This is a genomic window from Allobosea eneae, from assembly GCF_042657265.1.
In the GTDB taxonomy this organism is placed as follows: Bacteria; Pseudomonadota; Alphaproteobacteria; order Rhizobiales; family Beijerinckiaceae; genus Allobosea; species Allobosea eneae.
The window spans coordinates 1-55,327 of record NZ_JBHSLW010000011.1; the positions used below are offsets into that span (position 1 = coordinate 1).

Sequence of the window (55,327 nt, forward strand, 5' to 3'; positions counted from 1 at the left end):
AATGACGGCCCTCAGGCAGCCTGAGGCCCAGCATCATCCCGAAATCGCGCCGACCCTACCGTACCGCCAGAAATCAACCGGTTCTTGCGGGTGTCCAGCTGATCGACGAGCAAGGCGAACGCTTGTTAAAATAGTTTTTTTGGCAAGTCCCTCGGTCTTGAGAGCGATAAATTCGGTATTATTGGATAGATCTTGATTCAAGATTTTAAATTCGTGTACCGCCGGTGGTAATTCGATGGATTTGTACAAATTTTAGGTGAACAATACATCAATTTTTGCCATTTCCCCTTTGGTTTGGTGGGCTATTTTATTACGTTTTTGGATTCGCTCCCGCCATTTAAAACTTTATTCGGTTTTTCCGGCTTTGATGTCGTCACGTTGTTCGCCGCTGTCGAGATCATCCGTATGCCTCCCAATCCCCCCGGCGGCCCGAAGCCGGAAGATCCCCCGGGTGCGGAGGCTGCGGCCCCCGATGACCACTGGTTTCGCGAGGTCGTGGCGCGGCTGCCGGTCGCGCTTTACGCGACCGATGCCGAGGGGCGTGTAACCTATTTCAATCAGGCCGCCGCCGAGCTCGTCGGGCGCGAGCCGCAGCTCGGCAGCGACCGCTGGTGCATCGGCCACAAATTGTTCCGGACCGACGGCTCGCCTTTGCCGCTCGAAGATTGCGCCATGGCGGTGGCGTTGCGCGAGGAACGCGAGGTTCGTGGCCTCGAGGTTCTGGCCGAGCGGCCCGACGGAACCCGGGTCCGTTTCGTGCCGCTGCCGACGCCGCTCTATGACACGCAGGGCAAGCTCACCGGCGCGATCAACCTGATGGTCGACGTAACCCCGGGGATGCCGGCCGGGCCGCGTGGCGCCAGTGGGCTGCACGATCTCGCCGAGGACCTCGAGGCGGCGATCGCCAACAAGCAGCTGCATTTGCACTATCAACCGGTGTTCTCGGCGGCCGGCGTCCTGACCGGCTTCGAGGCGCTGGCGCGCTGGATCCATCCCGAACGCGGCGTAGTTCCGCCGTCCGAGTTCATTCCCGCAGCCGAAGAGAGTGGATTGATCCTGCCGCTGGCGCGCGAACTGCTGTGCCAGGCGTGCACCGAGGCGGCGAGCTGGGAGAAGCCGCTGCGCATCGCCGTCAACGTCTCGCCGCTGCAGTTCCGCCATGGCGACCTGCCGGGGCTGATCGACGAGGTGCTGGTCGAGTCCGGCCTGGAGCCGGAGCGGCTCGAGCTCGAGATCACCGAAGGCGTGATGATCACCGATTTCGACCGGACCATGCTGGTGCTGCACCGGATCAAGGCGCTCGGCGTGCGCATCGCGCTCGACGATTTCGGGACGGGCTATTCCTCGCTGTCCTATCTGCACATGTTCCCGCTCTCGACCCTGAAGATCGACCGCAGCTTCGTGGCCAATCTCGGCGTCGCCTCGGAGGCGGCCGCGATCACCCGCGCGGTGATCGCGCTCGGCCATGCGCTCGACATCGAGGTGGTGGCCGAGGGCGTCGAGACGCGCGAGCAGCTCGATTTCCTGATCGACGAAGGCTGCAACTACATGCAGGGCTACATGCTCGGCCGCCCGCTCCCGCCGGAGCAATATGCCGAGCTGACCGGGCGCAAGAGCTGAGCTGGAGCAATCCTCCAGATCGCGGAATGTGTCTGTGCCGTTGTCGCCCCCGCCGCGTCGTTCCGACGCGGAAACGGATCGCCCTCCCGAAGGTTGCCTTGATTGAAACAGCAACCAGGGAGAAGGCCATGGCCTCGCTGAACGGAAAATCGATCCTCATCCTCGCCACGCACGGCTTTGAGCAGTCCGAGCTCGAGGTACCGCTCGCCAAGCTCAAGGAAGCCGGCGCCACCGTGCATGTCGCATCGCCCGAGAGCGGCGAGATCAAGGGCTGGGACAAGAAGGATTGGGGAAAGGCGGTCAAGGTCGACAAGGGCCTCGATGAGACACGGGCCGACGCCTACGACGCGATCGTGCTGCCCGGCGGCCAGATGAATCCCGACACGCTGCGCGGCAACGACAAGGCGATCGCGCTGATCAAGGACTTCTTCGCGCAGGGCAAGGTGGTCGCGGCCGTCTGCCACGCGCCCTGGCTGCTGATCGACAGCGGCATCGCCAAGGGGCGCCGCCTGACTTCCTACAAGACGATCAAGCAGGACCTGGTCAATGCCGGGGCGCAATGGGAAGACAGCGAAGTCGTCACCGACAAGGGCGTGGTGACCTCGCGCAATCCCGGCGATCTGCCGGCGTTCGTCGCCAAGATCATCGAGGAGGTCAACGAGGGCCGGCACGAGCGTCGGGCTGCCTGACCTCTCAAGGTTGCGGCGCGCCCTCGCGCAGCTCCGCCAGCAAGGCCTCGCCGCTCCAGCGCGGTGGGGCCTTCTGCTTTTCAGCCATATGGACGATTGCCGTCAGCCGGGCATTCACTGGCGCCTGCTGCCCAAGCCGCTGCGCCAGGCTCACCACCTCGCCATTGATCCAGTCGATCTCGGTCCTGCGCCCGGCGGCGAGATCGTCGGCCATGGAGGAGCGCGCCAGCGGGTCGATCGCCAGCATTTTCCGGGCGAGCCTGGCGAAGAGCGCATCGGGCAGGCGCAGCAACGCCGGTATCCAGTGCGCCGGCAGCGGCGTCAGCCGGGCGGGCCGGATGCCGGCCTGGGCCAGAAGCATCAGCGCTTCGGTCTGGGCGAGAGCGAGGCAGCGGCGATAGTCGCGTTGCGCCAGCTCCTGCTGCAAGGGCAGGCCGGAGAGGGCGTTGACGGCATTGTTGAGATTGAAGATCAGCTTGGCCCATTGTACCGGCAGGATGTCGCGATGCCGGCGCAGGGCGAAGCCGGCGCGCGCGAAGTCGGCCAGATGGGGTACGAGCGTGGACGAGTCCTCGACCTCGGGCTCGCCTTCCGAGGCCTGATGGAAGGCGCCGGGAGCTCGCTTCACGACATTGAACGGGACCATGCCGGCGAGCACGCTGCGGCCGGGGAGGGCGGTGCGCAGGGCATCGGCATTGCCGATGCCGTTCTGGAAGCTGACCACGACGGCGCTCGGCTGAACCACTCCGGCGAGCTCGGCCGCGGCTTGCGCCGTGCCGCCGGATTTCACCGTGACGAGAATCAGCTCGGCTGCGGCGGCAGCGGCCGGCTCGGTCGAGAAGGCGATCGCTTCCGGCGGGAGGGACCAGTTGCGGCCGTCATAATGAGTCAGCGTCAGGCCATGCTGCCGGAGTTGCTCGCCAACGCCCCGGCGGCCGATGAAAGCGACGTTCGCGCCGCCGGCGGCGAGACGGCCACCGAGATGGCAGCCGATCGCGCCGGCGCCATAGATGCAGATCCTCGCCATCGCGCCTCCACCAGGATGCCGAGCATGCCCGTCCCGGAGGGCGATGCAAGTCGCCCGCAACAGGCGGGCCGACCCCACATCCGCGCCGCACCGGCCCGCCGCCCATGCGCTTGTAGCGAACCGGCCCGCTGCCTAATGCTCAGGCAGAGAGAAAATCGTTCTCCGCTTCAGCGCGGCGAGGAAACATGAACGCCCAGGAGGCGCGCTACGCGCCGGATTCGCCTTACGCCTGGATGAGGCTGGCGCTCGCCCTGCTGGTCGGGACGATCGCCTGTGTCGGCTCCTGGTCCGCGGTTGTGGTCGTGACGGCGGTTCAGCAGGAATTCGGCGTGCTGCGGGCCGACGCCTCGCTGCCCTATACCTGCGCCATGATCGGCTTCGGCATCGGCAACATCGCCATGGGCCGGCTGGCCGACCGTGTCGGCATCGCCGCGCCGATCGTGCTGGGGGCTTTTCTGCTCGGCGGCGGCTATGCGCTCGCCTCGGTCGCCGGCTCGCTCTGGCAGTTCGCGCTGGCGCATGGCTTCCTGATCGGGCTCGGCGCGGCGACCGGCTTCTCGCCGCTGATCGCCGATCTCTCGCACTGGTTCCGGCGCTATCGCGGCCTCGCGGTCGTCTTCGGTGCGTCCGGCAGCTATCTCGCCGGCATGTTCTGGCCACAGCTGATCAACTGGGGCGTCGAGACGCATGGCCTGCGCACGACGCATCTGTGGCTCGGGATCGCCTGCCTCGTGGTGATGCTGCCGCTGGCGCCCTTGTTCCGGCGCCGGCCGAACGCGGCGAGCATGGCTGCGGCCGAGGCGACCAGCGCCGGGGCGCGCGGCAGCCTCGGGCTGTCGCCGAACCAGCTGCAGCTTCTCTTGGTCGTGGCGGGCTTCTGCTGCTGCGTCGCGATGTCGATGCCACAGGTCCATATCGTCGCCTATTGCAGCGACCTCGGCTATGGCGTCGCGCGCGGCGCCGAGATGCTGAGCGTGATGATGGCGCTCGGCATCGTCAGTCGGATCGGCTCCGGCTTCGTCGCCGACAGGATCGGCGGCACGGCGACGCTGGCCCTGTCCTCGCTGATGCAGGGCATGGCGCTCTTCCTCTATCTCTGGTTCGACGGGCTGAGCTCGCTCTTCGTCGTCACCGGCATCTTCGGCCTGTTCCAGGGCGGGATCGTGCCGATGTACGCAGTCGTCATTCGCGACTACATGCCGCCGCGCGAGGCCGGCATGCGCATCGGCGTCGTGATGTCGGCGACGGTGTTCGGCATGGCCTTCGGCGGCTGGGTCTCCGGCCTGATCTTCGACGCGACCGCCTCCTATCGGCTCGCCTTCCTGAACGGCCTCGCCTGGAACCTGATCAACCTCTCGATCGTCTGCTGGCTGATGCTGAAGGCGCGGCCGAAGCTGGCGGCGGCGTGATCAAGCCGAGACAGCACCCGGACGGTAGGTTCCGAAGCACCAAACATGGCCCTCCGGGTCCTTGCAGATGAAGTCGCGGCTGCCATAGGGCTGGTCGGTCGGCTCCATGCAGATCTCGGCGCCGGCCTTGCGGGCCCGCTCGCAGAGCGCGTCGATATCCGTCGTCGCGACATAGGGCGAGGCGGTGGTGCCGCCGAGCTCGGCCGGACGCGAGACCAGCTTGCCGAATTCGTTGTTCTCGGCTGAGCCGAGCATGACGAAGCTGTCGCCGAGGCGCAGCTCGCCATGCAGCAGGGTCTTGCCGTCCTCTGAATAGTACGCGGCGTGCTTCTCGAAGCCAAAGGCCTCGATCAGCCAGTCATAGATGCGCGGCGCATCGGCGTAACGGAGCGAGATGCAGATCATCAGCGGCGGCGTGCTCATCGCGGTTCTCCTTGCCCGCAATGGCTTGACCCAGCATGCGGCTGCGCCGAGCTTAGCTCAGGGGTCAGCCGGGACGAAGCCATGCTGAGATTCGAACGCCGCCATGAACGGCTGCTCCCGGTCAGGCTGTTCGTCAGGCGCGTCAGCCGCGCGATGATGCTCTGGCTGGCGCTCACCATGGCGGGCCTCGGCATCGGCATGATCGGCTATGCCGGCAGCGAAGGCATGAGCGGGATCGACGCCTTCGTCAACGCGGCGATGATCCTCTCCGGCATGGGGCCGATGGCCGAGCTCAAGACCACGGGCGGCAAGCTCTTCGCCGGCTTCTATGCGATCTTCTCAGGCCTGTTCGTGGTGGTCGCCACCGGCTTCGTGCTGGCGCCGATCCTGCATCGTGTGCTCCACTCCTTCCATATCGAGGAAGGGAAAGGCGACAATGACTGAGTCCGGCGTCACTCCTGCTGAAGAACCCTGCGGCACCTTGACCGTGCGCACCATCGCGATGCCGGCCGACACCAACGCCAATGGCGACATCTTCGGCGGCTGGGTGATGTCGCGCATGGACCAGGCCGGCGGCATCGCCGGGGTCGATCGGGCGCAGGGGCGCGTGGTGACGGTCGCAGTCGAGGCGATGACCTTCATCCGTCCGGTCAAGGTCGGCGACGTGCTCAGCGTCTATACCTCGGTCAAGTCGGTCGGGCGGACCTCGATGAAGATCCAGGTGGAGGCTTGGGCCAGGCGCTTCCGCACCACGCTGCACGAGAAGGTCACCGACGCGACCTTCACCTTCGTCGCCATCGACGACGACGGCAAGCCGCGACCGGTACCGCCATTGCCGGCGGGGTAACGGGAGCGTTCGGGACACAAGGCTGATCGCCCGAGTTCCTCAGGGGCCGGGGGGCGCTTTGCGATCGCTAACAAAAGCGGTTCTGGCAACAGCGCCAGAGCCATCAAGTTCGGTTGATCGCCTTGGCTTTGCGACCCCAGCTCCTGCCCCTCCCCACAAGGGAGAGGGGTTCGCGCGCTCGGCAAACCCTAACGAGATATGAACCCGCCCCATGCCCGAGTGATTCAGAAGAATCCGGCAACTTAAACGTTCTTTAAGCGGACCTCCGCAATTCTGCCGCAGATCGGTCCACGGGGACTGGTCTGCCTGGGGGCTGGGAGGTCCTGCATGATCGGCCGCCGTCATCCGCCGGCGCATGAAGCTTGGCTCGCGCCGTCGCCGCAGCATGGCGCCGCGCCGACGAGCCGCCGTCGCCCGTCAACAAGATCATTTCCGTTCCGCGGCTGACCGTCGTCGGCTGCCTGCCCCCATGTCCGCGTCCGCTCCCGGCCAGCGCCGCGCTGCCGGGAATGCCTTCAGGAGTACCGCGTCAATGTCGAAGACTGGAAAGCCTGCGCGCCAGAAGGGCTCGCGCATCGGGATCGCGGCGCGGATCTATGCCGCGCTCGGCGTCCTGACGGTGTTGACGATCGCGGCCTCGCTGGTCGCCTGGTTCTCTTATGGCAAGGTCGGCAGCACGGTCGCCGAGATGGTCGAGCGCAAGATGCCGGTGGTCGAGCTGGCGCTCGAGCTCTCGCAGGCCGCCACGGCCTCGACGGCGCTGGCGCCGCGCTTCATGGAAGTCCAGACCGTGCGCGAGCGCGCCGCGCTGACCGGCGAGTTCGACAAGGTCGAGGCCCGGCAGTTCGATCTCGTCCGCAAGATCGGCGAGCAGGGCAATGTCGACAACAAGAAAGCGCAGGCCGCGCTCGACGGCCTGTCGCGCCAGATCAACGACATCAACGACCTGACCGGCGAGCGCCTGCGCAACGCCGCGGAAGCGGGCGCCGCGCTCGAAAAGCTCGGCACCGCCTATGAGGCCTTCGTCAAGGCTGCCAGCGGCGAGGCCGAGCAGGCCAAGTTTGCGGTGACCTTCGGGCTCGACGATCTCGCCGTGCTCTCGGGCGACGCGCTGACCGGCGCGGTCAAGACGCTGATGGATCGCGACTTCGCCATTTTCGACCTCGCCCGCACGCTTCAGGCCAATGTCAACGAGATGGTCGGCGTGCTGCGCGAGATCGCCCAGATCAGCGACAAGGAGAAGCTCGGCCTCGCTCGCGAGCGCTTCAACGGTATCGCCTACCGGCTGCGCACCTTGCTGGCCGACGCCGAGAAGATCACCTCGAACAAGGCCCGGGCCACCACGGTGGAGAACCTGATCGCGATCGGCGAAGGCAGCGACGGCCTCGTCGATATCCGCAATCGCGACATCAACACCCGCGAAGGCATCACGCGCGGCCTCAAGGAAGTCGATCAGGCCGCCGCCCAGCTGCGCCGCGAGGTCGATGCGCTGGTGCAAAGCGCGCGTGGCGAGGCGCAGGCCGCCGCCGGCTCGACGCAGGAACTGATCGAGACCAGCAAGCTCTGGCTCGGCATGATCGGCCTCGGTTCGCTCCTCGTCGCGCTGGCGCTGTCGCTGTTCTATGTCCGCCGTCAGATCGTCGGCCGCCTCAACCGGCTCTGGGCCGCGACGAAGGCGATCGCCGATGGCCAGCTCGAGACGGCCGTCGACACCAAGGGCAATGACGAGATCGCCGACATCTCGAAGAGCGTGCTGCTCTTCCGCGACAATGCAGTGGCGCTGCGTGCCGCCGAGCTCGCCAAGGTCGAGGACGAGGAGCGCGCGCAGGAGCAGCGCCGCCAGATGATGGCGGAGCTCGGCGAGGCCTTCGGCGTCGTCGTCGCCGCGGCGGCGCAGGGCGATTTCAGCCGGCGCGTCGATGCCAACTTCGCCGATGCCGAGCTCAACGCCCTGGCAGGCTCCGTCAATGAGCTGCTCGAGACGGTGCAGACCGGCCTGTCCGAGACCTGCGAGGTGCTCGGCCATCTCTCGGACGGCCGCCTGGTCGCCCGCGTCGAGGGCCGCTATCAGGGCGCCTTCGCCGAGCTCAAGAACGGCACCAACAGTCTCGCCGGCGAGTTCGAGAGCACGCTGGCGCGCCTGTCGGAAACCGTCTCGGCCGTGCGCAGCGCGACCAGCGAGATCCTCGACGGCGTCACCGACCTCGCCGAACGCACCAGCGAGGAGAGCAACGCCGTCTCGGTGGCGACCAACCAACTCGGCGCCTTCGCGACCAATGTCCAGAAGACCGCCAAGGACGCGGCCGAGGCCGTCGGCATGGCCCAGAGCGCCGAGAGCCGCGCCCAGCAGGGCGAGCAGGTCGTCGCCTCGGCGCTGGAAGCGATGCGGCGCATCCGCGTCTCCTCCAGCAAGATCTCGGAGGTGATCTCGATGATCGACGAGATCGCCTTCCAGACCAACCTCCTGGCGCTGAACGCGGCGGTGGAAGCGGCCCGCGCCGGCGATGCCGGCAAGGGCTTCGCCGTCGTCGCCAGCGAGGTGCGCAGCCTCGCCAAGCGTTCGGCCGATGCCTCCAACGACGTCAAGAAGCTGGTCGAGGCCGCCCATGGCGACGTCAAGGTCGGCGTCGGTCTGGTCGAGCAGACCTCCTCGGTGTTCGCTAGCATCCTGACTTCGGTCAACGATCTCTCGGCGCTGATGAACGGCATCTCGCAGACGGCGCGCGGCCAGGCCAGCGACGTCTCGACGATCAACAAGGAGATCGACGGCATCGGCACCATGGCGCACCAGAACGCCGCGCTGGTCGAGGAGACCAATGCCGCGCTGGCGCTGACCGACGAGCAGACCCGCTCGCTCAAGGAGCACATCTCGCGCTTCAGCTTCCGCGAGAGCGGGGCGGCCGAGCACGACCACGAGCAGGCGCGGGCCGCCTGAGCCAGGCTCGCCAGAACGCTTTCACCGACATGCCGCCGCTCGATCGGAGCGGCGGCTTTTTCATGCGCTGTCCAACCATGAGGGGTGCCCGCTCACGCCCGCATGACGCGAAGGTGATGCTCCCGCCAATGGACTTCGCGCTTCGCCGATCGTTAGATGATCCTGACGAGATGATGCGTCGGGCGAGGGTCTGCGAGACGCCCCGACCCAGGACGCCGACTGTCTTCCTGATCTCTGATGGACATGACGAGGATCAGATCATGACCGGTACGATCATTCAGACCAACCGCAGGCTCATTCTACTCGGCGCGGCTGCCGCAGGCGCTGCCGGGCTGCTGCCGCGCTATCTTTCGCCCGCGAGCGCGCAGAGCGGCGCTCTTGCCGCGACGGAGACGATGCGCGGCGGCGCCAACAACTACATCCCGGGCGCGCCCATGGTCGACAATCTCGGGACCGGCTTCACGGCCTCCGGCATCGTGCGCGAGGCCGGCAGCGGCAAGCCTCTGCGTAATCTGCGCATCCAGATCTGGGCCGCGACCGAGCGCGGCGGCGAGCGCGAGCCGAGCAATCGCGGCAGCGTCGTCACCGACGCCAATGGCCGCTATAGGCTCGAGATCTCGCCGATCGTGCCGCAATTCGGCCAGCCGCACATCCATATCGCCTATGACGATCCGGGCTTCGCGACGTTGTTCCTGCGCCCGGTGCTGAACAGCCGCCATGACAAGAGCATGGTCACCGATTTCGTCCTCGCTCCTGCCGCCGCGAATGGCGCCCGGCAGGGCTGAGGGGCGCGGCCGGCTCGGCGTCTGGCTGATCGTCGCCGCCATCGCCGCGGTGCCAGTCATCGCCGCGGCGCTCAGCCCATTGCAGCGCGGCCGAGAAACCTTGTGGATCATCGGCGGCATGGCCGGCGTCGTTGCGCTCAGCCTGCTCTTCGTTCAGCCGCTCTTCACCGCGACGGCACCGGTGCTGACGGCGGCGCGCGAGGGCATACGCTGGCATCGCTGGGGTGGCGTGGCGATCATCGCCATGATCGCCCTGCATGTCGGGGCGCTCTACGCCTACAGTCCCGAAGATGTGATGGACGCGCTGCTGCTGGTCGCGCCGACGCCGTTCTCGCTCTACGGCGTGATCGGCCTGTGGTGCGCGGTCCTGACCGGCGTGCTGGCCGCGGCCCGGCGCAGGCTCCGCCTCGGTCATCGGCGCTGGCGCATCGCGCACAGCGTGCTCGCGGTGGCGATCGTCAGCGCGACGGCCGTCCATGCCGTGCTGATCGAGGGCGCGATGGAGGAGATCTCGAAGCTCGCCATCTGCTTCGCGGCGTTGGCGACTACGAGCTTCGGGGCCGTCGAGATCAACATCCTCGGTCCGCTGCGCCGTCGGCGGGCCCTGCAAGGTGCTTGATGTGCGACGGGTTTCTGCACGTGCCGGACGCTGCGCGTCCAAATCAGCCCGTGGACCAGTCCGGCACGCGGCAAAGCCGTTGCGCGCCTCACCGCCCGGATGCTAGGCCTGCCGCGGGCCGGTAGCTCAATGGTTAGAGCTCGCTGCTCATAACAGCGCCGGTGCCGGTTCGAGTCCGGCCCGGCCCACCACTCCCGAACAGAACTACGAACCGGCCCCCGGCCGGCGACGTGGCTTCGCAAGTTCTTCTCGAAATTGTCGTTCTTGCCGATGACACGGATTTTTCCGGGGTTGACGACGATGGCGTCGACGATGGCTCCTAGCCAGGCCTGGCATCCTTCGATCGGCCCAGCGGCGAGACGGTCTATGAGCGCCCTGCGGAAGCTTTCGACAATGGGGTTCGAGCGTGGATTGCTCAACGAGACTGTCCTTGGCGCGCGCAAGCCCTGCCGACGTGAAATCCCGCTTCTCCCGAAGACCTGTCACGCGGCTTTGGAGAGAGGGTGAGATCAAGGATGGCTGACTTGATCGCCGCATAGACGTTCTGCGAGCTTTCTCGGCCTCTGCAGCTTCCTGCTGGAACGGACCATGCGAGACACAGGACAACAGTAACGTTGTCTTTAATCGTCGGCTACGGAACCAAGCCGCGAGGCTCACCATGCTTGTCGGCACGCTGCCGACGAGCTTCGCCATGCCAGAGTTAGCGCGTGACGACGACATGATGCACGCCGTGTGGCATCGGTATGCGGCCAAGCCGTTCGAGCCGCGGCGCCTCGCCCTTAACGACCCGGAATGTTTCCAACCCGGGTCCAGCGTCTGGTGAAGCGCCCGCATGGCCATGAAACACCGTGGCGAGGAAATGCTCGCCCGCGAGATCGAACGTGCCGCCCTCCGGCAGGACACCCTCGAACGGATAATCGGCGATCTTGGTCAGCGCTCCGCTCGCGCCGTCGAAGCGCAGCAGCGTCACCGAGCCGTTGCGCACGAAGCGAGGTGAGGATGGCGGGAAGGCGGTCGTGTGCATGTTGACGGTGGCGACCAGGCTCCCGTCCGGGCTGATCGCCAGCCCTTCGGCAGAGTTGCCGGTGGCGACGTCCAAGAGCCGTTCATGAGCAGCCGGCATTTGCGAAGACGAGGCACCGCCGAGGCGAACGACCGAAATCGTCGAGGGCGTACTCGGAAGCCGGCCGTCGAGACTGGTCGCGGCGAAGTCGCGGCCCCAGTTCGAGGTCAGGTAAAAGCGTCCGTCCGGCGAGAAGCGGCCGACGAAGGGATCGCGGCCGACCGTGACCGGCTCGCCCCAGGGACGAAGCGCTCCGGCCTCGTCGAGCGCGAGGAAGGCGACACGGTCCTGCGTGTTGATGTTGACGGCGAGGATGCGGCCCTGCGGATGCCACTGCACATTGGTCGCGGTCACGCCGCCGCGCGGGCCCTTCGCCGTACCGGTGACGCCCAGCTTGGCGAGGTCGAAGCTGCGGGCAGGGCCGAAGCGGCGGTCACCATAGCCGCTCAACGTCACAAAACTCGCCTCCGGCGTGTTGGACACCGTCGCCACCGTCCGGCCGTCCGGGCTCAGCGCCAGCGCCTCGGGAAAGGCGGGAATCTCCTGTGTCGCGACAAGTATAGGCTTCGCCTTGTCGCTCAGATCGAGCGCGAAGAGGCGGCGGCCCGGCGGCAGGTCCCTCGTCGTCTCGCCAGTGGACGGCCGCTCGCCGAGGCGCTCGGTGACGAAGGCAGTGCGGCCGTCTTCCGTCACCGCCAGAATTTCCGGCGCGGCCGTTACCGAATTGGAGACGCGCACGCTGGCGCTGCTTCGGCCCCTGCCGTCGAGGGCGATGACCGAAAGCAGATCGGCGAAGCCGGCAGCGGCCGGGGCGAGCCTGCCGTCAGCATAGGTCTGGCCGACGAAATCGCCGTCCGAGATGGCGACGATCTGCCCGGCGCGGATGCCCTTGGCGAAGTCGGGGAGTTCGGAGGCCATGGCGGCGGCGGGCAGGAGCCCGAGGAGAAGGATTGCGAGCGGCGTGGTCTTGCGGATCATCGGTAGGTCTCCGGCGAGGGGAACTCGTCCCAAGCTGGTTGGCCGATTGATCGAATTCCAATAGGAATATGCGGAGCTGTGAACGGAAATTCGGATCAGGCTGATGGATACGCGCTCGCTGGCCTGCTTCCTCGCCGTGGCCGAGGGGCGCCATTTTCGCAAGGCGGCGCTGGCGCTGCACATGACCCAGCCGACCCTGAGCCAGCGCATCCGCGTGCTGGAGGACGAGGTCGGCACGCCGCTCTTCCTGCGCGACCGGCGCCATGTCGCGCTCACCGCGGCCGGCGAGGCCTTTCTGGAGCCCGCGCGGGCGGCACTGGTCAATGCGCGGCTCGCCATTCGCCGCGCTCGCGAGGCCGAAAGCGGCACGGTCGGCCGGCTGCGCCTCGGCTTCACGGTCATCGCCTTCTATGGTCGGCTGCCCGCGGTCGTGCGCGAGTTTCGCGCCGCCTATCCGGAGGTCGCCGTCGAACTGGTGGAGCGCAATTCGCCGGCGCTCGAGGCGGCGCTGGTTGCGGACGAGATCGATATCGGCGTGCTGCATCCGCCCTTGGAGCGCCGCGAACTGACCCGACACGCTTTGCCCGGCGAGCGCCTGATGCTGGCGCTGCCCGCCTCCCACCCGCTGGCCGCACTGGCCGAGATCCCGATAGCTCAGCTGTCCGATGAGGCCCTGCTCGTCGCCCCGCGCAGCATCGGACCGGTTTTCCACGACCGCCTGCTGGCACTTTTCGAGGGACAGGGCGTGACCCCGCGCATCGCCCAGGAGGTCACGCCGATGACCACTTTGGCGGGGCTCGTGGCCGCGGGTGTCGGCATCGGTTTCGTCACCGAGGGAATCGCCCGCTCCGGACGCTCCGATGTGCTCTTTCGCCCCGTCACGCCGGAACCGCCGGTGCTGCCCCTGGCCGCCGCCTGGCTGGGGCCTCGCCCCAACGCGGCCGGGCAACACTTCCTGGAAATGATCATGGGTTGGGATGGCAAGCGTGGGTCGGCACTCAGCGGCTAGCTGATGAGGCGAAAAGCTCGTCATGCCGCGAGTTAATCAAGAGGCCAGGCCCCCGAAGCGTATTTCTGCCCTCGCGTATGAATGTGCGGTTTCCGGCAATCAACCAATGTCTGGACGTGGCGCGATCCACTCAGAGGCCCAACTTGCGTTCCGCGGCCGTTCGCGAGGTTTCGCAGACGTTTGCCGTGCGGCATGAGACGGGGAGAGCAGTCAAGGAAGTTTCCGCACGCTAACGGTCCTTGGTGTTGCTATGCGGATCGCGCAGCCGCTCGCGTGGAGACGGTAATGGCCAGGATCAGCGTGCAGTAAAGCGCATTGCCCGCGAAGCAGACTGCCATCCAGAGGTCCTGGCGGTTGACGAGAGCGTAGGCGACGGTGGCCAGATGCGTGACCAGGAATAGTCCCCATGTCGTGTACGAGATGCCCGAGGCGCCGTTGGCGTCGAGCGCTGCCGCCCGAATCTGGGGCAAATAGGCGAAGATGCGCAAGCTATTGCAGGCCGCGAACATAGCCAGGGTGATGTTTTCCAGTTCCATGGCATGTCCTCCTTTCCTCGTGGGAGAGCATCGGTTCACCGTGCACCGGCGAGAGCCGATCAGGCTTCTTCCGTCTCTGATGCGGCGAAGTTCAGTTCCAGGCGCACGCCGTTGGGATCGCGCAGGAAGATCTGCCAGTTCTGGACGGGCGGCGGCTGCCGCTTGAGATCGAAGGCGACGCTTTCTCGGCGCAGATGGTTGAGACAGCTCGCAAGCCCCGTCGTGACGAAGGCGACGTGCTCCAGCGCTGCGCTTCCGACCTCGGGACGTCCCTCCATGATGTGCACGAGCGGCTGATCGTTCTGATAGAGCCAGGCGCCGCGAACCGCGAAGGCCGGGCGCGGCCCGCCGACGAAGCACAGTACGCGCTGGTAAAACGCGGCCGTTGCTGCGATGTCGGGGGTCATGACGGTGCAGTGTTCGATGCCGAGTATCTTCATGGCGGCCGCGCTCACTTGCCGTCGACCCTGAGCTTCATCTCCGCGATGAGCGGACCCCAGCGCCGGCGCTCTTCGGTCAGGAAGACGGCGAAGGGTTCCTTGCCGGTGCCGACCGGCTCCGACAGCAGCGCGCTCAGGCGCTCGACCGTGCCGGGCTCCTTCAGGATGTCGAGGGCTGCGGCTGCGAGTGTGGCCTGGATGTCGCCGGGGGTCCCCGCCTTGACGGCGAGTCCGAACCAGCCGCCGCTGGCATAGCCTGGAACGGTGTCGGAGACGGGGACGAATTCCGGCGCCAACCCATAGCGCCCGGGCGAAGTGATCCCGAGCGCCTTGACGGCGCCCGACCGCGCCTGCGCGACGATGCTCGCCGCGTTCTCGAACATGACATCGACATGCTGGCCGACGAGATCGTTCTGCGCAGGCGCGCTTCCGGCATAAGGCACATGCACAAGCCGGGTGCCGGTCATCTTTTGGAAGAGTTCGGCGGCCAGATGCGAGGGCGTTCCGTTGCCCGCCGAGGCATAGCTCAGCCGTCCCGGATTGGCCTGGGCATGGACGATAAACTCCCGGACGCTCGCGACCGGAAGACCGGTGCGTGTGCAGAGCAGATTCGGCTGGCGCGTGAGCTGAACGAGAGGGACGATGTCGCGCTCCGGATCATAGGGCAGCTGCGGCATCAGGAACTGGCTGGTGACGTAGGGAAGGCTGAGGATGAGCAGCTGGCTGCCGTCCGTCGATCCATTGGCGACCCGGCCGATGCCGACGGTCGCGCCGCCGCCCGGAACGTGTTCCAGGCCGGCCGGCACATTCCAGCGGCGCTTGAACCCGTCGGCCAGCAGCCGCCCGATGACGTCGCTCGCCCCTCCGGCCGCGAAGGGAATGACGATACGGATCTGCCCGATGTCGGCGGGATAGCTCGATTGCGCGCTGGCACGCAGCGTGCTGGTCGCGGCGGTGGCGCAGGCGGCGAGCTTCAGGAGATGTCGGCGTGTCGTCGTCATGATAGGATCGCTCCGTCGTCGAGAACCGATGGCTGAGCCTAGACCCACGCCGTCCGGGCGAGCGTCAAAATCCGCGGACGATGGCGTCAAAAAAAGCGAGAGCCGTCGGCACAGGGCGGTTCTGGACAGGCCTGAACGCTGTTTGCCGAGGTGGGAGGGCCATGCAGAGGCAGACGCTCGCGACCCTGAGCATTCTCGGCCCATTCGTCGCAACAGTGGGCGGCGAACGGCCGCTGGCCTTGCCGAAAAAGGCGAGGGCGCTGCTCGCTCCTCGCGTGCCGGCATCCGGCGAGCGTCGAGCGCGACGATCTCGCGGCGCTGTTGTGGAACGATCGGCCGTCGGCCGAGGCGCGCCACAGTCTGCGCCAATGCCTTGCGGTGCTGCGCAAGGCTCTCGGCCCCGCCCGCGAAAGCATCGAGACAGAGTCCGACACGGTCCGGCTTCTGCCGGGCGGGATTCTTCACGTCGATCTGGTGGATTTCGCCGCTCGGGAAGCGTCGTCGTCGATCGACGAACTCCTGGCCGGCGAAGCCCTGTTTCGGGGCGAGCTACTGCAGGGTCTTGCGGTTCGCAGCGAGCCCTTCGAGGCCTGGCTGGAACTGGAGCGGCGCTCGCTGGCGGAACGCCGCCTCTCTCTGTTGGAGCGCCTCCACGGCTTGCAGCGAAGCGCGGACGACATGGCAGCTGCCGTCGCGACCGCGCGCCGCCTGACCGAGCTCGATCCCTATCGCGAGGATTTGCACCGGCTGCTGCTGCAATCTTTGGCGGATAACGGCCAGCGTGGTCTGGCCATGGTCGAACATGCGCGCACCGAGCGGCGGCTTCGCGATGATCTCGGCCTGGCGCCCGACCACCAGACCCGGCGGCTCGCCGAGCATCCGAACCGGCAACCCACCTAAGGCTCCGCTCGTTCCACGTGACGTCGACCCAGCGCCTGCGCTGCCGACCGCCATCAGCATGGCGCATGACGTTCCGGTCCTGCGGCTCATCCCCTTCGCAGCCCTGTCGCCGGGTTCCGCATTGCAGGCTTTCGCAGCTGGGTTCGCAGGTGAGCTCGCCACGGCGCTGCACCGCGAGCGATGGCCCGTCCGGATCGTCATCGCCGGTCGGCAGGGCTCAGGATCGCGGGCGCCGGCCGACTACGAGCTGACGGGGCAGATCCGGCTGGAGCAGGACCGGCTGCGGGCGGCCGTGCAACTCGTTCACTGCGGGTCCGGCCATATCGGCTGGGCGCATACCTTCGAGATGCGGGCCACGTCGCTCCTCGCCGCCATCGGCGCGCTGCTGGAGCCGCTGAGAGGGCGGCTCGGCGCGGCCCTTCGCGCCGTCGAGGAACAGCGTGCCGGGTACTGCGAGACCGAACCGGGCGTGCGGGAGCTCTATCTGCGCGCGGCCGCCTTGTCGCGGAAGGGCATGGTCGGCAATGCGCGGGCGCTGGAGCTGCTGCGCACTCTACTTGCGGTTACGCCCTACGCCCCCGCCTATGCGCTGACCGCGCGGTGCCTGCACGTCCAACGCCTCATGGGCTGGATCCATCCCCGCGATCCGTCCCTGAAGCATGCCGAGCGGTCGGCCTTCCGCGCGCTGGAGTGCGACGATCAGGATCCCGAGGTGCTATGGATGGCCGGTCTCGCCATTGCGAATGTCGACGGCAACGCCTCGGAAGGGCGCGCCCTCGTCGCGCGGTCGCTCGCCATCAATCCCAGCAACGCCAGCGCCTGGATCGGCAGCGCCTTCGTGCATGCGCATTCCGGCGATCCGCAGACGGCGCTGGCGCATTTCGAGCGCGCTCAGTCGGTCAATCCCGACGACGCAAGCCAGCATGTCCAATGGCATGCCGCCGCCATGGCCCATTTCATCGCCGGACATTACGAGGAGGCCGACCTCGCGACCGATCGCGCGCTGCTCCAGGATCCATACTATCCCGGCTCGCTGCGCATGAAGGTCGCGACATCCGCGATCCTCGATCGCGCTGAGGACGCGCAGGACCATGCGCGCAGGCTGCTGCGCGTCAATCCCGAGGCCGGGATCGCCGGCATGCGGGATTATTGGGGGCCGTGGGTGCGCTACACGCCCGATGCCATCGCTGCCTGGTTGGCGGCTTGGCAGCGAGTTCGCATGCCGGATTGAGGCCAAAGCCGCCGGGACACGGCTGCGGCTTTCGAGGCGGTGGGCTGGGTGTCAAATCGCGTTGAAGGGCCGCCCCCTTATCGCGTTGAAGGCTAGCCCCCCTGAAGCTTACGCCGGCGTGCCGCGATCGCCCCGGCTGAGCTGGTCAAAGGTTGCTGGGCCGGGGCGATTTCGGCGTCCAGCTCGCGAAGGTCTCGGGAGCGTTCAGGCGCGGTACTTGAAGCGCCAACTTTCGTTGCCGGTCTCGATGATGTCGCAGTGATGCGTGAGCCGATCCAACATCGCGGCCGTCATCTTGGCGTCGGCGAAGATCTGGGGCCAGTCGGCGAAGGCGAGATTGGTGGTGATGACGATCGAGGTGTTCTCGTAGAGCTTGCTGATCAGGTGGAAGAGCAACTGCGCGCCGGCCTGGCTGAAGGGGAGATAGCCGAGCTCATCGATGACGACGAGATCCTGGCGCAGCAGGGCTTCGACGATGCGTCCGCTCTTGCCGGCGGCCTTCTCCTGTTCGAGCTGATTGACCAGGTCGACGAGGTTGAAGAAACGGCCGCGGGCGCGCGCTCGGATGACGGCGGCGGCGATCGCGATGGAGTTTTCGCAGATAGTGGAGTGCGGCGTGGCGCGGATATAGCCCGTTTTCTGGCGCTGGGAGATCGCGGCGTCATGATTGGTCGCGCTACGCTCTACGGCGTTGCGATGGGAGGAACTGGCGGAGCCTCACGGGTGCTCGACTTGCTGTCCGCGGAATTGCAGACGACGATGGGAATGTTGGGCGCGCAAAAACTGGCCGATATTCAACGGGTTGAGCCGTCGCTATGAAGTGGCTGATAGCGGAGCATTTTCGCCGCTTTCCGTAGCGGCCGGAATCAATGCCATGCTGTCCTGCTAATGACTGCGGGCTGCCAGCCAATTCATCAGGCTCAATGTCAGCTTTCTGGCAAGCTGCCAGCTTCCGGGCATGGCGCAATGGCGCCAAGCCTAGCTTTCCGCAGACTGCTCCTTTTTCGCGCGAGTTGCCGGGCTGCCATTGCCGTGCTTGACCGGGTCCGCTATCGCCCATACTGCAGACTATGTTCGTGCCTGTTCGAACGCTGACCACGCCTGTTCGAACGCTGCGTAGTCGAAACCTGGTCGGCGTGCAGGTTCCAGGATCAGCTTTTCAGTGATCTGAAGTTTGGCGATGGCGGAAGCCAATTCAGGAATGAGGGCTGGAGGCACGACGACAGCGCCATGCCGATCGGCGTGAACCAGATCACCATGACAAACCTTCAGGCCGAACACGGTCACCGGCTCTCCCAAACTGCGCACGTGAACGAAACCATGGCTCGGGCCGATGGAGCCGGCAACGACCGGGAACCCCACCGGCAAGTCGCCGAGATCGCGGACGACGCCATTGGTCAGCGCGCCGGAGACACCGAACGCCTTGTGAATGGTGGTGTTCACCTCTCCCCAATAGGCACCGATGCAGTGAGGGAAATCGAGGTCCTCGATTACGGCCAGCGATGGCTTTGGCGCATCGTGCATGGCCTTATAATAGGCCATGCGTCGGGCCCGTATCACGGCGGGTTCTTCCCGCGGTGGGGCCATCGCGGCGATCTGGGCGGTGACGGCGAACCCGACCAGGGCCGGGGCGCTTGGGGCGGTCGCGATCATGGTCCCGCGAGTGAACCGGTCAAAGCCTCGTCGTCCCTCAACCACTTCGATCGCCGTGCAAACAGTCGGCGTATCGACGCGCCGCAGGAGTGTGAGCAGATCGGGCGTCATCAAGCTTGCAACCATCGGACCATCTCTCGAAGTGTTTCTGCGGGTTGTTCCAGCGTCGGTAGATGGCCCGCTCCGGGAACAATGGCGAGCCGGGCCTGAGGCATCAGCCTGAGCATGAGATCATGCCGCTCGCGCGGGCAGAGCATGTCGTGCTCGCCCATCAGAACAAGCGCAGGGCGATTGAAGCCCGCGAGCGTATCCTGCTGATCCGCTCGGTCCCGCAAGGCCACAGACTGTCGTACAAACACTTGCGGCCCCAGCCCCAATGCCATGTCGAGGCAAAGGTCCAGGACAGGCGCGTTGCGGAGTCCAGGCGCCAGGTAATTGGGTTTGAGCTCTTCGCGCATGACAGCCGCCAGATTGCCGGCGAGCACGCGATCGATCTGGCCCTGCCTGCGGGCCGCGAACTCCGGGGCTTCGGCCAGCGGATTCGTGTCGAGCAAGGCCAGCCGCTCGATACGATCCGGCGCCTGGCGCGCGAGTTCCATCGCCACGATACCGCCCATGCTCAAGCCGGCCAGGGCGAAAACCGGAGGCGCATCGGCCAGGATCAACGCCGCCAGCGCTTGGACTGTGTCGGCGTTCGTGATCGGCGCATGGATCACCATGCGGTCGGGCACAACAGAGGCGATGTCGGACCACATTCGCCCGTCGCACATCATCCCCGGTATGAGCATCAGGGGTGTCATGCGACGCGGCGGGCCCCTTCCTTCAAGGTCGCGAGCTTGGCCCAGGCGATCTCGGGATCGACGGCGCCGAAGCCGGCGAAGGTTCCAAACCCGCAATCCGAGCCGGCGATGACCCGGTCTCGCCCGACGATGCGGGTGAACCGGCCCAGCCGCTGGGCGACGAGGTCGGGATGCTCGACGAAGTTGGTGGTCGTATCGACGACCCCCGGTACCAGGACCTTGTCGTCGGGGATTTCCCCGGCGCGCTCCTGGAAGACGGCCCATTCATGGCCATGGCGCGGATTGGCGGCTTCGAACAGGAGGTAGCGGGCCGGCGCGCGCATCAGCAGCGGAAAGACCTTCGCCATGTCGATGTCGCAGACATGCGGGCCTTCATAATTTCCCCAGCAGATGTGAAGTCGGATGCGCTCCCGCGGCAGCCCGGCCAGTGCGTATTCGAGGGCCTCGATATGCCGCGCCGCGATCTCGAGGAACTCCGCGTCGGATAGGTGGTGGAACAGCATGTGCCGCGATAGGGCGAGGTCCGGGCAGTCGACCTGCAGGTCGAGGCCGGCCTCGATGATGATGCGGTATTCGTCGCGCAGGGCTTCCGCCAGCGCCTGGAGATAGCGCTCCCGGGTCTGGTAGTAGGCATTCTGCAGGAAGAGGGAGACCACGCCTGGCGAAGCGGCATTCACGAAGGCGCGGCCGATGCCGTGGTGGGACATCGCCGCCTTGAGGCGGGCGATGTCCTTGTTCAATTCGTCATGGCTCTTGGAGGCGACGGGTCCGACGCATTGCGGGCGCGAATATGTCGGCGTGCCGCCGCCGCGGGCCAGCCGCTCCAGGAAAGTCGGGTAGAGCTTGAGGTCGGCAGGCGCATTGCGCGGGCTGTCCCCGGCAAAACCGGTGTAGCGATCCTTGACGTAGGTGGCGTAGGAGATCTTGGACGTTTCGCCGTCGGAGACGATATCCACGCCAGCGTCCTTCTGCCGCCCGACGATATCCAGCACGGCAGCGTCCATGCAGGTATCGAAGGCCGCGACGTCGTAGTCTTCGCCACGTTCGCGGGCGAAGAGAAAATCGACGACATCCTGCGATCGTGGCAGGGAACCGACATGAGTTGCGTCAAGGGACACAGGCATATCTCCGCGGCACGATCGTTCAGCCTCGCCAGGTCGTTCCGGCCGCATCATCCGTGTTGACGACGCGATAGAGCGACGCCTCGCCTGTCATGGATGGAGCCAGACTGTGCGAAAGCCCAGGCGGAATCGCGGCGGTGTCACCGGGATTCAGCGTGGTCGACCCACCGTCCCATCTGAGCCGCCAATGGCCGCGCATAGGCATCAGGATCTCGTGCCGATCGATGCTGTACATGGTGTCGGCCAGGGAATTGCGTGAGAGAAACTCCACCTCGAAACCGGGACGGTCCCGCAACTTCCCGTGCTCGCCGATGACCTTGCAGGGCTGGCGATCGGACAAGGCCATCATGTCCCAGTAGCGCGCGACGTGATGCGGGACGACCTCGGCCGTCCGCGGTTCCGGGAATTGCTTGAGCTCTTCGGCGGAGAGCAACGGCATTGGCGCGACGCCTTCCGGCAGCGACTGGCCTTTCTTCGTATCGTAGAGCTTGCCGTTCCCGCCGAGGACGAGGCCATGATCCTTTGCATCCTCGATGACCTGCGGCGCCCAGATCACGCCGCCGCCAGCATCATCGCCGCCGAGGATGGCCATGATCATTCCGTAGTCGGTGCCGATATTCTCGAAACCACGGAAGATCCCTGTGGGGATGTTGAAGATGTCCCCCTCCTCGAGCACGACTTCGCCTGCATTGCCCCAGCGACCCCAGAAAAACCGCCAGCGTCCCTTGAGAACGAAAAAGACCTCGGCCGTCCGATGGGAATGCAGCGAGTTGCGGCATTTCGGCGGCTGTCCGGCCGCGCCGATGTTGAAGCCGGGCGTCTCGCGGATATGGACGTACTGGTCTGGGCTTTCGGACACGCCGCCGCCGATGATGGTGAAGTTCTCCTTCTGGTTCGAGCCCGGCGTGTGGGCATCGATGAAGGCTGTGCGGCAGGGGCGCAGGTCACCGTAGCGGACGATCCGCTTTTCGGTATCGAACGTTGTCATGCTTCACCTTTGTGGATGAGGATTTGCTTCCAGATCGCGATTTCGTCCCAGAGGGCGCATTCGCGGCGAACACTGGGGCCACCGTCACCGAACGGCCCGAATTCGGCATGGGCCATGCCCATGATGTGGACTGTGGCTCCCGTCGGCGCGCCGAACGCGCCCCAGCCCTCATGCCGTCCATCGAGTGACCAGCGCAGAGCCGCGCGTGGCGCGAGAAGGTCGCCCTCAAGCCCGATCCGGTGGTGGATGGTGAAACGGGCCGATGGAAAGGCGGAGCGCAGCGACAACCAGCTGTCGGCGATCGCCCGGGCGCCGATCAGGGAGCGCGCACCAGCGTGCTCGCCGAGCGCGGCGCGGTCATAGGCGCGCTCCACGAGGCCGAAATCGGCAGCCATGATCCGGGTCAGGGTGTCGGCATAGCGGACACCCCACTCGTTGCCATTGCCGGATGCACCGTACGGACCGGTTTGATCGATGGCCGGGGAAAAGGGGCGCGAGGCCGAAGCCGGCCCGCCTTCACGCGCGATCAAGGCCTGCGCGAAGGCTTTGGGCTCCGAGCCGAGTTGCCGGATGATCCCGCCATTGTCCCGAACCAGCCACTCGTCGATGATGACGTCGTCGCGAACTGCGCAATCCGCAATGATCCGAACCTGGAAATGGCGGCCGCTCGCGGGGCCGAACCAGCCGTCGGCGAGGTGGGTGCCGGTCGAGATGATGCGATGCGAGGACAGGAAGTCGACATCGCCGCCGCCGCTCCAGATCACGTCCTCGCCGAACAGCTGGCGATCCGGAAACTCGTGCAGGGTCGCCAGGGTCGAGGCGATCACGCCCCGGTTTCCGCGCGACACACCCATGGGCGTGCGAACCAGGAGCTCAGGGTGATAGTATCGGTTCAGCGTCTCGATGCCGCGATCTTCCCAGATCTCGCGGGTGATGCCGAGGATGTAATGGGGCAGATCGCGCCACCGGTTCGATAAATGTCCCATGTCACCTGCCTTCGGGAATACGTGCCGAGGTGCGAACCACCAGGGTGTCGGGCACGCGGATGCAGCGGGGCAGCTCGGTGCCCTCGATCTGGCCGAGCATGACCTGGACGGTCGCCTCGACCATGTCGTCGACGGGCTGGCGGATGGTCGTCATCCGATAGGAAGGCCATGCCGCGATCGGAACATCGTCGTAGCCGATGATCGAAATGTCCTGCGGCACGCGCAGACCCAGGCCGAACCGGAGCTCGTCCATCACGCCGAACGCCATATGGTCGTTGCCGACGAAAATGGCGTCGGGGCGGTCGGGCGAGGCACACAGATCCCTCGCCACCTCGGCGGCGCGCTCGCGCGAATACTCGCCGTCGATCATCGCGAAGGGCTCGAGCTGCGCCGCCGCCATCGCCTCGCGGAAACCGCGCGCCCGGTCCCGGCCGGTCGAAGAGTCCTGCCAGCCCATGATATGCGCGATTTTCCGGTGGCCGCCGGCAATCAGATATTCGGTCGCAGCCCGGCCACCGGCGACATTGTCCGACGTGACTTCGGCGAGGCGCGGGGCGTCCTGACCGCGGTTGAACATGACGACGGGGATGCCAGCCGTGGCGCAGCGCGCGACCAGATCGTTGGTAATGGCGACCGATGCGGTGATGATGCCATCGACCTGATAATCCAGGAGTTCGTCGACGACCTGATCGACCTTTTCCCGGGCATTGCCGGCCATAAAGATCAGAATATGGTAGCCACGCTTCTGCAGCGCGTGAGACAGGCGCTCGATCGCCATCGGGTAGAACTGGTTGTCGAGATACGCGACCACGAGCCCGATGATGCGGCTCCGGCCGGTGATCATGGCCCGGGCGAGCACATTCGGGCGGTAGCCGAGCTGCTCCGCCGCGGCGCGCACCTTGGCGACCGTCTTGGGCGAGGCCGACGCGCCGGGCGTGAAGACGCGGGAAACCGCCGATTGCGAAACGCCGGCCAAGCGCGCCACATCCGCGCTCGTCACCTTGTCGAGTGTCCCTTGGCCGCTCATTCCGCTGTCCAGCCCCCGTCGACGATCAGATGCGTCCCCGTCATCAGCGCGGAGGCCTCCGAGGCGAGAAAGACGATCGGCCCCATCAGATCGGTGATCTCGCCGAGCCGGCCGAGCTTGATCTTGGAGAGGATCCAGGCCCGGCGCTCTGGAATCGCCAGGCTCTGCTCGGCCAGCGGCGTGCGGATGAAGGTCGGGCACAAGGTGTTGACCCGGATTCCGTGGCTGGCCCACTCCAGCGCCATGGCTTTGGTCATGCCCTCGAGCGCATGCTTGTTGGCACAGTAGACCGTTCGGTCGGGCCCCCCGATATGCCCCATCTGCGACGACACATTGATCAGCGACCCGGGTCTGCCCGCCTCGATCAAACCGCGCGCGACCTCCCGCGTCAGGAAGTAGGCCGCGCGGAGGTTGAGGTTCATCGCCGCATCGTAATCATCTGGTGACGTGCCTAGTGCCGGCGCATGCCTGGCCATTCCGGCCGAGTTCACCAGCACGTCGAACGGACCGGCTGATGCCACGAAATCAGCGGTTGCAGCGATATCCGTGACATCGAGCACGGCCCAGGCGGCCTGTCCGTCACCCGCCACAATGGAGGCCGTCGCGACTTCAAGCTCGCGCTGGCGCCGTGCGACCAACGTGACATGGGCGCCGGCCTCGGCGAGGGCAGCCGCAGCCCCGAAGCCGATGCCGGACGACGCGCCCGTCACGAGCGCCCGCTTGCCGTCCAGACGGAAGGAGGGCGTGCGCGGCAATGCCGGCAAGGCTGACGGCGCCATCATTCGGCCGCCGTGCCGTAGGGCACATTCTTTCGGCCGTAACGACGGACGCGGATGTTGCATTGCTCGGCATGGCCGACAAAGCCTTCGAGCATGCAAAGGCGCGAGCCGTATTCGCCGATCAGCGTCGCGGCCTCGTCGGTCAGGATCCTCTGGTAGCTGTGCGTCTTCAAGAATTTGCCGACCCAAAGCCCGCCGGTATAGCGCCCGGCGCGCTTGGTCGGCAGCGTGTGATTGGTCCCGATCACCTTGTCGCCGTTGGCGACGTTGGTCCGCGCGCCCAGGAAGAGCGCGCCGTAGGAGTGCATGTTCGCCAGATACCAGTCGTCCCGGTCGGTCATCACCTGGACGTGCTCGTAAGCCATCTCGTTGGCGACGGCGAGCATCTCGTCATGGGTGTCGCAGAGGATGACGTCGCCGAAGTCGCGCCAGCTCGCCGAGGCGGTCTCGGCGGTGGGGAGAAGCGTCAGCAGCCGCTCGACCTCGCGGATCGTCCCCTCCGCCAGTTTGCGGGAATTGGTGATCAGGCAGGCCGGCGAGTTGTAGCCGTGCTCCGCCTGACCGAGCAGGTCGGTGGCGCAGAGCTCGGCATCGACGGTGTCGTCGGCGATGAGCATCGTTTCGGTCGGGCCGGCGAACAGATCGATGCCGACGCGCCCGAAGAGCTGGCGCTTGGCCTCGGCGACGAAGGCATTGCCCGGACCGACCAGCATATCGACCGGCTCGATCGATTCAGTGCCCAGCGCCATCGCGCCGACGGCCTGGATGCCGCCGAGCACATAGATTTCATGGGCGCCGCCCAGATGCATCGCGGCGACGATGGCCGGATGGGGTGCGCCATTCACCGGCGGGGCCGAGGCGACGATGCGGGGGACCCCGGCGACCGAGGCGGTCAGGACCGACATATGGGCCGAGGCGACCATCGGGAATTTGCCGCCGGGGACGTAGCAGCCGACCGATTGGACGGGGATGTTGCGGTGACCGAGAACGACGCCCGGCAGGGTTTCCACCTCGACGTCGCGCATGCTGGCGCGCTGCGCTTCGGCAAAGCGCCTGATCTGCGTCTGGGCGAAGCGGATATCCTCCATGTCGCGAGCGCTGACCTGTGCCATCGCGGCTTCGATTTCCGACGGCGTGAGCCGAAAGGCGGCCGGCGCATAGCGATCGAACTTCAGCGAAAGTTCGCGCACCGCCGCATCGCCACGCGTCTCGATATCCTTCAGGATCGTCTCGACCGTCGCCCGGACCTTGGCATCGTCCTCCGCGCGTTCCTGAGCGGGCTTGCCGGATTTTATGGATGTCGTCGTCATGCGCTTATCCTTCAGAGGGGCCCGGCGGCGGCGCCGGCGGAATGCGTTCGCCGCGGTCGAAGGTCTCCCAGCCCTCGCCCGAAAACACGTCACGGCCGAGCTGGGCCAGAACGGCTGCGAAATCGACGAAGACCGGGTTGTCGGCAATGCGCCCGTCTTCGACGCGCCAGAAATCCATGTAGGGGATGGTAACCCGCCGACCGGTCGGCGCGATGCCCATGAACCGGCCGGAATGCGTTGCCTCGATATGTCCGAAGCAGGACGCCCAATCGCCATCGGCCAGGAACTTCTCGGTCTTGTAGACGCGGTCCGTGAAGGCGGCGCGCAGCGGCAATTGCCAGTTGCGGCGGAAGGCTTCGAGGCCCTGCTTCACGCCGCACCCGGCATTGCCGCGCCAGACGAAATCCTCATGGAAATGCTGCGCCATGTCATTGGCGCCAGCGCCCAGCGCGGCCTCCATGCGGCGGATCACCGCCAGCGTCTCGGCCGTCCTCGCCCGATGGTCGTGCGCCTGCGTCACCGATTTGCTCCGACGATACGTTGGCCTGTCTGCGCGTCGAACAGATGGCAGATGCTGGCCGGAGCGCGGACGGCGAGGCTGTCGCCGATTTCAGCCTTGAAATCCTTTGCCGATTTGACCGCGGCGAAGCTCTTGCTCCCGAGCTGGAGAGTCGCCATCGAGGAATCGCCGAGCAACTCCATCGAATAGACCGGGGCCTGGATTTCGCCGCTCGCGGCGACCTGCGCATCTTCGGCGCGGAAGCCCAGGGTCACTGTGCCATCTGGTGCGGCGAAGCCGGGAATCTCGACACCGGGTGCCGTGAACGTCCCGCCTCGTATCTCGCCGGGGATCAGATTCATCGCGGGGCTGCCGATGAAAGACGCCACGAAGGTGTTGGCGGGCCGGTCGTAGATCTCCAGCGGCGTGCCGACCTGCTGCACCTCGCCCTTGTTCATCACGACGACGCGATCGGCCAGGGTCATGGCCTCGATCTGATCGTGCGTGACGTAGATCGTTGTGGTTTTGAGTTCGTGATGCAGGTTCTTGATCTGGGCGCGCGTCGAGACCCGCAGCTTGGCGTCGAGGTTGGACAGCGGCTCGTCCATCAGGAAGACCTTGGGCTCGCGCACGATGGCCCGGGCCAGGGCGACGCGCTGGCGCTGCCCGCCCGAAAGCGCGGCCGGCTTGCGGTTGAGCAACTCGCCGAGCTCGACGGTGTCGGCCGCGCGCATCACCCGCGCGTGATGCTCGGCCTGCGGGATCTTCCGGACTTTCAGCGGGAAGCGGATGTTCTCGTAGACCGTCATCGTCGGGTAGAGGCCGTAGGACTGGAACACCATGGCGATGTCGCGGTCCTTCGGATCGAGATCGTTCACCACGCGATCACCAATGCGGATCTGACCGTCCGAAACGTCCTCGAGCCCGGCGATCATGCGCATGGTCGTGGTCTTGCCGCAGCCGGACGGGCCGAGAAGGACCAGGAATTCCCCGTCCGCGATGTGAAGGTTCATCGTCTTCACGCCGGTGACCGCACCCCAGCGCTTGGACAGATTAAGGAGTTGGATGTCGGCCATGGCTTATCCCTTCACCGCGCCGGCCGTCAGGCCGGACACAATCTGACGCTGGAAGAACATGACCAGGAGAAACAGGGGGGCGGTCACGGAGACGACCGAAGACACCGCGAACATGACATTGCCCTCGGTCTGGGTGGTGCCGAGGAAGCTCGCGATCTTCGGGATCATCGTCTGGTTCTGTTTCGATAGCAGCATCGCCGTCACGACGAAGTCGTTATAGGCAAGCAGGAACGAGAACAGGCCGGTGGTGATGACGCCTGGCCACATCACCGGAATGATCACGTGGCGGAAAGCCTGGAACGGCGTGCAACCGTCGACGCGTGCGCTTTCGTCGAGATCCTTGGGGATGTTCTTGAAGAAGGCTGTCAGCATCCACAGCGTGAAGGGCTGGTTGATCGCCACCAGCACGATGATGGCCGTCGGCAGATGGCCCCACAGGTTCCATTGATAGAACGGCAGGAGGTAGCCGGAGACCAGCGTGATCGGCGGCATCGCCCGAAAGACCAGCGCGACGATCAGCAGCCAGAAGGCGTAGCGATAGGTCGAGCGGCTGAGCGCGTACCCCCCCAGGGTCCCGAAGGTCAGGGAAACCACCACGACGCAGACGACGACGATCGCCGAATTCAGCGCGGCCCGCCAGAATTCTTCCTGGATCCAGGCACCTCGATAGCCCGCGCCGGTAAAGGCCGAACCATGCTCGGCCCGAGTCAACGGACCCGTCAGCGCATTCAGCCAGCTCGCCTTGGAGAAGAAATCGCCTTCGACCTTGAAGCTGCCCCACAGGGTCCAGGCAAAGGGGAAGATGGCGATGACGAGCCAGATCAGCAGCAGCCCGCCGAGGATCAGATTGAGCGTGGCCGGTCGTTTCTCGCGACGTGACATGACGGCCTCCTCAAGCCTTGCCGAACTGGCGCCAGGTGCGAAGCAGCACCGGGGACAACAGCACGAGGACGCCCGCGATGGTGAGAACCGAGGTCGCGGCTGCCGAAGACAGCAAGCGCGTCTCGCCGCCGAGATCGGAATAGATGAAATATGACAAGGACTGCGCGTGGGCGCCGGCGTTGAAGCTGACGATCGGCTCGAAGACCCGGAAATTGTCCATGACCTTGATCAGGAACATGAAGGTCGTTAGCGGCAGCAGATGCGGCAGGACGATGTAACGGATCCGTTCGAAACGGGAGGCGCCGTCGAGCATCGCGCTCTCCAGCGCATCCTGCGGCACGGTCTGCAAGCCGGCGTAATAGACGACGAAGGCAAACGGCGCGCTAGACCAGGTGCCGTAGACGATCAGCATGATCCAGGTGAGAGGCGTGGAGGCCTTGAGCGACAGGTTCGGGTCGTCGACGAGCCATTGGACGGCTGAACCGATGATGCCGCGGGAATCCACCATCCAGAACAGGATGAGCGCGCCGACCAGGGGCGTGACGATCATCGGCAGCAGCGAGAAGAAGATCACCAGGCCTCGCAACAACCGCGGGATGGCGTTGACGGCCAAGGCCACCAGGAAGCCCAGGATCAGGGACAGCGGAGTCACGAACGCCATGTAGGTGAGCGTGAAGGCAAGGGCCTTGTAGAAGGGCAGATTCATCATCCTCCCGGCAAAGTCGGAGAGGCCGTTGCTGGTCCGCCAGGCCTCCGCAAGTTCGGCAAAGGCAAGATGGGAGCGGTCCGCATAGATCGAGCCGCCGACGAAGCGGCCGAGCGGGTTTTCCTCGCGCTGCTTCTGCGTCGCGGCCTGATCGATCACCGTCGATTTGGAGCATCCGAACGGCGTGCAGTTTTCCACTTCGACGACGACCTGGTCAGGCGGCGCATAGACCGACTGAAGCACCACCGAGATGATGGGCAGCGCTATGAAGAGCAGCATCGCGGTCGCCGTGGGCAGAAAGAACCTCAGGAAGGTCGCGTGTTTCATGCGCCCGCTTTCCCGCGGACAAGCCGCGCAGCGTCATGGTGGTTGTGCCGCATTCGCGGCCCGGGCTGATTGACGTGATGGCGGCAGGTCGCGCCGGCGCCACAGAGCCGACGGCTGGACTACTTCAAGAAGCCCTTTTCCTTCGCCGCGGTGGTGTAGGCCTTCTCGATATCGGAGAGCGTGGTCGCTGCGTCCTTACGCCCCTGCAGGAACGGAGCGAGGCCATCGCCCAGGGCCGTGTGAAGCAGCCCCATATAAGGCAGCATCGGATAGGGCTTGGCGCCCATCGCCATCGTCTGGACGACGCCCATATTGACGGGAGCCGGCTTGTAGCCGGGGATCATCCAGACCGCCTCGCCCATGCTCTGGTCGTTCAGGATCGACGGCGACGTGCCGCGCTTCAGGGCGACGAAGGTCGCGCGGGCATCGTCATCCGAGATATTGCGTGCGATCGTCCAGCCGTCCCACCAGAGCGTGGTCGCCGGAATGCTTCCGCCTCCCACGGTCATCGGTGCGCCGACGGCCGTGTTCTCGGCAATCTTGGGGTCGTTGCCTTCCTTGGCCTGCAGCATGCCCGTTCGCGATCCCCACATGTTCATCATCGCGACATTGCCGGCCTTCCATTCCGCCGAGGTCGCATTGGAATCATGGGTCAGGAAGTCGGGATGCATCAACTCGGTGAGCGACTTCATGGTATTGAGCGCCGCGATACCCCGGGCATTGTTGATCGCGGCTTCGGGGGTGCCAGGCTTGAAGAACTCCCCGCCATAGCCGAGGTACATGTTCACGAATTCCTGGCCGAGGTTGTAGCCCGACTGGTACGCGCCGCCGATGGGGTTCTTCATGATGCCGCGCTCGCGGATCAGCTTGCCGATGCGGAGCATGTCTTCATAGGTCTTGGGCGGCTCGGCTCCGACCTGCGCCAGGATATCCTTGCGATAAACCAGATGCTGCGCATTGGCCATGAAGGCCACCGCCACGACCTTGCCGTCGATGGTGATGAGCTGGTTCTTGGGAATGTCCTTGCCATGGGCCGCGACAAGCGCGTCGAGCGGGCGAATGACATTCTCGTTGATCAGCGGCACGATCGACGAGGTTGCGATGATCGCGGAGGTGTACTCGGCGGGATTGCCCTGCATGCCCGGAAGATTGATCCGCTGGTGATTGGCCGTCAGGTTCGACTTCACGGTGAGCGTGCCCGTCTGACACTTGGCGGCGTTCGCGGCCACTGTCTTGATCGCCGGGAACTCGTTGCCGACGATATTCACTCGCCCGCTCGTCGCGCCGCAGTCCGTCTGCGCAACGGCGGCGGCGTTCGCCGCGATCAGGGCAACGAGCGACAAGGTGATCTTTAGCGTCTCGAGCACGTTCGGTCCCTCCAGATATGCGGCTTTGCCAGCCTCGGCCGCATTCTTCCGGCGGCTACTGACCCGCAGGAAATCATCAACTGCAAACGTATGCAACAAAAATCTTGCATACGTTTGCAAGCTCGACGACAGTCTTGCGGCACTGAGCGCCTGGCCGGGGCTCCGCGCAGCCGCCGATAGCGATGGAAACCGCCAATGGTCCCTGATTTCGACCCCCACTCCTCACCGAGCGAGAAACTCCGAAAGCTTGTTCACGCCCGCCTCGTGAACCTTGCTGAAGCGAGCGATGATCGCCTGGCAGATGCGATTGCCGCCGTCGCTAGAGTTGACGCCAAGTGGCGCGTCGCTCATCCGATCAATCATTGTGCCGGCAATGCAGAGGCGCTCGCCCTAGCGTTCGGGCCGCTCAAGCGAGCTCTGCCCGACCTGGAGCGGCGCGACGTCATTTTCGTCGGTGGCACCTATCAAGGCAGGCACTATCTGGCGGCCGTCGGGCATTATTGCGGTACGATGCGCCGCGACTGGCTCGGCATTCCCGCGACGAACCGGCCCATATACCTCCGCTATGGCGAGGTCTATGAAATCGATCCGGAGGGCGCGGTCGTCCAGGCAAACTTGCTCTGGGACGTGCTTGACGTCATGCGTCAGGCAGGAGTCTGGCCCATTGCCCAACCCTTGGGCAGCGCGGAGATGTGGCCCGCACCGGTGACCGCCGACGGTGTCCGCTTTGATCTCTCAGACCCGTCCCAATCCGACGATAGCATCACGCAGACGATCGCGATGCATCGCACGCTCGCGGAGTTCAATGACATTACTCGGCTGAACCGAGAAAGCCTCATCGACATGCCGCAGAAGGAACATTGGCACCCGAAGATGATGTGGTACGGGCCGGCTGGGATCGGCACGACACGCGGCCTGGACGGCTTCGTCGATGGGCATCAACTTCCCTTCCGCATCGCGTTCCACAGGCCCCAGGGTACGTTCGAAGAGGTGCAGGCCGAGCGCGCCCGTAACGGCGCGGGTCACTACATTCGGATCGGCGACGGGCCCTATTCGGTGACCGGTGGCTGGCCGTCGGTGTATGCGGTCCATGCCGGAGGAGGTTTCTGCGGCCTACCGCCGACCGGCAAGCCGGTGTTCATGCGGGTCATGGACTTCTACTTGCATCACGAAGGCCTGATCCGTGAGAACTGGGTGCCGCTCGATATGCTCGATCTCATGATGCAGATGGGGGTTGATGCCCTGGCCCGGATGCGCGAGGTGCTGCGCCGGTGAGCAAGTCGATGACGTCGTCGCGATTCTCGCGACGACGTCCTTGTCATGAAGAGAGTGCTGCCTTGCCAATCGATTCCGATCGTAGATTGTGAGCAAATTCCTTGCGCAGCAGCGCAGCCGTCGGAGTTGCGGGTAGGGCCGATCGAATGAACCAATCCGTCGCATAGGCGACTTTCATGCGCCGATGGTCTCTCGCCCGTCGAGGACGTCTGCTTTTGGGCATAGTTCCAACGTCAGGACTTGGCGCGCGACAGCTCTTGCGATTGCTTTAGTTCTTTTCTGGGTCCGACGCCACACCACGACTTGATGCCAAGTACAATCCGGCGCGTCATCCGCAGAAGCACCCCCGCTATCTCTGGCGGACGGAATTGCATGGCTATATGCCGTTCGCTTCGGCGGCCTTACTGACATGAACGAGGCCGCGGTAAACGATTCGTTCTCCTCTCCTCTGCCGGACGCAGCGCGCGCCAGGCCTTGGCGAGCCAGGCCATCCGTTTGCGATGCTCGAGGTCTCGGACCGACCTGACCGGTCGCACCTGCTGGCGATGTCGGGTTCGGCCGGAGTAGGCCGAACTCTTCGTTCTCGATGAACGCGATAGCATCGAGCGCCACGTTGTTCCGGATATTTTCCGCAGGTTGCGTCACGCTCTTCGATTCGCCTGCCGGTGCCGCGACCGGAATATTCGGATTCTGCGACCGCGAGACAGGCTGGTCCCGCGGGGCCGCCGCAGCGGTACTGGCTACCGACCGCTTCGGTTGTTGGGAAGATGGATGGCTCCAATCCGAAGACAGGATGTTCGGCGTCAAGGTTTTCGCCGCGTTCTGCGGGCTCAGATCTGGCCCACCTTCCAGCCATTGTGTCATCTCTTGCGCGACCTTGACGGCCTGCTGCGCGTGCAGGGGATCGAGAGTGCGACGGATCTATGTTGCCCTCCTGTGTGGAATTAAAGAACAAATCTTCGGTGCATGTTGCGCCTGCTGCTTGCCTCAGTGTGATCACACTGGGGTTCTCGCGTGACGGGCAGAACGTGTAAGCAATCACCCTGCCGGAGTGGTACTAAGGCCGGTGCAGTCTAGTTGCCGTCAGCGCAATCCGTTCAGCCATGCAACGCGGGCACCGCGTCGTGAAGATTGCCATAAAGCTATCCCCCTATTCGCAGTCTAGATGCCGTTGCTGCCTGCGTGCTTGAGACAGCTCTCGTAGGGCGGCCAATGCACGCCCTCCACAACCGCACTTGCCAGCCAGCCCTCATTCGCTAGCTTTGATACGATGATTGTCGCGCCGGTTCCGCCGGCGTTCGCCCGACCGTCCGTAAGAGGCGGCGAGGTTCAATCGTTTCAAAAGGGAGGAAAACCGATGACGAGACTGAGCAGTGCAGCTTTGTGTCTCGCAGCCGCGACGGTGCTGTCCGCGCCGGTCGCCGCTGCCGAGATGCGTCTGATGACCGGGCCGCAGGGCGGCGTCTGGGTGCCGCTGGGCGGACAGCTTAAGGACATGTGGGAGAAGGCGGTTCCGGGCCTTTCCGTGCAGTCGCTGCCGGGCGCCGGCATCGCCAATGTGCGGGCGATCGAGGACGGCAAGGCCGAGGTCGGCTTCGGCAACTCGATCTCGACCGTCGACGGGCTCGCCGGGAATGCGCCGTTCCCGAAGAAGCACGAGAACATCTGCAACATCGCTTCGCTCTATCCGCAGTATTTCCAGATGCTGGTGCCGGCCGATTCAGGGATCAAGACGGTCAAGGACCTGAAAGGCAAGGCGATCACCACCCAGCCGCGCGGCAACACGGGCGAGCTCATCACCGGCCAGCTGCTGAAGGTGCACGGGATGAGCTATAGCGACGTCAAGGTCTCGTTCGTTTCCTATACGGACTCGGTCGAGCAGGTGAAGGACGGCCATGCCCAGGCCTTCACGCTCGGCACCGCGATCCCGTCCGGCGCGGTGATGGACCTCGCCTCGGCCCGCGACATCAGGCTGCTCGACCTCTCGGCCGATCTCGACGGCATGCGCAAGCTCAACCCCGGCTACACGCTGGTGACCGTGCCGAAGGGCACCTATCCGAAGCAGGCCGAGGATGTGAAGGTGATCGGCTACGCCACCCATGTCGTCGCCTCCTGCAAGCTGCCGGCCGATCAGGTCTATGCGATGACCAAGGCGATCGCCGACAACGTGCCTTCGCTGGCGGCGACCAGCAAGGCGATGGCCGATCTGACGCCGCAGATCATGGCGGAGGATGTCGGCGTGCCGTTCCATCCCGGCGCGGCGCGATTCTACAAGGAGAAGGGCATCACCGTCGCTGCAAAGTGAGCGGCAGGCGGCTTTCCCGATAACCGACTGATACCCGGCGCGCCGGGCGCTGCCGGCGCGCGCTCTCCAAACCGTCCCGACCCCGACGTGCTGCGAGCGTGACCTGCCGCGCCGTGCCGGGATCGCCCCCAGAGCCGGGATATGCCAGTGGACATCAGTGTGCCCAAGCCGGAGTTCCGGTTCGATTTCAGCCATGCCGGGGTGATCCGGCTGGTCACGGCCGTGATCGCGGTCGCGATGGCGCTCTATCATATGTGGGTGATCCTGCCGCCGGCGCTCGGCGGGCAGGGCACGCCGGAAGCGATCATCTTCCGCGGCACGCATCTGCTGTTCGCGCTGACGCTGACCTTTCTGATCTACCGGCGGGCCGGGAGCGACGCGGCGCCCTCGCTGCTCGATTATGGCCTGCTCGTGCTGGCGATGGCGCCGATCAGCTATCTGTTCTGGAACTACGATTACATCGTCAACCGCATCTACTATGTCGACGACATGACGCCGGTCGACATGGCGATGGCGGTCATCCTCATCGTGCTGCTGCTCGAGGCGACGAGGCGGCTGATCGGCTGGGCGCTGCCGCTGACCGCGATCGTCTTCCTGGCCTATGGCCTCTTCGTCGCCAGGGTCGAGCCGATGCGTTTGCTCGACCAGCTGTTCATGACGACAGAGGGGGTCTTCGGCGCGCCGCTCGGGGTCTCCGCCGCTTATGTGATGATCTTCGTGCTGTTCGGCTCCTTCATGGAGCGGACCGGCACCGGCCAGCTCTTCATGGATTTCGCGCTGTCGCTGACCGGGCATACGGCCGGCGGGCCGGGCAAGGTCTCGGTGGTGTCGTCGAGCCTGTTCGGCACGATCTCGGGCAGCGCCGTCGCCAATGTCATGGTCGACGGGCCGATCTCGATCCCGCTGATGAAGCGGACCGGCTTCAAGGCGCATTTCGCTGCCGGCGTCGAGGCGGTCGCCTCGACGGGCGGCCAGATCATGCCGCCGATCATGGGGGCGGCCGCCTTCGTCATGGCCGAGTTCCTGTCGGTGTCCTACGGCCAGGTGGTGATCTGGGCGCTGATCCCGGCGGTGCTCTATTATGTCGCCTGCTTCGCGGCCGTGCATTTCGAGGCCAAGCGCCACGGCATCATGGGCGTGCCGCGCAGCGAACTGCCGAGGCTCGGGACGACGCTGCGCGAGCGCGGCCATCTCTTCCTGCCGGTGGCGACCATCCTCGCCGTGCTCTATTCCGGCTACAGCGCCCCGCTCGCGGCGCTGGCGGGGACGCTGCTTTGCTTTCCGGTCGCGGCGCTGCGCGCCTCGACCCGTGGCAATGTCCGCATCCCGATCATCATCGACGCGATGATCGACGGCGCCCGCAATGCGCTCGCGGTGGCGCTCGCCTGCGCCTGCGCCGGCATCGTGATCGGCGTGGTGGCGCTGACCGGGGCCGGCATCGTCTTCACGCAGGCGGTGATCGGCCTGTCGCAGAACTATCTGCTGCTGGCGCTGTTGCTGACCGCGGTCGCCGGCATCGTGCTCGGCATGGGCATGCCGACCACCCCGGCCTATATCGTGATGACGTCGCTGCTGGTGCCGGCGCTGATCAAGCTCGGCGTGATGATGCCGGCTGCGCACATGTTCGCCTTCTACTTCGCCATCCTGTCGGCGATCACGCCGCCGGTCGCGCTCGCGGTCTATGCCGCGGCAGGGCTGGCCAAGGCCGATCTCTGGAGCAGCGGCTGGGCGGCGGTGAAGATCGGCGCGGCCGGCTTCATCGTGCCGTTCATGTTCGTCTACGAGCCGGCGCTGCTGATGATCGGCGACTGGCCGACGATCATCTGGCGCCTCCTCTGCTCCTGCGTCGGCATCGGCCTGCTGGCGGCGGGGCTGCACGGCTATCTGCTGCGGCGCTGCGCCATGTGGGAGCGCGTACTCCTCGTCGCGACCGCGTTCTGCCTGGTGAAGCCGGACTGGCTGACCGACCTGCTCGGGATCGGGCTGGCCGCGGCTGTGCTGGCGCTGCAGTGGCCGCAGCGCGACCGGCCCTTGCCAGCAAAGAGCGCCGGGCCGACTGCCGAGGCGCCCGCGACGCAACCAGGTCCGGTGAAGTAAAGCGCGCGTTTTGGGGGGCCTAGCCCACGACGATATCGTCATACTCCGGATGACGGCTGACCCAGCCCGCCATGAAGGAGCAGCGCGGCACGACCTTGCGGCCCGAGGCCCGGATTTGCTCGAAAACGCCCTTGGCAAGCCGCGAGCCGATGCCCTGGCCGGACAAGGCCTGCGGCACCTCCGTATGGGTCAGCACGATGCGGTCGCCGTCGAGCTTGTAATAGGCGAGTGCGAGCTCGCCATCGATGTGGAGTTCGAAGCGGTTCTGCTCGGGGCGGTCGACGACGCCGGAATCCATTGGGCAATCCTTGCTGGCTGCCGCTATTGCGGCCACGGAAGCCGGCACGCCGGCAGTCTGAGGCAGCAACGCGATTTAAGGCAAGCTGGTCCGGCACCGCTGCCGGACCAGGGGGCCGGGTGACCTCAACCGGCCAGCTTGGCCGCGATGCCGGCGACATGCTTGCCCTGATAACGGGCGCCGGCGAGCTCGTTCTGCGATGGCTGGCGCGAGCCGTCGCCGGCGGCGATGGTGCTGGCGCCATAGGGCGAGCCGCCGGTGATCTCGCTCAGCGACATCTGGCCTTGGAAGCTATAGGGCAGGCCGACGATGACCATCCCCTGATGGAGCAGCACGGTATGGGTCGAGAGGATCGTGCTTTCCTGGCCGCCATGCTGGGTCGCGGTCGAGGTGAAGACGCTGCCGACCTTGCCGACCAGCTTGCCCTGAGCCCAGAGGCCGCCGGTCTGGTCGAGGAAGTTCTTCATCTGCGCTGGCATGTTGCCGAAGCGGGTGGGCACGCCGAGGATGATCGCGTCGTAGTCGGGCAATTCGTCGACCGTGGCGATCGGAGCCGCCTGATCGAGCTTGAAGCCGGATTTGCGGGCGACCTCTTCGGGTACGAGTTCGGGCACGCGCTTGACCACCACCTCGGCGCCGCCCTCGCGCGCGCCCTCGGCGACGGCCTGCGCCATCGTCTCGATATGGCCATAGCTGGAATAGTAGAGAACCAGGACCTTCGTCATCGGTATCATCCTCCTCGTCGTCGCAGCTGTGGGAACCGCGCGCCCCGAGAGCCTGGGTTAGGGGTGCAAGGGCAGTTGTACACTCACCCATCTGACGGCGCAGCCGTCGCGGCGCATGGCGACGACAAAAGCGGCCGGGCATCACCCGGCCGCCATTGACTAGCTGACTGTCGTTGGTCTCGCCTACTTGAACGCGATCACCACGCCGTCGGCGCCGATCGTCGCCTGCAGGCCCTGGCGACGGGTGTCGAGGCTGATCGTTACGCCCTTGTCGTTCTTGAGCCAGACGCGGCCCTGTCCGGCGCGGCCGACGGCCCAGCCTTCCTTGAGCTGGACATAAGGGCCGGCGAGGTCGTTGCGCTCGGTCAGGCCGTATACGCGCCCGCTGGCGACGACGCGCGAGGCGCCGATGCCGCCGATGCCGAGCCCGCCGACCGAGATCGGATAGGAGCGGCCGCGATAAGTGAAAGTGCCGCCGCCGAGCTCGCCTGAGGCGATGAAAGCCACCGAGATCTGTTCGATCTTGATCGTACCGGTCTGCGGACCCAGCGTTCGCGGCTGGGCGACGGCCGTGCCGGAAACGAGCATGAGGGCGGCAGCGCCGGCGAGGAGAGATTTGATGGCGGGCACGGGCAGTACTCCTTGGTGATGTAACGGGGTAAACAACCGCCGCAGAGCCCGGCGGTTCCGTGTGCCTGCCTCGCTGGCTAGAGCAATTCCGCAACTCCGAATCGCGGAATTGCTCTAGGTCTTTGCTTTATCGCATTTTCTTCACGCGAACCGGTGTCCACTCCGCTCGAAAATGCTCTAGCGGAAGGGCGGCGAGTACTGGATGCCGCCCTTGTTCCAGAGCTCGTTCGGGCCGCGCGATAGCTTCAGGCGCGAGCTCTCGCCAAGATGCTGCTCGAAGCTCTCGCCGTAATTGCCGACGGCCGAGATGATGCGCACGACCCAGTCATTGCTGACGCCCATAGCCTCGCCCATCTTGCCGTCGAGGCCGAGGAAGCGCTTCACCTCAGGGTTCGAGGATTTCAGCATCTCCTGGACATTGGCCTTGGTGATGCCGAGCTCCTCGGCGTTGATCAGCGCCAGCACGGTCCAGCGTACCAGGTTGAACCAGGTCTCGTCGCCGGTGCGGACCCAGGGGCCGAGCGGCTCCTTCGAGACGACTTCCGGCAGGATGACGTGATTGTCTACGTCCTGCAGCTTCATCCTCACGGCCGAGAGGGCGGAGATGTCGGTGGTGTAGGCGTCGCAGCGGCCGGATTCGTAGGCCTTGAGTGCTTCTTCCGATGTGCCGAAGGCGGCGGCCTCGTATTTCTTTCCGAGCTTCCGGAAATAGTCGGCGAGATTGAGCTCGCTGGTCGTGCCCTGCGCGACGCAGACCGAGGCGCCGCCGAGCTGGGCGGCGGAGGAGACGCCGAGCTTCTTCGAGACCATGAAGCCCTGGCCGTCATAATAGTTGACGGTGGTGAAGGTGACGCCCTGGCCGGCATTGCGCGACAGCGTCCAGGTGGTCGTGCGCGGCAGGACGTCGATCTCGCCGGCCTGCAGCGCGATCAGCCGGTCCTTGGAGGTCAGCGGGACGAAGCCGGCCTTCTCGGTGTCGTTGAAAATGATGGCGGCGAGCGCCCGGCAGATGTCGATGTCGAAGCCCTGCCAGCGGCCATTGGCATCCTGGGTTGAGAAGCCGGCGACGCCGGGGCTGGTGCCACAGATGATCTTGCCGCGGTCGCGGATCATCTTGAGCGTGTTGGCATCGGCGGGCGCGGCGAAGCCGGCGGCGAGCGCGAGTGCAGCAGTCAGGCGAAGCAAAGGCCGTTTCATCGTTGATCCCCTGTCGTTGTTTTCAGGCAAAGCTCTCCCGCCGCGGCGGAGACCTGCTCCGCCGCGTTCGTCATTCCGGGTCTTCCGTCTCAGGCGACCTTCGCGGCCGCCGGCTGTTCGAGCGCGATCAGCAAGGCGTCGAGATCGTTCCAGAGGTCTTCCTGATCCTCGAGGCCGATGCTGATGCGCAGCGACGGCCCCTGATGCGGCCAGGGCACGACGGTGCGCTCGCCCTCCGGCGCCAGCGGCGCGATCAGGCTGCGCGTGCCGCCCCAGGAGGCGCCGATGGCGAAGACCCTGAGCGCCGAGAGCGCCTGTTCGAGCAGAGCGTGCGGCACCGGCCTCAGCACGATGCTGAACACGCCTGACGAGCGGCCCATGTCGCGCTTCCAGAATTCATGCCCGGGGCAGGAGGGCAGGGCAGGGTGCAGCACGGACTCGACCGCGGGCGAGCGGGCGAGGCGCCGGGCGAAATCCTCGGAGACCTTGCCCATATGGGCAAGGCGTAGCGCGAGGGTCTCGAGGCCGCGCAGAGCGAGCTGGACTTCGTCGGGCGAGACGCCGACGCCGAGGCCGCGCAGCGTCACCTTCAGCTGTTCGCGCAGGCCGAGATCGGCGACTGTGATCGAGCCGAGCAGCAGATCGGAATGGCCGCCGACATATTTGGTCAGCGCCTCGCAGGCGAAGTCGACGCCATGGGCCAGGGGCTTGAAGATCAGCGGCGTTGCCCAGGTGTTGTCGCAGCCGACGAGCACCCCCTTCGCCTTTGCCGCCTTCACGATGGCCGGGATGTCCTGCACCTCCATCGTGTTCGAACCGGGCGACTCGACCCAGACCAGCTTGACTTTGTCGTCGATGAGATCGGCGATGCCGGCGCCGATCAGCGGATCGTAGACGCCGTAGTCGATGCCGCGCGGCTTCAGATACTCCTCGCAGAAGCTGCGCACCGGCTGGTAGACCTGATCGGGGATCAGCACCTTTTCTCCCGGCAGCAGCACCGAGAGCAGGACGATGGTGACCGCCGCCTGGCCGGAAGGCACGAGCACGGTGCGGACCCCGCCATGCAATGCGGTCAATTGCGCCTCGAGCGTGCGGTGCGTCGGGGTGCCGTGCAGGCCGTAGGTATAGCCGTCGAAGCCGCGATGCTTGCGGGCGAAGAAGCTCGCCGCGTCGGGATAGACGATGGTCGAGGCGCGATGCGTCGGCACGGTGAGGCTGGCATAGCCCTCTTCGTTGACGGCGGGGTGGTGAACGCTGCGAGTCGCGTCGTGCATGAGAAGAGGTCCTTTCGTGGGAGAAAGGTTCCCTCCGCGGGGTCTTGCCGGCAATCAGCCCAAACTCATGGCTCGATGCCTGGATGTTATGCTTCGCTCTTGCGCGAGTTCTTATCGTGCGACCGATTCCGGTCGAACGGAACGCGCGCTAGCGCACTTCCATCAGGCAATCGATGAAATCGCGCACCAATTGCGATTTCGGCCGGTCGAGCGGCAGGATCAGCAGGCTACGGCTCTGCACCTCCGGCTCGAAGGGGCGCAGCACCAGCCGGGTCGGATCGGCGCCGGCGACCGCATAGGGGCTGACCAGGCCGACGCCGACGCCTTCCGCGACGAGGGCGCAGACGGTCGCGGCATAGATGGTCTCGACGACGATGCGCGGCTTGACGCCTGCCTGCGCGAAGATGCGGTCGAGCCGCTGGCGGGCGCGATCCTCCGGCACATAGGCGACGAAGGGCAGATCGTGCAGGTCGGCCGGGCCGATCAGCTCCTTCTCAGTGAGCGGATGGCCGAGCGGCAGGGCGCACAGCACGCGCGGCTGGACGAAGAGCTGATGCAGGATACCGGAGACGTCGATCTCGTCGGCGGCGAGGCCAATGTCGAAGGCGCCCGAGGCGACGCCGTCGCGGACATCGCGCGAGGGCAGGACCATCAGCGTCACTGCGATCTCCGGGCGCCGGTCGCGGAAGCGGCGCACCGCCCGCGGAACCAGCGAGGAACCGAGCGCCGAGAGCGAGCCGACGCGCAATTGGCCGGCGCCATGGTCGCGGATGCGGGCGGCGGTGGCGCGCAACGTATCCATGCCGAGGAAGGAGGCCTGGACCTGGGCGTAGAACAATTTGCCCTCGGGCGTGGCGACGATGCGGTTGCGGATGCGGTCGAACAGCAGGAAGCCGAGCGATTTCTCCAGCTCTGCGATGGCGCGGCTGACGCCCGGCTGGGTGACGCCGAGCAGCTCGGCGGCGCGCGAGATCGTGCCGGCCTTCATCACCGCGGCAAAGGTTTCGAGCTGTCGGCTGTTCAAGCGGCGTCCATGGGATGAGGAGACGAGAGGAGGGTAGATCGGATGCAGCGTCGTGGGAACTGAAGGCGGCACGCCCAGAGGTTAACGAGAGGGCGCTTAGCGATTGCAGCAAGCCCTCGTTGTACGCCGGATTATACCAAAGGACTGCCGCCGATCGGCCGGGCTGCCGCAGCATTAACCGCGGCTTTACTGCGTTCATTTAACTTCCGCTGGCAGAACTCTAAGATGGAAGCGCCGAGCGATGCACGCCCAGGCCCTCAAGCTGCCTGATCCCGCTAATGAGGATGCGCCGAGCGCAGAGGCGGCGGCTCATGCCGTCCGCGAGATCGCCGAGCGCTTCGGCAAGCTCAGCGCCGAGATCACCGATATGTCCGGCCGCATCGGCGACGTCAATGCCGAGCTCGATCGGCAGACCGATGGTTTGCACCGCGTCGTCAGCTCGGTCGAGCAGGTCTCGCGCTCCAATCAGGCGATCCAGCAGGCGGCGGATACGGCCCAGCAGGCCGCTTCCGTGGTCAAGAGCGGACTGGAGCGCGTCACCGGCGCGGTCCGGCAGGGGCTGAATGCGGCACAGAGCGACATCGCCGAATTGTCGGATGGGGCACAATCGATCTCGCAGGCCCTGAACGAGGCCGTCGGGCGCGCCCACAAGGCGCGCGAGGCCAGCGAGGCGATCCAGACGATCACGCGCGAAATCCAGCTGCTTTCGATCAATGCCGGCGTCGAGGCGGCGCGCAGCGGCGCCGCCGGGCGCGGCTTTGCCGTCATCGCCGCGGCGGTGAAGCAACTCGCCGAGCAGACGCGCGACGCGACGGCCGCCAGTGCCAAGCAGCTCGACGCTCTGGTCGCAACCGTCGACCAGCTGGCGAAGCAGAGCGAGGCGAACGCGCAGGCGGCGCGCCGCGCCAGCGAGGAGAGCCAGGGCATTTCCCAGCAGATCGGCGAGCTCGACCATTTCGGCCGTTCGGTCGTCGGCCTGATCGGCGAAATCGACTCGATCTCGGCGCCGGCGCGCGAGAACGCCGTCGCCTTCGCGCAGGTCGGGGGCGAGCTGAAGGGGCTGGTCAACGGTGTCGACCAATCGGCCCGCAATCTCGAGGTCGCGGCACGGCGCGGGGCCTCCTTGGTCGCGACCAGCGAGGCGATCCTCGGCGCGATCGCAGGCTCGGGCGTGCGGACGCCGCAATCCGACATGATCGAGCTCGCGGCCGAGGCGGCTGCCACGATGGCGGAGCTGTTCGAGCGGGCGCTGGCGAAGGGCGAGATCGGTCAGGCCGAATTGTTCGACGAGGCCTATCGGCCGATCCCGGGCAGCGATCCCCAGCAGTTCATGAGCCGCTTCACCGAGCTGACCGACCGGCTCCTGCCATCGGTGCAGGAGAAGATGCTGTCTGCGAGCAAGCGGATCGTCTTCTGCGCAGCGGTCGACCGCAACGGCTACCTGCCGACGCACAACCGCAAGTATTCGCAGCCGCAGGGGCCTGACCCGGTCTGGAACAACGCCAATTGCCGCAACCGGCGCATCTTCAACGATCGCACCGGCCTCGCCGCGGCGCGCAACCAGAAACCGTTCCTGCTGCAGACCTATCGGCGCGACATGGGCGGCGGAAACTTCCTGGTGATGGAGGATCTGTCGGCACCGATCTTCGTCAGGGGCCGGCACTGGGGCGGGGTCCGGTTCGGGCTCAGCGTCTGAGGGCCGGAGGGGCTGAAGCCGTCGCGTACAGGGTTCAGTTGAGTATCGAGTTGCGGACATGCATATCGCACCATCCTTCCCCAATCTCTCGGTGCTGCTGATCGACCCCAGCCCGCACTATCGGCGCATCATTCGCACCATGCTCTACCAGGCGCAGCTGCAGCGCGTCTTCGAAGCGGCCGATCTCGCCACGGCGACGACGACCTTCATCCAGAAGCAGCCCAACATCGTCATGCTCGATTGGGATCTACCGGATGGCGACAGCGTCAAATGCCTGGCCGCGATCCGCTCGTTCAAGACCTCGCCCTTCGCCAAGGCGCCGGTGCTGGTCATGATGGAAAAGCCGGATCGGCGCGCGGTGGTGCAGGCTGCGAAGCTCGGCGCGCACGAGATCATCGTCAAGCCGATCTCGCCGAACAATCTCTGGCTGCACCTGTCGGGGATCATCAACATCCCACGCAAGTACAAGGAAGTGAACGGCAGCATCTCGCTCGTGCCGCGCGCGATCAGCAACAACCTCTTCTAAGGCGAAGAATGGTGCCGCGGAATGGCCACAATCCTTGTCGGTCGACCGCGCGGTTAGCGAAATTTTTACCAATCCCCGGGATGCTTCTCAGTCAACAAACACAGGGCGCGCCGCCGTGGTCATCACCGTCTCACTTCCGCCTTTCCTCGGCCGGTCAGAGGCCGCGGCTTTCCGCAATCAGCTGCTCGTCGCGCTGGAGCAGAAGGAAAGCATCGCGGTCGAGTGCGCGGAGGCCGGGCCGTTCCCGAGCCTGTGGATCCAGCTTATGCACGCGGCTGCCACCAGCGCCAAGGCGCGCGGGCTCAGCGTCACCCTCAAGGCGGTCTCGGACGAGTGCCGCCAGTCCTTTCAAGCGATCGGGTTCGACCCGGCGCAAAGCGCCCTCGTTCTGGAGTGATCCCGCGATGAAGATCCTCGCGATCGACGATACCAAGACGCTGCTCAGCCTGCTCAGCATGACGCTGCGCAACGCCGGGCACGAAGTGGCCGAGGCGGAGAACGGCGAAGAGGGGCTGACGCGCTTCGACCAGTTCAAGCCCGATCTCGTCATCACCGACCTCAACATGCCGATCATGGACGGCATCGAGTTCACGCGCGCCTGCCGGGCCCGCCCGGCCGGGCAGAACACGCCGATCATCGTGCTGACCACCGAGAACGGCGCCGAGATCAAGGCGGAAGGCCGCCGCGCCGGCGCCAGCGCCTGGATGGTCAAGCCGTTCGAGCCCAACACCCTGCTCGGCCTCGTCGCGCGCTACCAGAACTGAGGCGTCCATGGATCCCCTGGCGGAACTCAAGCAAACCTTCTTCCAGGAGTGCGAGGAACTCCTCGGCGCGCTGGAGCAGAAGCTCCAGGCGCTCGACGAGGGCTCGACCGATTCCGAGGACGTCAATGCGGCCTTCCGCGCCATCCACTCGATCAAGGGTGGCGCCGGCGCCTTCGGCTGCACCGAGCTCGTCGGCTTCGCCCATGTCTTCGAGGCGGCGCTCGACCATCTGCGCTCCGGCCGGGTCGCGCTCGAGGATGCGCCCTTCACCCTGTTCCTGCGCTGCTCGGACGCCGTCGCCGACCTGGTCGCTGCGGCCCGCAACGACGAGGCTGCGCCGGTTCGCCCGGACCTTCTCGCTGCGCTCGAACAGGTCGGCCAGGCCAAGCCCGTTGCACCCGCGGCTCCGGCTGCTCCTGTCGCGCCGCCGGCGGCTGCCGCCGCGCCGGCCTCCGACGGGCCGCCCGGCATCGCCGCGCTCGGCAACCTGCTCGCCATGGTCGACGCCAAGATGGGCGCGCTCGCTCCCGTAGCGCCGGCCGCGGCCAATGACGGCTGGGACGATGACGCGCCCGTCGTCGCAGCGGCTGCTCCGATCCGCAAGCCCGGTCACGACATCTGCATCAAGATCACGCCGGAAGCCGACCTGTTCCGCCGGGTGATCGAGCCACGCGTCGCGATCGGTATCCTGCCCGCCGACGAGATCGTCTCGGTCGCTTGCGATCTCAGCCATGTGCCGCCGCTCGAGACGCTCGACGTCACCGACTGCCATATGCGCTTCACGGTGATGATGCGCACCGAGCTCTCGGCCGACGAGATCGTCTCGAAATTCGACTTCACCCTCGCCAATGAGGAGTTCGAGGTCGAGGTCCTGCCGGAAGCCGAGCTTGAGCTTGTTGCCGAGGCGGCTCCTGCCGCTGTTCCGGAGGTGCCGCAAAATGTCGCCGCCGACCTGTCGGCGATCCTTGCCCGGCTCGGGCCGGCAACTGAGGCTGCGCCGCAGCCCGATATCCAGCCCGCCGCTGCGCCTGCGGCCGCCCCGGCCGCTGCCGCGCCCGCGGTCCCGGCTGCTCCGGCGGCGGCGCGTGCGGCTGCGCGGCCCGTTTCCAACGAGGCCGCGGCGCGTCAGCGCCAGGCGGTCAGCGTGCGTGTCGACCTCGACCGCATCGACCGGCTGATGAACCTGGTCGGTGAGATCGTCATCACCCAGTCGATGCTGGTCGAATGCGTGCGCTCGCTGCCCTATGACGTCTACGCCAAGACCGCCGAAGGCATCCTGACGCTCTCGCGCCAGACGCGCGAACTGCAGGACCATGTCATGGCGGTCCGCGCCCAGCCGGTGAAGGCGGTGTTCCAGCGCATGCCGCGCCTGGTGCGCGAGCTCGCGCAGACGCTCGGCAAGGAAGTGAAGCTCGTCCTCGAAGGCGAGAACACCGAGGTCGACAAGACGATCATCGAGGAGCTGGCCGATCCGCTCACCCACATGATCCGCAACTCGATGGATCACGGCGTCGAGACGCCGGAGGAGCGCATCGCCGCCGGTAAGAACCCGGAAGGCACGATCAAGCTGATCGCCGAGCACCGGGCCGGCCGCATCGTCATCAGCGTGACAGATGACGGGCGCGGCATCGGTCGCGACAGGCTGCTCGCCAAGGCGAGATCCCGCGGGCTGGTCGGCGCCGACGAGAAGCTCGCGCCGGAGGAGATCGACCAGCTGATCTTCGCCGCCGGCCTGTCGACGGCGGACGCGGTCAGCGACATCTCCGGCCGCGGCGTCGGCATGGACGTGGTGCGCCGCAATGTCGAATCGCTCGGTGGGCGCATCAGCGTCGATTCCGAGCCCGGCCGCGGCTGCAAGTTCACGCTCGCTTTGCCGCTGACGCTCGCCGTGCTCGAGGGCATGGTGATCCGCTGCGGCGACGACCGCTACGTGATCCCGATCGCCAGCGTGATCGAGACACAGCATCTCGCCAACACGCCGATCGAGCACCTGACCTTCGGCCAGGAAGTGCTGCGCTGGCGCGGCGAGATCACGCCGCTGCACCGGCTCGGGGCCGTGATGGGCTCGGCTGGGACGCGCGACGAGAACATCATCATCATCGCGGAGACCGAGCGCGGCGGCAATGTCGGCATTGCGGTCGACGAGATCGTCGGCCAGCAGCAGGTCGTCGTGAAGAGCCTCGAGTCGAACTATGGCGCTGTCGCCGGCGCCTCGGCTGCGACGATTCTCGGCGACGGCCTGGTCGCGCTGATCCTCGACGTCGACTCGATGCTGCGCGTGGCGGCTTCGGGTACCCGCCAACCCGCTCCCGAACTCAAACTGGCTGGATGAACCATGTCCCTGCAGCTCAGCGAAAAGCACTTCACCTCGGCGCAGCCTGAGTCCGCGGCGCGTCGGATCGTCACCTTCCGGGTCGGCGACCGCACCTTCGGCATCGATGTCGGCATGGTCCGCGAGATCAAGGGCTGGCAGGCGACGACGCCGCTGCCGCACGCGGCCCCGCATGTCCGCGGCGTGCTCAACCTGCGCGGCGTGATCCTGGCGGTCTACGATCTGCGCACCGCGATCGGGCTGGGCTCCACCGAGGCGACCGCGACCCATGTGATCGTCGTCGTCGACGTCGAGGACAAGACCGCCGGCCTGCTGGTCGACTCGGTTTCGGACATCGTCGACGTGCCCGTCAGCGCGGTCCGCCCGGCGCCGGACCTCGAGCGCGACGAGCACGGGCTGATCGAAGGCCTCGTCCTGCTCGACACCGAGATCGTCGCCTTGCTCGACCTCGCCGCGGTGATCCGCGACGGTGGCGACAACCAGGACAAGCAACTGCGCGTCGCCTGACGTCGATCGGCCTTGCCCGGTGGCGCCCAGCCGGAATGCCGAATGATGATCAGGACCGCCTGAGAGACAAAAAGAGCCGATGACTCAGCTGGGCGCCTTCTCGAAACTCTCGGTCAAGCTGCCGGCACTGTTCGCCGGCGGCGCTGCCGTTTCGAGCGCGCTCGTCGCTTATGCGGTCCAGCAGAGCGCAAGCGCCCGGCTCGGCGCCCTCGGCCTGTCCAGCCAGCAGGTCGAAGCGGCGCTGTCGGGCTTTGCCGGCACAGCCTTGTCGTTCGGCGTCGCCGGTGTCGCTCTCGCCGCCGGCTTCGGCTGGCTCGCCGCCCGTTCGCTGGCCCGGCCGGTCACCGCGCTGCGCGAGGGCATGGAGAGGCTCTCGGAAGGCGCGCCCGGCGCCGTGCCGGAACTCGACCGCCGCGACGAGATCGGCGAGCTCTCGCGGGCGCTGCGCCAGGTCCAGGAAAGCTCGGTCGAGGCAGCGCGGATCAAGGCCGCGCTCGATGGCTGCCGCACCGCCGTCATGGTCTGTGACGCGAAAGGCCAGGTCGTCTACGTCAACAAGTCGCTGCTCGCCTTCTTCAGCGGGGCGCAGGAGGATTTTCGCGCCGCCTTTCCGGGCGTTTCGGCCAAGGACATGCTCGGCAAGGTCCTGGAGCTGTTCGCCGGCCCGCAAGGCGTCCCCGAGGCGCGCAGCATGCGTGTCGCGCTCGGCAAGCGCATGGTCGCGCTGACGCTGACCGTCACGACGCAGCCCGATGGCCAGAGGCTGGGCTCGACGATCGAGTGGCGCGAGCTGACCGAAGAAATGCGGGCCGCCGACGAGGTCGCGGCCGTGGTTGCCGCCGCGGCGGAGGGCGACTTCTCGCGGCGCGTGCCGCTCGCCGGCAAGCCCGAGGCGCTGCAGCGCATTGCCACCGGCGTCAACGAGATCAATGCGATCGTCGAGGCCGCCACCGACGAGTTCGCCACCGTGCTGGCCGGTCTCAGCGAAGGCGACCTGACCGGTCGCATCGACGGGGCCTATGACGGGCGGCTCGGCGAACTGAAAGCCGGGCTCAACCAGACCTTGGCGCGGCTGACGCAGACAGTCTCCGGCATCCAGCTGGCGGCGGCCCATGTCGCGGCGACAGCGGTCGAGATCAAGGCGGGGGCGGTCGATCTTGCCGGACGTACCGAACAGTCGGCCGCCGGCCTGGAAGAGACGGCAGAGACCACCGCTCAGCTCGCGGCCTCGATCACCGGGAGCGCCAGTCGCTCGCGCGCCGCGACCGAGCTCGCGGACGAGGCGATGTCGGTTGCAGGCAGCGGTCAGCAGGCCGTGGCCGAGACGATCGCGGCGATCGGGCGAATGGAGGAGTCATCGGCGCGCATCGCCGAGATCGTCACCGTGATCGACGGCATCGCCTTCCAGACCAACCTTCTGGCGCTGAATGCCGCGGTCGAGGCTGCCCGCGCCGGTGAGGCCGGGAAGGGCTTCGCGGTCGTCGCATCCGAAGTGCGCACCTTGGCGCAGCGCTCGGCGACGGCTGCCAAGGACATCAAGGGCGTGATCGCCAACTCCAATGCGCAGGTCGCCGAAGGCGTGCGGCTGGTGCGCCGGACCGGCGAGACGCTCGGCAAGATCGTCACGGCGGTCGAGCAGGTCTCGGCGACCGTGTCGGAGATCTCGCAGGCGAGCGCCGGGCAGGCCGGCGACATCGCCGCGATGAGCCGCTCCGTCGCGGCGATGGACGAGGCGACGCAGCAGAACGCGGCACTGGCCGAGCAGAGCGCCGGCGCGGCCGCGAGCCTTGCCGAACAGACGCAGGCGCTGCGCGAGCTCGCCGACGTCTTCCGCCTCGAGCGGCCGACGGCCCATGCCCGGCCACTGCCCGCACTGTCACCCAGCGAGCCGCGCCGCGTGCCGGCCCGTCAGGACCATCATCGTTCCACCGAAACCCGCCCCGTCCTTCCGCGCCGCCGCATCGCCGGCGGCGGCCGGATGGATGAGTGGGCCGAGCACTAATTGGTTTTGCAGGGCATGAGCATGCTTGCGCCGCAACCCGTCCAGTCGGACACGACGCTCAGCCGGGACGACATGGCCCTGGTGGCCAAGCTCGTCTACGAGCATGCCGGCATCGTCATCCGCGAGCACAAGGAGGCGATGGCGCGCGGGCGGCTGGCGCGGCGCGTCAAGGTGCTCGGCCTCGGCTCGATCGCCGAATATTGCGCCTATCTGCGCACAGCCGCCGCAGTCGATGAGATCCCCGAGCTGATCAACGCCGTCACCACCAACCACACCGCCTTCTTTCGCGAACGTCACCATTTCGACCATCTGCGCAAGGACGTGCTGCCGCGCCTGGTCCAGGAGCGGGCCGGGCGGCGCGGGCGCATCCGGATCTGGTCGGCAGCCTGCTCCTCGGGCGAGGAGCCCTACAGCGCCGCGGCGATCTCGCGCGACGTGATCGGCCATCGCAGCGACCTCGACTTCAAGATTCTGGCGACCGATATCGACACCGACATCCTCGACCGGGCGGCGGCCGGACAGTATCCCGCCGAGCAGTTCGACCGGCTGCCGCCGGACCTGCGCCCGCTGCTCAGGCTGGAAGGCCAGAGCTCCCGCGGCGAAGCCCGCATCGCCGAGGACCTGAAGCGGCTGATCGCCTTCAAGCGGCTCAACCTGATCGAGCGCTGGCCGATGAAGGGGCCGTTCGACGTGATCTTCTGCCGCAACGTCTTCATCTACTTCGACACGCCGACCAAGGCCGCGATCCTCGACCGCTATGTCGCTTTGCTGCAGCCCGGCGGCTTCCTCTATCTCGGCCACTCCGAATCCCTGCCGCAGCCGCATCCCCAGCTCAGGCTGATCGGCCGCACCATCTACGAGCGCACGCCATGAGCCTGAACCGATCCTCACGGCGCTATTTCGATCCGCGCTTCGAAGCGACCATCATCACGGTCGCGCCGGGCGAGCACGAGATCACCTCGGCCAAGGACGAGATCGTCGCCACCGTGCTCGGCTCCTGCGTCTCGGTCTGCATGCGCGACCCGCAAATCGGCGTCGGCGGACTCAATCATTTCCTGCTGCCGAAGAACAATGGCGGCACCGACGCCAGCGCCGGCGAGCGCTATGGCGACACCGCCATGGAGGTGCTGATCAACGGGCTGATGAAGCGCGGGGCCCGGCGCAGCCAGCTCGAGGCCAAGGTCTTCGGCGGCGCGCGCGTGCTTTCGGGCGCCACCATGCTGGCGATCGGCGAGGGCAACATCACCTTCGTCAACGAATTCCTCGCCCGCGAGGGTATTCCAGTGGTATCGAGGGATGTCGGCGGCACACGTTCGCGCCGCATCCACTACCAGCCCGCGACCGGGCGCGCTTGGGTCCAGCACGTTCAGCAGGCCGCGCGCGATCCTGAGCGCGAGCAGGAAATCGCCTACCTCAACCGTCTCAAGACCCAGCCGGTGGCTGGCGAAGTGGAGATCTGGTGATGAGTCCGCTGACCTCATCCGCCGGCCCGGTAAAGGTCCTCGTCGTCGACGATTCCGTGCTGATGCAGAAGCTGATGACGCAGATCATCAACTCGACGCCCGGCTTTCAGGTGATCGGCGTCGCCGGCAGCGCCGAGGAAGGCTGGGACGCAATCCAGGAGCTGCGCCCGGACATCCTGACACTCGATCTCGAGCTGCCCGGAAGGCACGGGCTCAAGCTGCTGGCGCGGGTGCTGAAGCAGGACCCCCTGCCGGTTCTGATCGTCTCGGCCTTCGGCGGGCCTGGCGCAGACAACACCATCCAGGCGCTGGAGCTCGGCGCCATTGATTTTATCGAGAAGCCGGACGGGGCGACACACACGCTCGAAGGCTTCATGAAGCATGTCGCCGCGGCGCTGCAGCGCGCCTCGGCCAGCCGGCGCATGCTCGCCGCCGCCAAGGAGCTTGCCGCTCAGCAGCGGCCGGCTATGGCTGCCCCGGTCCGGCCGCTGGCCGCGCCTGCTCCCGCCGCACATGGCAAGGTCTCGCTGATCGCGATCGGCGCCTCGACCGGCGGCGTTCCGGCGGTGCAGACGGTGATGCGCGACGCCGCGCATCTGCGGCTGCCGATCGCCGTGGTCCAGCACATGCCGGCCGGCTACACCGCCAAATTTGCGGCGCGGCTCTCGGCCGCGACCGGGCTCGACGTGCGCGAGGCCAGCGACGGCGACCGCTTGCGGCCGGGCATGGCAGTGGTCGCGCCGGGCGGCTCCAAGCATCTCGAGATCGAGGAGCGCCGCGGCGAGCTCATCTGCCATCTCAAGGAAGCGCCGCTGGTCAGCGGGCACTGCCCTTCGGTCGACGTGATGTTCCATTCGGTCGCCCGCGCGCTCGGCAGCCATGCGATCGGCGTTCTGCTCACCGGCATGGGTCGCGATGGCGCTGACGGTTTGTTAGCCATGCGCAAAGCCGGCGCTGCGACGTTAATCCAAAGTGGCGAGACCTGTGTGGTAAACGGAATGCCGAAAGCCGCGTTCGAGTTGGGCGCCGCCGACAGGGTCGTGCCGCTCGACCAGATCGGAGGCGCCATCGCGGGGCTGCTGGGCGAACGCCCGCAGCAGCGCACCGCATAGATCGTCGCGCGTCCGAACGGACGCGGTCACGATGATCTATCAAATTGTTATCGCATCGGATTCTTCCGAAAAGTGGACTCCACTTTTCGGTCAGAAGCCGTAAGGAGAGTGCCATGTCAAAGGCGAGAAGCGACTACCGCATCCTCGTGGTCGACGACCAGAAGAGCATGCGCGGCCTTGCCACCTATTTCCTCAAGCAGATCGAGTTCCAGGACATCGACGAGGCGGAGAACGCCCGCGAGGCCCTGATGAAGATGCAGACCAAGCGCTACGATCTGCTGCTGCTCGACTGGAACATGGACGGGATGAGCGGCATCGACCTCTTGCGCGCCATCCGCTCGGTGCCGGAGCTCAACCAGATCAAGATCATCATGGCGACTTCGGAACGCTCGGTCGACAAGATGGATGAGGCGACCAGCAACGGCGCCGACCACTATGTCGTGAAGCCCTATGAGCTGCGCGATCTCGAGGTCCGCGTGAAGAAGGTGCTGGCCTGCTGAGCGGCCGGTCGTTGTGCAAACGACGGACGCCCCGGCCCGCGCCGGGGCGTTTTCGTTTTCGCTCGCGGATATCTTACTTGGCGAGTAGGCTGTGACGGCAGTAGCCTGGCATTATCGCGGAGCTTGCCCTATGCGCTTCCATCGCCGCCAGATTCTCACCTTGCTTGCCCTCGCACCGGCGGGGCCGGCTCTCGCGGCGCAGGGCGAGAGCAATGCCTACGCATTCAGCTTCGACCGGGCGGAAGGCGGGCGCATCCCGCTTTCGGCCTATCGCGGCAAGCCGATCCTGATCGTCAACACCGCGACGCAATGTGGACTTGCCGGGCAGTTCGCCGGGCTGGAGCAACTCTGGGAGCGCTACCGCGAGCGCGGCCTCGTGCTGATCGCGGTGCCGAGCAATGATTTCGGCGGGCAGGAGCCGCTCGACGGCGCGGCGATCGCCGAGGCGGTGCGCCAGAGCCATGGCGCGAACTATCCGATCACGCAGAAGAACGTGGTGCGTGGGCCGGATGCGCATCCGTTCTATCGTTGGGCGGCGAACCAGCGCCCAAGTCAACTGCCGAGCTGGAACTTCCACAAATACCTGATCGGCCGCGACGGCAGCCTTGTCGGCAGCTTCAGCTCGCGGATGGACCCGCTCTCCCCGGAGCTGATCCGCGCGATCGGGCAGGAGCTGGCGAAGGCTTGAGCCGAAAGGCCACCTACGCCGTCATGGTCGGGCTTGTCCCGACCATCCACGTCTTCCTTTTGCAAGGCGCTGTTCAAGACGGGGATGCTCGCCACAAGGGCGAGCATGACGAGCGGATATCACGTCGCTGCGTCTACCCTCAGCTGCGCGCGTAGATGTCCTCGATGCGGACGATGTCGTCCTCGCCGGTGTAGCTGCCGACCTGGACCTCGATCAGCTCCAGCCCGATCTTGCCGGGGTTCTTCAGCCGGTGCGTGCAGCCGATCGGCAGATAGACCGACTCGTTCTCGTGGACGAAGCGGACGGTGCCGTCGAGCGTGACCTCGGCCGTGCCGCGGACGACGACCCAGTGCTCGGCGCGGTGGAAATGCTTCTGCAGGCTGAGCTGGCCGCCTTCCTTGACGTGGATGTGCTTGACCTGAAAGCGGGCGCCGATGTCGATGCGCTGATACCAGCCCCAGGGGCGGTAGATGCGCAGGTGCTCGCTGGCCTCGGGTCGCCCCTCGGCCTTCATCTGCTCGACAAGCGTCTTGACCTTGCCGGCCGCCGCCATCGAGGCGACCAGCACAGCATCACGGGTCGAGACCACGACGACGTCTTCGAGCCCGACCACGGTGGTCAGCACCTCCTCGCTGCGGATCAGCGAGCGACGGGTGTCGAGCGCGACAGCGGGGCCCTCCAGCACGTTGCCGTCGCCGTCCTGCGGCTTGATCGCATGGATCGAATCCCAGGAGCCGACATCGGACCAGTCGAAGGAGGCGGCGAGCATGCCGGCATGGGCGGTGCGCTCCATCACGGCATAGTCGATCGAGATTTTCGTGGCCTTGCCGAAGCTCTCGGGGTCGAGCCGCAGGAAGTCGAGATCGCGGCTCGCCTTGCCGACTGCGGCCTCGGCCGCCGAGAGTACGTCCGGCGCATGGCGCGAGAGCTCGTCGCGCATGGTCTTGGCCGAGAACAGGAAATTGCCGCTGTTCCAGAGATAGCCTTCGGCGACATATTTTTCGGCGACGTCGCGCTTGGGCTTCTCGACGAAGCGCGAGAGACGATTGGTGCCGGGTTCGGGCAGCGCCTCGCCAGGGGCGAGATAGCCATAGGCGGTCGAAGGGTGCGTCGGCTTGATGCCGAGCGTCATGATCAGCCCGGTCGCGGCCAGCTTCGCGGCGCGCTTGCAATCCTCGCGGAAGGCTTCGGCGTCGCCGACGACATGGTCGGAGGCGAGCGCGATGCAGACGGCCTCGGGATCGCGCTTGCCGGCCATGACCGTGCCGACCGCGATGGCCGCGGCGGAATCGCGCCGCTCGGGCTCCAGCACGATCTCGCCCTTGATGCCGAGCGCCAGCATCTGCTCGGCGACGATAAAGCGGAAATCATTGTTGGTGATGACGATCGGCGCGCCGAAAGCCGGATCGACGAGCCGCTGCAAGGTCGCCTGGAAGGTCGAGAGGCCGTCCTCCAGCAGCGCGATGAACTGCTTCGGCATGGTGTCGCGAGACAGCGGCCACAAGCGGGTGCCGGAGCCGCCGGCCATGATGAGCGGGATGATTTTTGCAGTCATATCGAACTTCCGGCGGGAATTGGTCCGTCTAGTCCTACAGCAGCGAAGCTACCATGCGATAAACGCTCATAAGGAGAGGCGGGTGGTATCCGTCGAGGTATTGTTCACCCTTTCGGCTTCTGCCCCGGCCGGAACGCGACGATGACGGCCGGATCGGTCTCCAGAGAGGGACCCTCGATCAGGTCGATGCAGTAGGGGATCGCCGGCATCACCGCATCCAGGCATTCGGCGATGGCGCGCGGCCGGCCGGGCAGGTTGACGATCAGCGACTTGCCGCGGATGCCGGCGAGCTGGCGCGAGAGGATCGCGGTCGGGACCTTGGCG

General features: G+C 66.2%; 54 protein-coding genes, 1 tRNA gene and 1 pseudogene (1 of these 56 cut by a window edge). 28 read left to right on the forward strand and 28 right to left on the reverse strand.

The features are described from left to right. The first annotated feature begins 405 nt into the window (after nt 1-405). Both ACFPOB_RS09975 and ACFPOB_RS09980 read left to right on the forward strand, forming a co-directional pair. Nucleotides 406-1,620 (forward strand): putative bifunctional diguanylate cyclase/phosphodiesterase, encoded by a 1,215-nt coding sequence (locus tag ACFPOB_RS09975; protein ID WP_377797957.1) that lies wholly within the window; start codon nt 406-408, stop codon nt 1,618-1,620. Nucleotides 1,621-1,748: 128 nt separating this feature from the next. Next, entirely contained in the window at nt 1,749-2,309 is a 561-nt protein-coding gene (locus ACFPOB_RS09980; protein ID WP_092155960.1) for a type 1 glutamine amidotransferase domain-containing protein, read from the forward strand. A 4-nt stretch (nt 2,310-2,313) separates the two neighbouring features. Here the strand turns inward: ACFPOB_RS09980 and ACFPOB_RS09985 are convergent, their stop codons facing one another. After that, nucleotides 2,314-3,336 carry a 2-dehydropantoate 2-reductase gene (locus ACFPOB_RS09985; RefSeq protein WP_377797959.1) on the reverse strand — a complete coding sequence of 341 codons (1,023 nt, stop codon included), beginning with the start codon at nt 3,334-3,336 and terminating at the stop codon, nt 2,314-2,316. 185 nt (nt 3,337-3,521) lie between these two features. Here ACFPOB_RS09985 and ACFPOB_RS09990 point away from each other — a divergent pair, with 185 nt between their 5' ends. Then, nucleotides 3,522-4,745 (forward strand): MFS transporter, encoded by a 1,224-nt coding sequence (locus ACFPOB_RS09990; RefSeq protein WP_377797961.1) that lies wholly within the window; start codon nt 3,522-3,524, stop codon nt 4,743-4,745. Here ACFPOB_RS09990 and ACFPOB_RS09995 read toward each other — a convergent pair whose 3' ends face one another. Next, entirely contained in the window at nt 4,746-5,168 is a 423-nt protein-coding gene (locus ACFPOB_RS09995; protein ID WP_377797963.1) for a VOC family protein, read from the reverse strand. A gap of 81 nt (nt 5,169-5,249) precedes the next feature. Between ACFPOB_RS09995 and ACFPOB_RS10000 the strand changes: the two genes are divergently transcribed. From ACFPOB_RS10000 to ACFPOB_RS10025, 6 genes are all read left to right on the forward strand, one after another. Then, on the forward strand, nt 5,250-5,612 hold the full coding sequence (locus tag ACFPOB_RS10000; protein WP_377797965.1) for a hypothetical protein: 363 nt from the start codon (nt 5,250-5,252) through the stop codon (nt 5,610-5,612). Beyond that, nucleotides 5,605-6,015 carry an acyl-CoA thioesterase gene (locus ACFPOB_RS10005; protein ID WP_377797968.1) on the forward strand — a complete coding sequence of 137 codons (411 nt, stop codon included), beginning with the start codon at nt 5,605-5,607 and terminating at the stop codon, nt 6,013-6,015. The genes ACFPOB_RS10000 and ACFPOB_RS10005 overlap by 8 nt, the downstream gene beginning before the upstream one ends. A 532-nt stretch (nt 6,016-6,547) precedes the next feature. After that, nucleotides 6,548-8,950 (forward strand): methyl-accepting chemotaxis protein, encoded by a 2,403-nt coding sequence (locus ACFPOB_RS10010; protein WP_377797971.1) that lies wholly within the window; start codon nt 6,548-6,550, stop codon nt 8,948-8,950. A 260-nt stretch (nt 8,951-9,210) separates the two neighbouring features. Further along, nucleotides 9,211-9,735 carry a peptidase associated/transthyretin-like domain-containing protein gene (locus tag ACFPOB_RS10015; protein WP_377797974.1) on the forward strand — a complete coding sequence of 175 codons (525 nt, stop codon included), beginning with the start codon at nt 9,211-9,213 and terminating at the stop codon, nt 9,733-9,735. After that, nucleotides 9,716-10,354, forward strand: coding sequence for a ferric reductase-like transmembrane domain-containing protein (locus ACFPOB_RS10020; RefSeq protein WP_377797976.1), 639 nt, complete (start codon nt 9,716-9,718; stop codon nt 10,352-10,354). The genes ACFPOB_RS10015 and ACFPOB_RS10020 overlap by 20 nt, the downstream gene beginning before the upstream one ends. A 115-nt stretch (nt 10,355-10,469) precedes the next feature. Next, nucleotides 10,470-10,545 (forward strand) — tRNA-Ile (locus ACFPOB_RS10025). 509 nt (nt 10,546-11,054) lie between these two features. On the opposite strand, the gene ACFPOB_RS10030 is transcribed toward ACFPOB_RS10025, so the two are convergent. Continuing rightward, complete coding sequence (locus ACFPOB_RS10030) at nt 11,055-12,395, reverse strand: lactonase family protein (protein ID WP_377797978.1); 1,341 nt, start codon at nt 12,393-12,395, stop codon at nt 11,055-11,057. Nucleotides 12,396-12,498: 103 nt separating this feature from the next. On the opposite strand from ACFPOB_RS10030, the gene ACFPOB_RS10035 reads away from it, so the two are divergent. Next, a complete protein-coding gene (locus ACFPOB_RS10035) occupies nt 12,499-13,404 on the forward strand; it encodes a LysR family transcriptional regulator (protein WP_377797980.1) in 906 nt (301 codons plus the stop codon). 248 nt (nt 13,405-13,652) lie between these two features. Here ACFPOB_RS10035 and ACFPOB_RS10040 read toward each other — a convergent pair whose 3' ends face one another. From ACFPOB_RS10040 to ACFPOB_RS10050, 3 genes are read right to left on the reverse strand one after another with little or no spacing between them, the layout of a single operon-like run. After that, nucleotides 13,653-13,940: a hypothetical protein gene (locus ACFPOB_RS10040; RefSeq protein ID WP_377797982.1), complete on the reverse strand. Its 288-nt coding sequence runs from the start codon at nt 13,938-13,940 to the stop codon at nt 13,653-13,655. A gap of 59 nt (nt 13,941-13,999) precedes the next feature. Further along, nucleotides 14,000-14,395 carry a VOC family protein gene (locus ACFPOB_RS10045; RefSeq protein WP_377797984.1) on the reverse strand — a complete coding sequence of 132 codons (396 nt, stop codon included), beginning with the start codon at nt 14,393-14,395 and terminating at the stop codon, nt 14,000-14,002. Then, complete coding sequence (locus ACFPOB_RS10050) at nt 14,392-15,381, reverse strand: Bug family tripartite tricarboxylate transporter substrate binding protein (protein WP_377797986.1); 990 nt, start codon at nt 15,379-15,381, stop codon at nt 14,392-14,394. The genes ACFPOB_RS10045 and ACFPOB_RS10050 overlap by 4 nt, the downstream gene beginning before the upstream one ends. A 321-nt stretch (nt 15,382-15,702) precedes the next feature. Here ACFPOB_RS10050 and ACFPOB_RS10055 point away from each other — a divergent pair, with 321 nt between their 5' ends. Both ACFPOB_RS10055 and ACFPOB_RS10060 read left to right on the forward strand, forming a co-directional pair. After that, nucleotides 15,703-16,281 (forward strand): AfsR/SARP family transcriptional regulator, encoded by a 579-nt coding sequence (locus ACFPOB_RS10055; RefSeq protein WP_377797988.1) that lies wholly within the window; start codon nt 15,703-15,705, stop codon nt 16,279-16,281. A gap of 58 nt (nt 16,282-16,339) precedes the next feature. Then, complete coding sequence (locus ACFPOB_RS10060; protein WP_377797990.1) at nt 16,340-17,512, forward strand: tetratricopeptide repeat protein; 1,173 nt, start codon at nt 16,340-16,342, stop codon at nt 17,510-17,512. 204 nt (nt 17,513-17,716) lie between these two features. Here the strand turns inward: ACFPOB_RS10060 and ACFPOB_RS10065 are convergent. Further along, nucleotides 17,717-18,103, reverse strand: a pseudogene (locus ACFPOB_RS10065) (ATP-binding protein); the annotation flags it as partial. An 18-nt stretch (nt 18,104-18,121) separates the two neighbouring features. Between ACFPOB_RS10065 and ACFPOB_RS10070 the strand changes: the two are divergent. Further along, a complete protein-coding gene (locus ACFPOB_RS10070; protein ID WP_377798311.1) occupies nt 18,122-18,331 on the forward strand; it encodes an alpha-hydroxy-acid oxidizing protein in 210 nt (69 codons plus the stop codon). A gap of 249 nt (nt 18,332-18,580) precedes the next feature. Here ACFPOB_RS10070 and ACFPOB_RS10075 read toward each other — a convergent pair whose 3' ends face one another. The 13 genes from ACFPOB_RS10075 to ACFPOB_RS10135 all read right to left on the reverse strand — a co-directional run bounded on the left by ACFPOB_RS10075 (nt 18,581) and on the right by ACFPOB_RS10135 (nt 31,033). Then, complete coding sequence (locus ACFPOB_RS10075) at nt 18,581-19,276, reverse strand: RraA family protein (RefSeq protein ID WP_377797991.1); 696 nt, start codon at nt 19,274-19,276, stop codon at nt 18,581-18,583. After that, nucleotides 19,276-19,965 (reverse strand): alpha/beta fold hydrolase, encoded by a 690-nt coding sequence (locus ACFPOB_RS10080; protein ID WP_377797993.1) that lies wholly within the window; start codon nt 19,963-19,965, stop codon nt 19,276-19,278. The genes ACFPOB_RS10075 and ACFPOB_RS10080 overlap by 1 nt, the downstream gene beginning before the upstream one ends. Next, the gene (locus ACFPOB_RS10085) at nt 19,962-21,083 is read right to left on the reverse strand and encodes a cobalamin-independent methionine synthase II family protein (protein ID WP_377797995.1); all 1,122 of its coding nucleotides are present in this window, start codon (nt 21,081-21,083) and stop codon (nt 19,962-19,964) included. The genes ACFPOB_RS10080 and ACFPOB_RS10085 overlap by 4 nt, the downstream gene beginning before the upstream one ends. A gap of 25 nt (nt 21,084-21,108) precedes the next feature. Further along, nucleotides 21,109-22,074 (reverse strand): cupin domain-containing protein, encoded by a 966-nt coding sequence (locus ACFPOB_RS10090; RefSeq protein WP_377797997.1) that lies wholly within the window; start codon nt 22,072-22,074, stop codon nt 21,109-21,111. Continuing rightward, nucleotides 22,071-23,060, reverse strand: coding sequence for a nuclear transport factor 2 family protein (locus tag ACFPOB_RS10095; RefSeq protein WP_377797999.1), 990 nt, complete (start codon nt 23,058-23,060; stop codon nt 22,071-22,073). The genes ACFPOB_RS10090 and ACFPOB_RS10095 overlap by 4 nt, the downstream gene beginning before the upstream one ends. Before the next feature lies 1 nt (nt 23,061). Next, a complete protein-coding gene (locus ACFPOB_RS10100; RefSeq protein WP_377798001.1) occupies nt 23,062-24,087 on the reverse strand; it encodes a LacI family DNA-binding transcriptional regulator in 1,026 nt (341 codons plus the stop codon). Next, a complete protein-coding gene (locus ACFPOB_RS10105; RefSeq protein ID WP_377798003.1) occupies nt 24,084-24,866 on the reverse strand; it encodes an SDR family NAD(P)-dependent oxidoreductase in 783 nt (260 codons plus the stop codon). Before ACFPOB_RS10105 ends, ACFPOB_RS10100 begins: the two co-directional genes overlap by 4 nt. Continuing rightward, nucleotides 24,866-26,176, reverse strand: a complete 1,311-nt coding sequence (hisD, locus tag ACFPOB_RS10110) for a histidinol dehydrogenase (protein WP_377798005.1) — start codon at nt 26,174-26,176, stop codon at nt 24,866-24,868. The genes ACFPOB_RS10105 and hisD overlap by 1 nt, the downstream gene beginning before the upstream one ends. Nucleotides 26,177-26,180: 4 nt before the next feature. Beyond that, entirely contained in the window at nt 26,181-26,696 is a 516-nt protein-coding gene (locus ACFPOB_RS10115) for an ester cyclase (protein WP_377798007.1), read from the reverse strand. After that, nucleotides 26,693-27,751, reverse strand: coding sequence for an ABC transporter ATP-binding protein (locus ACFPOB_RS10120; RefSeq protein WP_377798009.1), 1,059 nt, complete (start codon nt 27,749-27,751; stop codon nt 26,693-26,695). The genes ACFPOB_RS10115 and ACFPOB_RS10120 overlap by 4 nt, the downstream gene beginning before the upstream one ends. A 3-nt stretch (nt 27,752-27,754) precedes the next feature. Further along, nucleotides 27,755-28,633, reverse strand: a complete 879-nt coding sequence (locus tag ACFPOB_RS10125; protein WP_377798011.1) for a carbohydrate ABC transporter permease — start codon at nt 28,631-28,633, stop codon at nt 27,755-27,757. Nucleotides 28,634-28,643: 10 nt separating this feature from the next. Next, nucleotides 28,644-29,666 carry a carbohydrate ABC transporter permease gene (locus ACFPOB_RS10130; RefSeq protein WP_377798013.1) on the reverse strand — a complete coding sequence of 341 codons (1,023 nt, stop codon included), beginning with the start codon at nt 29,664-29,666 and terminating at the stop codon, nt 28,644-28,646. Nucleotides 29,667-29,785: 119 nt separating this feature from the next. Continuing rightward, complete coding sequence (locus ACFPOB_RS10135) at nt 29,786-31,033, reverse strand: ABC transporter substrate-binding protein (protein ID WP_377798014.1); 1,248 nt, start codon at nt 31,031-31,033, stop codon at nt 29,786-29,788. 195 nt (nt 31,034-31,228) lie between these two features. Between ACFPOB_RS10135 and ACFPOB_RS10140 the strand changes: the two genes are divergently transcribed. From ACFPOB_RS10140 to ACFPOB_RS10150, 3 genes are all read left to right on the forward strand, one after another. After that, entirely contained in the window at nt 31,229-32,308 is a 1,080-nt protein-coding gene (locus ACFPOB_RS10140; RefSeq protein WP_377798016.1) for a hypothetical protein, read from the forward strand. A gap of 1,357 nt (nt 32,309-33,665) precedes the next feature. Beyond that, nucleotides 33,666-34,613, forward strand: coding sequence for a TAXI family TRAP transporter solute-binding subunit (locus ACFPOB_RS10145; RefSeq protein ID WP_377798018.1), 948 nt, complete (start codon nt 33,666-33,668; stop codon nt 34,611-34,613). Between the two features lie 147 nt (nt 34,614-34,760). Continuing rightward, nucleotides 34,761-36,710, forward strand: coding sequence for a TRAP transporter permease (locus ACFPOB_RS10150; RefSeq protein ID WP_377798020.1), 1,950 nt, complete (start codon nt 34,761-34,763; stop codon nt 36,708-36,710). A gap of 19 nt (nt 36,711-36,729) precedes the next feature. On the opposite strand, the gene ACFPOB_RS10155 is transcribed toward ACFPOB_RS10150, so the two are convergent. The 6 genes from ACFPOB_RS10155 to ACFPOB_RS10180 all read right to left on the reverse strand — a co-directional run bounded on the left by ACFPOB_RS10155 (nt 36,730) and on the right by ACFPOB_RS10180 (nt 41,858). After that, nucleotides 36,730-37,008: a GNAT family N-acetyltransferase gene (locus tag ACFPOB_RS10155; RefSeq protein ID WP_377798021.1), complete on the reverse strand. Its 279-nt coding sequence runs from the start codon at nt 37,006-37,008 to the stop codon at nt 36,730-36,732. 125 nt (nt 37,009-37,133) lie between these two features. Beyond that, nucleotides 37,134-37,733: an NAD(P)H:quinone oxidoreductase gene (gene wrbA / locus ACFPOB_RS10160; RefSeq protein WP_377798023.1), complete on the reverse strand. Its 600-nt coding sequence runs from the start codon at nt 37,731-37,733 to the stop codon at nt 37,134-37,136. 183 nt (nt 37,734-37,916) lie between these two features. Further along, complete coding sequence (locus ACFPOB_RS10165) at nt 37,917-38,363, reverse strand: hypothetical protein (RefSeq protein ID WP_377798025.1); 447 nt, start codon at nt 38,361-38,363, stop codon at nt 37,917-37,919. Between the two features lie 177 nt (nt 38,364-38,540). Further along, nucleotides 38,541-39,560, reverse strand: coding sequence for an amino acid ABC transporter substrate-binding protein (locus tag ACFPOB_RS10170; RefSeq protein ID WP_377798026.1), 1,020 nt, complete (start codon nt 39,558-39,560; stop codon nt 38,541-38,543). An 89-nt stretch (nt 39,561-39,649) separates the two neighbouring features. Next, nucleotides 39,650-40,834 (reverse strand): cystathionine beta-lyase, encoded by a 1,185-nt coding sequence (gene metC, locus ACFPOB_RS10175; protein ID WP_377798028.1) that lies wholly within the window; start codon nt 40,832-40,834, stop codon nt 39,650-39,652. 148 nt (nt 40,835-40,982) lie between these two features. Further along, nucleotides 40,983-41,858, reverse strand: a complete 876-nt coding sequence (locus ACFPOB_RS10180; protein WP_377798029.1) for a LysR substrate-binding domain-containing protein — start codon at nt 41,856-41,858, stop codon at nt 40,983-40,985. Nucleotides 41,859-42,099: 241 nt separating this feature from the next. Between ACFPOB_RS10180 and ACFPOB_RS10185 the strand changes: the two genes are divergently transcribed. The 12 genes from ACFPOB_RS10185 to ACFPOB_RS10240 all read left to right on the forward strand — a co-directional run bounded on the left by ACFPOB_RS10185 (nt 42,100) and on the right by ACFPOB_RS10240 (nt 53,448). Then, nucleotides 42,100-43,554 (forward strand): methyl-accepting chemotaxis protein, encoded by a 1,455-nt coding sequence (locus tag ACFPOB_RS10185; RefSeq protein WP_377798031.1) that lies wholly within the window; start codon nt 42,100-42,102, stop codon nt 43,552-43,554. 58 nt (nt 43,555-43,612) lie between these two features. Next, a complete protein-coding gene (locus ACFPOB_RS10190) occupies nt 43,613-44,080 on the forward strand; it encodes a response regulator (RefSeq protein WP_377798032.1) in 468 nt (155 codons plus the stop codon). Nucleotides 44,081-44,195: 115 nt separating this feature from the next. Then, nucleotides 44,196-44,477 (forward strand): STAS domain-containing protein, encoded by a 282-nt coding sequence (locus tag ACFPOB_RS10195; RefSeq protein ID WP_175506699.1) that lies wholly within the window; start codon nt 44,196-44,198, stop codon nt 44,475-44,477. A gap of 7 nt (nt 44,478-44,484) precedes the next feature. After that, nucleotides 44,485-44,844, forward strand: coding sequence for a response regulator (locus ACFPOB_RS10200; RefSeq protein WP_092155896.1), 360 nt, complete (start codon nt 44,485-44,487; stop codon nt 44,842-44,844). Nucleotides 44,845-44,851: 7 nt separating this feature from the next. Then, entirely contained in the window at nt 44,852-47,176 is a 2,325-nt protein-coding gene (locus ACFPOB_RS10205) for a chemotaxis protein CheA (protein WP_377798035.1), read from the forward strand. 3 nt (nt 47,177-47,179) lie between these two features. Then, nucleotides 47,180-47,683, forward strand: coding sequence for a chemotaxis protein CheW (locus tag ACFPOB_RS10210; RefSeq protein WP_057190852.1), 504 nt, complete (start codon nt 47,180-47,182; stop codon nt 47,681-47,683). Nucleotides 47,684-47,762: 79 nt separating this feature from the next. After that, on the forward strand, nt 47,763-49,685 hold the full coding sequence (locus tag ACFPOB_RS10215) for a methyl-accepting chemotaxis protein (protein WP_377798036.1): 1,923 nt from the start codon (nt 47,763-47,765) through the stop codon (nt 49,683-49,685). A 15-nt stretch (nt 49,686-49,700) separates the two neighbouring features. Further along, nucleotides 49,701-50,558, forward strand: coding sequence for a CheR family methyltransferase (locus tag ACFPOB_RS10220; RefSeq protein ID WP_377798037.1), 858 nt, complete (start codon nt 49,701-49,703; stop codon nt 50,556-50,558). Then, nucleotides 50,555-51,148 carry a hypothetical protein gene (locus ACFPOB_RS10225; RefSeq protein ID WP_092155893.1) on the forward strand — a complete coding sequence of 198 codons (594 nt, stop codon included), beginning with the start codon at nt 50,555-50,557 and terminating at the stop codon, nt 51,146-51,148. The genes ACFPOB_RS10220 and ACFPOB_RS10225 overlap by 4 nt, the downstream gene beginning before the upstream one ends. Continuing rightward, nucleotides 51,148-52,260, forward strand: a complete 1,113-nt coding sequence (gene cheB, locus ACFPOB_RS10230) for a chemotaxis-specific protein-glutamate methyltransferase CheB (RefSeq protein WP_377798038.1) — start codon at nt 51,148-51,150, stop codon at nt 52,258-52,260. The genes ACFPOB_RS10225 and cheB overlap by 1 nt, the downstream gene beginning before the upstream one ends. Nucleotides 52,261-52,373: 113 nt before the next feature. Next, entirely contained in the window at nt 52,374-52,760 is a 387-nt protein-coding gene (locus ACFPOB_RS10235) for a response regulator (RefSeq protein WP_057190857.1), read from the forward strand. Between the two features lie 130 nt (nt 52,761-52,890). Next, nucleotides 52,891-53,448 carry a glutathione peroxidase gene (locus ACFPOB_RS10240; RefSeq protein ID WP_377798040.1) on the forward strand — a complete coding sequence of 186 codons (558 nt, stop codon included), beginning with the start codon at nt 52,891-52,893 and terminating at the stop codon, nt 53,446-53,448. Nucleotides 53,449-53,587: 139 nt separating this feature from the next. Here the strand turns inward: ACFPOB_RS10240 and ACFPOB_RS10245 are convergent, their stop codons facing one another. Then, nucleotides 53,588-55,003 carry a mannose-1-phosphate guanylyltransferase/mannose-6-phosphate isomerase gene (locus ACFPOB_RS10245; RefSeq protein WP_377798041.1) on the reverse strand — a complete coding sequence of 472 codons (1,416 nt, stop codon included), beginning with the start codon at nt 55,001-55,003 and terminating at the stop codon, nt 53,588-53,590. Nucleotides 55,004-55,107: 104 nt separating this feature from the next. Continuing rightward, nucleotides 55,108-55,327 carry the 3' portion of a molybdopterin adenylyltransferase gene (gene mog, locus ACFPOB_RS10250; RefSeq protein WP_377798043.1) on the reverse strand. The gene runs 326 nt beyond the window's last position, so only the last 220 of its 546 coding nucleotides appear in the window; its start codon lies beyond the right edge, outside the window; it ends in the stop codon at nt 55,108-55,110.

Excerpts from the sequence above, each read along its gene's own strand:
- ACFPOB_RS09975 (WP_377797957.1), top strand. The coding sequence starts at position 406 with ATGCCTCCCAATCCCCCCGGCGGCCCGAAGCCGGAAGATCCCCCGGGT.
- ACFPOB_RS09980 (WP_092155960.1), top strand. The coding sequence starts at position 1,749 with ATGGCCTCGCTGAACGGAAAATCGATCCTCATCCTCGCCACGCACGGC.
- ACFPOB_RS09985 (WP_377797959.1), bottom strand. The coding sequence starts at position 3,336 with ATGGCGAGGATCTGCATCTATGGCGCCGGCGCGATCGGCTGCCATCTC.
- ACFPOB_RS09990 (WP_377797961.1), top strand. The coding sequence starts at position 3,522 with ATGAACGCCCAGGAGGCGCGCTACGCGCCGGATTCGCCTTACGCCTGG.
- ACFPOB_RS09995 (WP_377797963.1), bottom strand. The coding sequence starts at position 5,168 with ATGAGCACGCCGCCGCTGATGATCTGCATCTCGCTCCGTTACGCCGAT.
- ACFPOB_RS10000 (WP_377797965.1), top strand. The coding sequence starts at position 5,250 with ATGCTGAGATTCGAACGCCGCCATGAACGGCTGCTCCCGGTCAGGCTG.
- ACFPOB_RS10005 (WP_377797968.1), top strand. The coding sequence starts at position 5,605 with ATGACTGAGTCCGGCGTCACTCCTGCTGAAGAACCCTGCGGCACCTTG.
- ACFPOB_RS10010 (WP_377797971.1), top strand. The coding sequence starts at position 6,548 with ATGTCGAAGACTGGAAAGCCTGCGCGCCAGAAGGGCTCGCGCATCGGG.
- ACFPOB_RS10015 (WP_377797974.1), top strand. The coding sequence starts at position 9,211 with ATGACCGGTACGATCATTCAGACCAACCGCAGGCTCATTCTACTCGGC.
- ACFPOB_RS10020 (WP_377797976.1), top strand. The coding sequence starts at position 9,716 with ATGGCGCCCGGCAGGGCTGAGGGGCGCGGCCGGCTCGGCGTCTGGCTG.
- ACFPOB_RS10030 (WP_377797978.1), bottom strand. The coding sequence starts at position 12,395 with ATGATCCGCAAGACCACGCCGCTCGCAATCCTTCTCCTCGGGCTCCTG.
- ACFPOB_RS10035 (WP_377797980.1), top strand. The coding sequence starts at position 12,499 with ATGGATACGCGCTCGCTGGCCTGCTTCCTCGCCGTGGCCGAGGGGCGC.
- ACFPOB_RS10040 (WP_377797982.1), bottom strand. The coding sequence starts at position 13,940 with ATGGAACTGGAAAACATCACCCTGGCTATGTTCGCGGCCTGCAATAGC.
- ACFPOB_RS10050 (WP_377797986.1), bottom strand. The coding sequence starts at position 15,381 with ATGACGACGACACGCCGACATCTCCTGAAGCTCGCCGCCTGCGCCACC.
- ACFPOB_RS10060 (WP_377797990.1), top strand. The coding sequence starts at position 16,340 with ATGGCGCATGACGTTCCGGTCCTGCGGCTCATCCCCTTCGCAGCCCTG.
- ACFPOB_RS10075 (WP_377797991.1), bottom strand. The coding sequence starts at position 19,276 with ATGACGCCCGATCTGCTCACACTCCTGCGGCGCGTCGATACGCCGACT.
- ACFPOB_RS10080 (WP_377797993.1), bottom strand. The coding sequence starts at position 19,965 with ATGACACCCCTGATGCTCATACCGGGGATGATGTGCGACGGGCGAATG.
- ACFPOB_RS10090 (WP_377797997.1), bottom strand. The coding sequence starts at position 22,074 with ATGACAACGTTCGATACCGAAAAGCGGATCGTCCGCTACGGTGACCTG.
- ACFPOB_RS10095 (WP_377797999.1), bottom strand. The coding sequence starts at position 23,060 with ATGGGACATTTATCGAACCGGTGGCGCGATCTGCCCCATTACATCCTC.
- ACFPOB_RS10100 (WP_377798001.1), bottom strand. The coding sequence starts at position 24,087 with ATGAGCGGCCAAGGGACACTCGACAAGGTGACGAGCGCGGATGTGGCG.
- ACFPOB_RS10105 (WP_377798003.1), bottom strand. The coding sequence starts at position 24,866 with ATGGCGCCGTCAGCCTTGCCGGCATTGCCGCGCACGCCCTCCTTCCGT.
- hisD (WP_377798005.1), bottom strand. The coding sequence starts at position 26,176 with ATGACGACGACATCCATAAAATCCGGCAAGCCCGCTCAGGAACGCGCG.
- ACFPOB_RS10120 (WP_377798009.1), bottom strand. The coding sequence starts at position 27,751 with ATGGCCGACATCCAACTCCTTAATCTGTCCAAGCGCTGGGGTGCGGTC.
- ACFPOB_RS10125 (WP_377798011.1), bottom strand. The coding sequence starts at position 28,633 with ATGTCACGTCGCGAGAAACGACCGGCCACGCTCAATCTGATCCTCGGC.
- ACFPOB_RS10130 (WP_377798013.1), bottom strand. The coding sequence starts at position 29,666 with ATGAAACACGCGACCTTCCTGAGGTTCTTTCTGCCCACGGCGACCGCG.
- ACFPOB_RS10140 (WP_377798016.1), top strand. The coding sequence starts at position 31,229 with ATGGTCCCTGATTTCGACCCCCACTCCTCACCGAGCGAGAAACTCCGA.
- ACFPOB_RS10145 (WP_377798018.1), top strand. The coding sequence starts at position 33,666 with ATGACGAGACTGAGCAGTGCAGCTTTGTGTCTCGCAGCCGCGACGGTG.
- ACFPOB_RS10155 (WP_377798021.1), bottom strand. The coding sequence starts at position 37,008 with ATGGATTCCGGCGTCGTCGACCGCCCCGAGCAGAACCGCTTCGAACTC.
- wrbA (WP_377798023.1), bottom strand. The coding sequence starts at position 37,733 with ATGACGAAGGTCCTGGTTCTCTACTATTCCAGCTATGGCCATATCGAG.
- ACFPOB_RS10170 (WP_377798026.1), bottom strand. The coding sequence starts at position 39,560 with ATGAAACGGCCTTTGCTTCGCCTGACTGCTGCACTCGCGCTCGCCGCC.
- metC (WP_377798028.1), bottom strand. The coding sequence starts at position 40,834 with ATGCACGACGCGACTCGCAGCGTTCACCACCCCGCCGTCAACGAAGAG.
- ACFPOB_RS10185 (WP_377798031.1), top strand. The coding sequence starts at position 42,100 with ATGCACGCCCAGGCCCTCAAGCTGCCTGATCCCGCTAATGAGGATGCG.
- ACFPOB_RS10190 (WP_377798032.1), top strand. The coding sequence starts at position 43,613 with ATGCATATCGCACCATCCTTCCCCAATCTCTCGGTGCTGCTGATCGAC.
- ACFPOB_RS10200 (WP_092155896.1), top strand. The coding sequence starts at position 44,485 with ATGAAGATCCTCGCGATCGACGATACCAAGACGCTGCTCAGCCTGCTC.
- ACFPOB_RS10205 (WP_377798035.1), top strand. The coding sequence starts at position 44,852 with ATGGATCCCCTGGCGGAACTCAAGCAAACCTTCTTCCAGGAGTGCGAG.
- ACFPOB_RS10210 (WP_057190852.1), top strand. The coding sequence starts at position 47,180 with ATGTCCCTGCAGCTCAGCGAAAAGCACTTCACCTCGGCGCAGCCTGAG.
- ACFPOB_RS10215 (WP_377798036.1), top strand. The coding sequence starts at position 47,763 with ATGACTCAGCTGGGCGCCTTCTCGAAACTCTCGGTCAAGCTGCCGGCA.
- ACFPOB_RS10220 (WP_377798037.1), top strand. The coding sequence starts at position 49,701 with ATGAGCATGCTTGCGCCGCAACCCGTCCAGTCGGACACGACGCTCAGC.
- ACFPOB_RS10225 (WP_092155893.1), top strand. The coding sequence starts at position 50,555 with ATGAGCCTGAACCGATCCTCACGGCGCTATTTCGATCCGCGCTTCGAA.
- cheB (WP_377798038.1), top strand. The coding sequence starts at position 51,148 with ATGAGTCCGCTGACCTCATCCGCCGGCCCGGTAAAGGTCCTCGTCGTC.
- ACFPOB_RS10235 (WP_057190857.1), top strand. The coding sequence starts at position 52,374 with ATGTCAAAGGCGAGAAGCGACTACCGCATCCTCGTGGTCGACGACCAG.
- ACFPOB_RS10240 (WP_377798040.1), top strand. The coding sequence starts at position 52,891 with ATGCGCTTCCATCGCCGCCAGATTCTCACCTTGCTTGCCCTCGCACCG.
- ACFPOB_RS10245 (WP_377798041.1), bottom strand. The coding sequence starts at position 55,003 with ATGACTGCAAAAATCATCCCGCTCATCATGGCCGGCGGCTCCGGCACC.